Source organism: Chitinimonas lacunae (assembly GCF_042650885.1).
Taxonomy (GTDB): Bacteria; Pseudomonadota; Gammaproteobacteria; order Burkholderiales; family Chitinimonadaceae; genus Chitinimonas_A; species Chitinimonas_A lacunae.
This window is the reverse complement of the sequence record NZ_JBHSBU010000002.1, coordinates 1-57,671: the sequence shown is the minus strand read 5'-3', so window position 1 is coordinate 57,671 and position 57,671 is coordinate 1. Positions and strand designations below refer to the sequence as shown.

48 protein-coding genes (1 of these 48 running past the window's edge) are annotated in these 57,671 nt (G+C 64.0%); 18 read left to right on the top strand and 30 right to left on the bottom strand.

Going from position 1 to position 57,671, the window contains the following annotated elements; all coding sequences use genetic code 11:
• The 17 genes from ACFOW7_RS20700 to ACFOW7_RS20620 all read right to left on the bottom strand — a co-directional run.
• A protein-coding gene (locus tag ACFOW7_RS20700) for an ExeA family protein (RefSeq protein WP_378168246.1) crosses the window boundary here: on the bottom strand, positions 1-110 show its 5' end (the start). The gene continues 745 nt to the left of window position 1, outside the view; 110 of the gene's 855 nt are visible here — the first part of the coding sequence; the start codon lies at positions 108-110; its stop codon lies beyond the left edge, outside the window.
• A gap of 1 nt (position 111) precedes the next feature.
• Positions 112-1,788: a secretin N-terminal domain-containing protein gene (locus tag ACFOW7_RS20695; RefSeq protein WP_378168244.1), complete on the bottom strand. Its 1,677-nt coding sequence runs from the start codon at positions 1,786-1,788 to the stop codon at positions 112-114.
• The gene (locus ACFOW7_RS20690; protein ID WP_378168242.1) at positions 1,775-2,158 is read right to left on the bottom strand and encodes a hypothetical protein; all 384 of its coding nucleotides are present in this window, start codon (positions 2,156-2,158) and stop codon (positions 1,775-1,777) included. Before ACFOW7_RS20690 ends, ACFOW7_RS20695 begins: the two co-directional genes overlap by 14 nt.
• Entirely contained in the window at positions 2,143-2,796 is a 654-nt protein-coding gene (gene gspM / locus ACFOW7_RS20685; RefSeq protein WP_378168240.1) for a type II secretion system protein GspM, read from the bottom strand. Before gspM ends, ACFOW7_RS20690 begins: the two co-directional genes overlap by 16 nt.
• On the bottom strand, positions 2,793-3,407 hold the full coding sequence (locus ACFOW7_RS20680) for a PilN domain-containing protein (protein ID WP_378168238.1): 615 nt from the start codon (positions 3,405-3,407) through the stop codon (positions 2,793-2,795). Before ACFOW7_RS20680 ends, gspM begins: the two co-directional genes overlap by 4 nt.
• Positions 3,404-4,333 carry a hypothetical protein gene (locus ACFOW7_RS20675; protein WP_378168236.1) on the bottom strand — a complete coding sequence of 310 codons (930 nt, stop codon included), beginning with the start codon at positions 4,331-4,333 and terminating at the stop codon, positions 3,404-3,406. The genes ACFOW7_RS20680 and ACFOW7_RS20675 overlap by 4 nt, the downstream gene beginning before the upstream one ends.
• A 282-nt stretch (positions 4,334-4,615) precedes the next feature.
• On the bottom strand, positions 4,616-7,681 hold the full coding sequence (locus ACFOW7_RS20670; RefSeq protein WP_378168234.1) for a DUF6701 domain-containing protein: 3,066 nt from the start codon (positions 7,679-7,681) through the stop codon (positions 4,616-4,618).
• 90 nt (positions 7,682-7,771) lie between these two features.
• Positions 7,772-8,179, bottom strand: a complete 408-nt coding sequence (locus ACFOW7_RS20665) for a hypothetical protein (protein WP_378168232.1) — start codon at positions 8,177-8,179, stop codon at positions 7,772-7,774.
• Positions 8,169-8,975 (bottom strand): type II secretion system protein J, encoded by an 807-nt coding sequence (locus tag ACFOW7_RS20660; RefSeq protein WP_378168230.1) that lies wholly within the window; start codon positions 8,973-8,975, stop codon positions 8,169-8,171. The genes ACFOW7_RS20665 and ACFOW7_RS20660 overlap by 11 nt, the downstream gene beginning before the upstream one ends.
• Complete coding sequence (locus tag ACFOW7_RS20655; protein WP_378168227.1) at positions 8,972-9,619, bottom strand: type IV pilus modification PilV family protein; 648 nt, start codon at positions 9,617-9,619, stop codon at positions 8,972-8,974. Before ACFOW7_RS20655 ends, ACFOW7_RS20660 begins: the two co-directional genes overlap by 4 nt.
• Positions 9,606-10,124 (bottom strand): GspH/FimT family pseudopilin, encoded by a 519-nt coding sequence (locus ACFOW7_RS20650; protein WP_378168226.1) that lies wholly within the window; start codon positions 10,122-10,124, stop codon positions 9,606-9,608. Before ACFOW7_RS20650 ends, ACFOW7_RS20655 begins: the two co-directional genes overlap by 14 nt.
• Positions 10,125-10,132: 8 nt before the next feature.
• Positions 10,133-10,570 (bottom strand): type II secretion system protein, encoded by a 438-nt coding sequence (locus tag ACFOW7_RS20645; protein ID WP_378168224.1) that lies wholly within the window; start codon positions 10,568-10,570, stop codon positions 10,133-10,135.
• Positions 10,567-11,106, bottom strand: a complete 540-nt coding sequence (locus ACFOW7_RS20640; RefSeq protein WP_378168222.1) for a hypothetical protein — start codon at positions 11,104-11,106, stop codon at positions 10,567-10,569. Before ACFOW7_RS20640 ends, ACFOW7_RS20645 begins: the two co-directional genes overlap by 4 nt.
• 23 nt (positions 11,107-11,129) lie before the next feature.
• Positions 11,130-12,350, bottom strand: coding sequence for a type II secretion system F family protein (locus ACFOW7_RS20635; protein WP_378168219.1), 1,221 nt, complete (start codon positions 12,348-12,350; stop codon positions 11,130-11,132).
• 62 nt (positions 12,351-12,412) lie between these two features.
• Positions 12,413-14,110: a GspE/PulE family protein gene (locus ACFOW7_RS20630; protein WP_378168217.1), complete on the bottom strand. Its 1,698-nt coding sequence runs from the start codon at positions 14,108-14,110 to the stop codon at positions 12,413-12,415.
• Positions 14,111-14,545: 435 nt separating this feature from the next.
• Complete coding sequence (gene fghA, locus ACFOW7_RS20625) at positions 14,546-15,394, bottom strand: S-formylglutathione hydrolase (protein WP_378168215.1); 849 nt, start codon at positions 15,392-15,394, stop codon at positions 14,546-14,548.
• 10 nt (positions 15,395-15,404) lie between these two features.
• Complete coding sequence (locus ACFOW7_RS20620) at positions 15,405-16,511, bottom strand: S-(hydroxymethyl)glutathione dehydrogenase/class III alcohol dehydrogenase (RefSeq protein WP_378168213.1); 1,107 nt, start codon at positions 16,509-16,511, stop codon at positions 15,405-15,407.
• Positions 16,512-16,853: 342 nt separating this feature from the next.
• Here ACFOW7_RS20620 and ACFOW7_RS20615 point away from each other — a divergent pair, with 342 nt between their 5' ends.
• Positions 16,854-19,241 carry a hypothetical protein gene (locus tag ACFOW7_RS20615; RefSeq protein ID WP_378168211.1) on the top strand — a complete coding sequence of 796 codons (2,388 nt, stop codon included), beginning with the start codon at positions 16,854-16,856 and terminating at the stop codon, positions 19,239-19,241.
• 382 nt (positions 19,242-19,623) lie between these two features.
• On the opposite strand, the gene ACFOW7_RS20610 is transcribed toward ACFOW7_RS20615, so the two are convergent.
• Positions 19,624-21,678, bottom strand: coding sequence for an FHA domain-containing protein (locus ACFOW7_RS20610; protein WP_378168208.1), 2,055 nt, complete (start codon positions 21,676-21,678; stop codon positions 19,624-19,626).
• 330 nt (positions 21,679-22,008) lie between these two features.
• Here ACFOW7_RS20610 and tssH point away from each other — a divergent pair, with 330 nt between their 5' ends.
• Positions 22,009-24,774, top strand: coding sequence for a type VI secretion system ATPase TssH (tssH, locus tag ACFOW7_RS20605; RefSeq protein WP_378168206.1), 2,766 nt, complete (start codon positions 22,009-22,011; stop codon positions 24,772-24,774).
• A gap of 59 nt (positions 24,775-24,833) precedes the next feature.
• On the opposite strand, the gene ACFOW7_RS20600 is transcribed toward tssH, so the two are convergent.
• The 3 genes from ACFOW7_RS20600 to ACFOW7_RS20590 all read right to left on the bottom strand — a co-directional run bounded on the left by ACFOW7_RS20600 (position 24,834) and on the right by ACFOW7_RS20590 (position 27,174).
• Positions 24,834-25,310, bottom strand: a complete 477-nt coding sequence (locus tag ACFOW7_RS20600; protein ID WP_378168203.1) for an RES family NAD+ phosphorylase — start codon at positions 25,308-25,310, stop codon at positions 24,834-24,836.
• Positions 25,307-25,783, bottom strand: a complete 477-nt coding sequence (locus ACFOW7_RS20595) for an antitoxin Xre/MbcA/ParS toxin-binding domain-containing protein (RefSeq protein ID WP_378168201.1) — start codon at positions 25,781-25,783, stop codon at positions 25,307-25,309. The genes ACFOW7_RS20600 and ACFOW7_RS20595 overlap by 4 nt, the downstream gene beginning before the upstream one ends.
• Before the next feature lie 62 nt (positions 25,784-25,845).
• A complete protein-coding gene (locus tag ACFOW7_RS20590; RefSeq protein ID WP_378168199.1) occupies positions 25,846-27,174 on the bottom strand; it encodes a M48 family metalloprotease in 1,329 nt (442 codons plus the stop codon).
• A gap of 178 nt (positions 27,175-27,352) precedes the next feature.
• Here ACFOW7_RS20590 and ACFOW7_RS20585 point away from each other — a divergent pair, with 178 nt between their 5' ends.
• Positions 27,353-28,081, top strand: a complete 729-nt coding sequence (locus ACFOW7_RS20585) for a substrate-binding periplasmic protein (RefSeq protein ID WP_378168197.1) — start codon at positions 27,353-27,355, stop codon at positions 28,079-28,081.
• Between the two features lie 63 nt (positions 28,082-28,144).
• Here ACFOW7_RS20585 and ACFOW7_RS20580 read toward each other — a convergent pair whose 3' ends face one another.
• Genes ACFOW7_RS20580 through tssJ form a run of 9 tightly spaced genes read right to left on the bottom strand, consistent with a single transcriptional unit; the run spans position 28,145 to position 40,430 of the window.
• On the bottom strand, positions 28,145-29,347 hold the full coding sequence (locus tag ACFOW7_RS20580; RefSeq protein ID WP_378168195.1) for a hypothetical protein: 1,203 nt from the start codon (positions 29,345-29,347) through the stop codon (positions 28,145-28,147).
• A 35-nt stretch (positions 29,348-29,382) separates the two neighbouring features.
• Complete coding sequence (gene tssG, locus ACFOW7_RS20575) at positions 29,383-30,402, bottom strand: type VI secretion system baseplate subunit TssG (RefSeq protein ID WP_378168192.1); 1,020 nt, start codon at positions 30,400-30,402, stop codon at positions 29,383-29,385.
• On the bottom strand, positions 30,366-32,234 hold the full coding sequence (gene tssF, locus ACFOW7_RS20570; RefSeq protein WP_378168190.1) for a type VI secretion system baseplate subunit TssF: 1,869 nt from the start codon (positions 32,232-32,234) through the stop codon (positions 30,366-30,368). The genes tssG and tssF overlap by 37 nt, the downstream gene beginning before the upstream one ends.
• Before the next feature lie 32 nt (positions 32,235-32,266).
• Positions 32,267-32,764, bottom strand: coding sequence for a type VI secretion system baseplate subunit TssE (tssE, locus tag ACFOW7_RS20565; protein WP_378168188.1), 498 nt, complete (start codon positions 32,762-32,764; stop codon positions 32,267-32,269).
• A 4-nt stretch (positions 32,765-32,768) separates the two neighbouring features.
• Complete coding sequence (gene tagF, locus ACFOW7_RS20560) at positions 32,769-33,482, bottom strand: type VI secretion system-associated protein TagF (protein WP_378168186.1); 714 nt, start codon at positions 33,480-33,482, stop codon at positions 32,769-32,771.
• Between the two features lie 9 nt (positions 33,483-33,491).
• A complete protein-coding gene (gene tssM, locus ACFOW7_RS20555; RefSeq protein WP_378168184.1) occupies positions 33,492-37,100 on the bottom strand; it encodes a type VI secretion system membrane subunit TssM in 3,609 nt (1,202 codons plus the stop codon).
• Positions 37,101-37,145: 45 nt separating this feature from the next.
• Complete coding sequence (locus tag ACFOW7_RS20550; protein ID WP_378168182.1) at positions 37,146-38,405, bottom strand: DotU family type VI secretion system protein; 1,260 nt, start codon at positions 38,403-38,405, stop codon at positions 37,146-37,148.
• Between the two features lie 14 nt (positions 38,406-38,419).
• The gene (gene tssK, locus ACFOW7_RS20545) at positions 38,420-39,751 is read right to left on the bottom strand and encodes a type VI secretion system baseplate subunit TssK (RefSeq protein WP_378168180.1); all 1,332 of its coding nucleotides are present in this window, start codon (positions 39,749-39,751) and stop codon (positions 38,420-38,422) included.
• Between the two features lie 34 nt (positions 39,752-39,785).
• On the bottom strand, positions 39,786-40,430 hold the full coding sequence (tssJ, locus tag ACFOW7_RS20540) for a type VI secretion system lipoprotein TssJ (protein ID WP_378168178.1): 645 nt from the start codon (positions 40,428-40,430) through the stop codon (positions 39,786-39,788).
• Between the two features lie 577 nt (positions 40,431-41,007).
• On the opposite strand from tssJ, the gene tssA reads away from it, so the two are divergent.
• The 15 genes from tssA to ACFOW7_RS20465 all read left to right on the top strand — a co-directional run bounded on the left by tssA (position 41,008) and on the right by ACFOW7_RS20465 (position 57,188).
• Positions 41,008-42,060 (top strand): type VI secretion system protein TssA, encoded by a 1,053-nt coding sequence (gene tssA / locus ACFOW7_RS20535; RefSeq protein WP_378168175.1) that lies wholly within the window; start codon positions 41,008-41,010, stop codon positions 42,058-42,060.
• Between the two features lie 543 nt (positions 42,061-42,603).
• Positions 42,604-43,152, top strand: a complete 549-nt coding sequence (tssB, locus tag ACFOW7_RS20530; RefSeq protein WP_378168173.1) for a type VI secretion system contractile sheath small subunit — start codon at positions 42,604-42,606, stop codon at positions 43,150-43,152.
• 9 nt (positions 43,153-43,161) lie between these two features.
• Positions 43,162-44,661: a type VI secretion system contractile sheath large subunit gene (gene tssC / locus ACFOW7_RS20525; RefSeq protein ID WP_378168171.1), complete on the top strand. Its 1,500-nt coding sequence runs from the start codon at positions 43,162-43,164 to the stop codon at positions 44,659-44,661.
• Positions 44,662-44,784: 123 nt separating this feature from the next.
• Positions 44,785-45,279 carry an Hcp family type VI secretion system effector gene (locus ACFOW7_RS20520; protein WP_378168169.1) on the top strand — a complete coding sequence of 165 codons (495 nt, stop codon included), beginning with the start codon at positions 44,785-44,787 and terminating at the stop codon, positions 45,277-45,279.
• A 260-nt stretch (positions 45,280-45,539) separates the two neighbouring features.
• Positions 45,540-47,783: a type VI secretion system Vgr family protein gene (locus ACFOW7_RS20515; protein ID WP_378168167.1), complete on the top strand. Its 2,244-nt coding sequence runs from the start codon at positions 45,540-45,542 to the stop codon at positions 47,781-47,783.
• 80 nt (positions 47,784-47,863) lie between these two features.
• The gene (locus ACFOW7_RS20510; RefSeq protein WP_378168165.1) at positions 47,864-48,391 is read left to right on the top strand and encodes a DUF6484 domain-containing protein; all 528 of its coding nucleotides are present in this window, start codon (positions 47,864-47,866) and stop codon (positions 48,389-48,391) included.
• Between the two features lie 8 nt (positions 48,392-48,399).
• A complete protein-coding gene (locus tag ACFOW7_RS20505) occupies positions 48,400-49,500 on the top strand; it encodes a DUF2169 family type VI secretion system accessory protein (RefSeq protein WP_378168163.1) in 1,101 nt (366 codons plus the stop codon).
• Positions 49,501-50,526 (top strand): hypothetical protein, encoded by a 1,026-nt coding sequence (locus tag ACFOW7_RS20500; RefSeq protein WP_378168161.1) that lies wholly within the window; start codon positions 49,501-49,503, stop codon positions 50,524-50,526.
• Between the two features lie 15 nt (positions 50,527-50,541).
• Positions 50,542-50,931, top strand: a complete 390-nt coding sequence (locus ACFOW7_RS20495) for a PAAR-like domain-containing protein (RefSeq protein ID WP_378168159.1) — start codon at positions 50,542-50,544, stop codon at positions 50,929-50,931.
• Positions 50,932-50,939: 8 nt separating this feature from the next.
• Positions 50,940-52,256, top strand: a complete 1,317-nt coding sequence (locus ACFOW7_RS20490) for an HNH/endonuclease VII fold toxin-2 domain-containing protein (protein ID WP_378168157.1) — start codon at positions 50,940-50,942, stop codon at positions 52,254-52,256.
• A gap of 3 nt (positions 52,257-52,259) precedes the next feature.
• A complete protein-coding gene (locus tag ACFOW7_RS20485; RefSeq protein WP_378168155.1) occupies positions 52,260-53,255 on the top strand; it encodes a hypothetical protein in 996 nt (331 codons plus the stop codon).
• 4 nt (positions 53,256-53,259) lie between these two features.
• Positions 53,260-54,594, top strand: a complete 1,335-nt coding sequence (locus tag ACFOW7_RS20480) for a HEAT repeat domain-containing protein (protein ID WP_378168152.1) — start codon at positions 53,260-53,262, stop codon at positions 54,592-54,594.
• Positions 54,591-54,974, top strand: coding sequence for a thioredoxin family protein (locus ACFOW7_RS20475; RefSeq protein WP_378168150.1), 384 nt, complete (start codon positions 54,591-54,593; stop codon positions 54,972-54,974). The genes ACFOW7_RS20480 and ACFOW7_RS20475 overlap by 4 nt, the downstream gene beginning before the upstream one ends.
• 71 nt (positions 54,975-55,045) lie before the next feature.
• Complete coding sequence (locus ACFOW7_RS20470) at positions 55,046-56,149, top strand: DUF2169 family type VI secretion system accessory protein (protein WP_378168148.1); 1,104 nt, start codon at positions 55,046-55,048, stop codon at positions 56,147-56,149.
• 28 nt (positions 56,150-56,177) lie between these two features.
• Positions 56,178-57,188: a hypothetical protein gene (locus ACFOW7_RS20465; protein ID WP_378168146.1), complete on the top strand. Its 1,011-nt coding sequence runs from the start codon at positions 56,178-56,180 to the stop codon at positions 57,186-57,188.
• Positions 57,189-57,671: the final 483 nt, after the last annotated feature.

Below are 57,671 nucleotides of genomic sequence, written 5' to 3'. Positions count from 1 at the left end.
AGCAGCAAGGTATTGAGTGCCGCCTGATGCTGCCAGCCGGCATAGAAGAAGGCGGTATCGGGCAGCAGGGCGAAGGGCGGGGCATGCAGGCCCAGATAGTCGAGGTACATATCAAGGCAGCCGGATGGTGCGGGTCGGGCCGGCGATTGCATCGATCCGCTGATCGCTCGCTGCCAGCTCGCGCTGCCAGGTCTCGGCCGAGCGCACCACGATGGGCTTGAGCAGGAAGACCAGTTCACGCTTTTCCTGCATCCGCTGCTCGCTGCGAAACAGCCCCCCGACCACCGGCAGGCGGCCAAGACCTGGAATGGCATCCTGGCCCTGCCCCTGTCTTTCGCGCACCAGGCCGCCGATGGCGACGATCTGGCCATCCTGGGCGCGGATCACGCTGTCGGTCTCGCTGACCCGGCTCGACGCCAAGGGCAGGGTATAGGTGCCCAGATCGCCCAGATCAAAGCGCTTATTGACCGAATTGACCTCGCTGACCGAGGGGCGCACATGGAGGATCACGCTGCCTTGCTCGTCGATCTGGGGGGTGACATCGAGAGCGATACCCGAGAAGAACGGGCGCAGCGATAGTTCGGGAATCACCGTGGCATTGCCGCCCGTGGTGGAAGTGGTGCTATTGACCCGGATACCGGTCAGAAACAGCTCATCGGTCCCGACCTTGAGCACCGCCTTCTGATTGTTGAGGGTGGCGATACGCGGGCTGGACAGCACCTGCACCGTGCCTTGCTGTTCGAGCAGGTCAATCGCGGCGGTGAAGTTGTCGGCCCGCAGCACGAGGCCGAACAGCGGGTTGTCGGTGTTGTTGCTCAGCGAGCGTTCGGGCCGGCCCGAGACGTTGCCGCCGCTGTATTCAAGCGGGGTGGCGGTCATCTTGCCGCCCAGGAAACCGAACGAAAAGGCGGTATCGCTCGACGATTTGAGGGTGCCGAACGCCGCCCAGTTGATGCCCTGCCGGTAGCCGTCGCCCAGCGAGACTTCGACGATCTTGGCTTCGAGAATCACCTGGCGAGCCAGCGACACTTCGGCCTGGCGCAGAAACTGGCTGACCTGGGCATGTTCGCTTGGCAGTGCCCGCACCACCACGATGCCGGTATTGGGCGACACCGTGACGCCGCGTCCTTCGCCCGGACCGACCAGGGCCGTGAGCACTTGGCTGACTTCGCGCCAGAGATCGGCCTGCGACTGGGTGCTGAGCCGGGTGGTTTCCAGCGAGGAACTGCTGCCTTCGGTGCTGCTACCATCGCTTGAGGTACTGGCGCTCGAACTGCCGCTGTCGCCTTCCTGGGTGACGATCGAGCCCGACAGCACCCGCACTTCCGAGGCGCCGCGCCGGTTGGTGTTGAGATAGTTGAGCTGGTAGAGCCGGGTCTGCACCGACAGCGGCAGCATGGTGATGCGCTGGCCATCGATACGGTAGTCGTAGCCGTACAGTTCCTTGAGCACTGCCAGCGCTTCGGGGACCGTGACGCGATTGAGCTGGACCGAGATGGTGCCGGAGAAATCGGCCGGCAGCAGCATCTGGTAAGGCGTGTCCTGCACCATGGCCAGATAGACCTGGGCAGCCGGGGCGCCGTTGACGATCAGATTGAAGCGGTCGTCGGCGCGGGCAAGCGGTTGGACTGCCGGACGCGACTCGCCCGGAGGTAGCGGTTTCGTCGCCCGGGCCGCGGGCACAGGCAACAGGGCCGAGGTCGGATCGGCCACGGTGCCGTCGGCGCCAGCGCCCAGCGCCAGCCCCAGCAGGGCAAGCGGTAGCAGTCGGCGATCAGCCTGAATCATGGCGGTTCCTTTGCTTGTCTGGCATTTGCACGGGGGTCTTTTTGGCGCTGGGCGGGGTTTTTCTCAGCGCCGGGTCAAGCAGCCGCAACTGCCGCACGCCGCCCGGCCCCTTGAGGCTGACCCGGTCGGCTTCGATGGCGCTGACTTCGGCATCACCCACCGGGTCGCCCACCCGACGTGCCATGCCGTCGATCACCGCGATACGCCGCTGTGAGCCGATCAGGATCGATTGCAGTACCGGCTCGCGGGGCGTGTCACCGGCCTCGGTCGGGGTCACCGGGCGGTGTACCGGCTTGGTCGGGTCGCCGTCGGCCGCCAGGGCCAGGGTGCCCAGAATCAGGGCGAAGAGGTGGATCAGGCGCCAAGCCATCTGGCCTCCCGACTGATGATGGCCCATTCGAGCGTCAGCACCGACACGGGCCAGCGCTCGACCTTGAGTTCGAGCCGTTGCCATGCCACTTCAGGCGCCCGTTGCTCCAGCTGTTCGACATAGCGCTGTAGCGCTGGATAGGCCCCGCTGACCGCCACCCGCAATCGATGGCGATAGAGCACCGGCCCGGTTGGCTTGTCGGACGGACCGGACGCTGCGGCGAGCGGTTCGGCCGGCAGCGCCTCGATACGGCCAAGGGTCAGTCCTTCGGCCCCGGCCAGCGCTTCATCGAGTGCCTGCACCAGCGCCTCGGCACCGCGGGCGCCCTGCTGACCCAGCTTGACATGGCGAGCGGCGATATCGCGTTCAAGCGCCTGCAACTGCTGCCGGGCTGCTGCATTGGGGTCGATGGCGGCCTGGGCTTCGAGCTGGCTGCGCGTGGCTTCGAGCTGGGTAATCTGGGCCTGATGGTTGGCCGCGTTCTGTCGCGCCTGGGCAATCCGACGCTCGGCCGGCTCGATGCCCACCCGATAGAACAGAAACAGCGCCAACACGATCACGCACCCAAGCAAGATGGCCCGCTCGCGCCGTTCTCGCTGATTGAAAGCCTGGGCCAGTCGCTGCCAGCGTTCCTTCATAAGGCACGCTCCTGGCTGGTCAGCACAAAGCGGTACTCACCCGGCGGCCTGATCGGACTGGGCGCGGCACCGGGCGGTGGTTGGCGTTCAAGTTCGAACCGGGCAAAGCGCCGGCCGCCAAATGCCGGGTCACGCCCCAGCCGCTGCGCCAGTTGCGCGACCGGATCGGCCTGCGTGGCCCAGCCTTCGAGCACCATCCCGCCGCTGTCCACCACCAGTGAAGTCAGCCATACCTCATCGGGCACCGTCCGAGCGAGCCCCGCCAGAACCCGGGAGAACTGTGGCGGTGGCGCCAGCTGCCCGCCCAGGATCAACGCCTGATCGAGCCGGTCGCGCTCGGCGCGGGCCGTGGCTATCGCGGCGACCAGGGCGCCGTCAACGGTCGGCCGCGGCCGGTTGCTCAGTTGCGCGAGTTCGGCGGTTTTCTGGTTCAAGGCAGCCTGTGCCTGGGCGGCGGCCTGTTCACGTTGCGCCGCTTCGCGCCGGACCAGTCCAAGTGCTATGCCGGCCAGCAGCAGGGCCGTGACCAGATAGAACACCCCATGCATCAGATCGAGCCGATCGGCGCGCGGCAGCAGCGCGGCGTTATAGAGATTGAGCCGGCGTTTCACGGCGACTCCAATCCACGCAGGCCCAGGCCCAGCGCCATGAAGTACTGCTCGGCCACGGCCGGGTCGTCGAGCTTGAGGGTTGGGTCGGCGCTGTCGAACCATTCCTCGAGCCGCAGTGGCTTGACCGGCAGATAGAGCGACTCGATCAGATGGCCAAGCAGGCTGTCCTGATCGCCGAAGCGGGCAAGCCATACCCGCTCAAGCGGCCACGAGGCGTACTGGCGCTCAAAGCTGTCCAGACTGCGTTGCAGCTCAAGCACGATCCGTTCATACAGGCTGATATTGTCAGGCTGGGCAAGCTGGGCGGCGCCGACTTCGATCCGCCGGCTCAGACAGACCTGCCCGACCGGGCCGATCGTCAACAGGCTCTCCTGCGGCAGCACCGACAGCAGCGCGGCGGCCTGCCCGCCCGGCTGGGCCAGTTGCAGATGGTTGTGTTGGGCAAGCTCAGGAATATCGACCGTGTCGAGTCGCAATCGGCTATGGGCGAAATGGATCTGCCACGGGGCGAGTTCGGCATTGTGGACGACCGCTGCGTAACCGGCACGCCGTGGAAAGCTTGCGGCCGGGTCGGGCGGGATCTCGACCAGATCGACGGTATAGCTGTCGAGCGGCCCATCGAGCCGGTCACGCAGTTGCCAGCGCACCGCTTCGAGCAATTCGTCGGCTTCGACGGCCGGCAGGTCGATCTGGAGCAGCTGGTATTGCCGTGAATTGAGCAGCAACAAGGCCCGACTCTGCCGGGGAAAGCGCCGTCCCAGCCGTTCGATGGCCCGGGCCGGCGACTCGCCCAGCGATTCGACCGTCGCATCGAGCAGACGCGGCCGCTCGCCGCCCGTCATCCGCACCGCCGCCACATGGTCGCCCTGGCAAGCCACAGCGACACAACCGGCGGGGCGAACGGCGAAACGGTCTATCCAGCGCATAGGCGATCCATGACTCCAACGTGGCGGTGACTCAAACGGCAGGTGGGCGCCGTACGGTTGTCTATCTATCTGATTTTTAGCCTATCGACCGCTTGGGGGCCTGCTAAATGAAGCTATCGGGTCGGATTGCCACCCCGCGTCCCTATCGTCCGCCCAGTCGGGTGAGAGCCAGGGGGTGCTGGTAAATTTTTCATTTCTATCAATATATGCCTATTTGTCTTGCAGTGTAATTTCCTAAAATTTTCCTTTTGCGTGGTGATGCGCAATGGGCGGACTTTCCCCTCAGTACACCTCACGCTGATAGAGCAAATTGCCCGGATTATTGCCGCTGACGAACTGCGCCCGGGCCCGCGGCTGCGTGGTGGCAAAGGCCGTACCCGCACAGTCGTTGGCGCTGCCCCAGTTAAAGCCGAGCCAGGGATGGCTGGTCAGATTCAGGCTGACATCGACGATGCCGTCGCGCCGCTTGCTGCTGGCGTTGGGGGTTGGCACCGCCAGCGTCAGGCCAAGCTGGCCGGCCTGGGCGGTGGCATAGCTGCTGGCGCTGGTCTGGCCGCTGCCGATCTGGTTGGTGGCATTGACCGGGCAATAGCGCAACTGGGCCGGAGGCGGGGCGCTGCAACTGTCGTCCGTGTGACGGCTCCAGGTGCTGCCGCTCCAGTATTGCAGTTCGGATGGCATGCGCAGCGGCTGACCATAGCTGGTGGCGCGGCCAAGCCAGGCGCGGCCGTAGCGCACCCGGCTGGTGGTACCAAGCGCTGCCGTGGTGCAGGTGCCGTCACTGGCGCTGGTCGAGCTGTCGGCGGTGCAACTGGTCGCGTTGTCCTGGAGCGTGCGACCGGCGAGCTTGGGCCGACCGACCTGATCGGTGGCGCTGACGCTGGTGGTGGCCGAGGCGTCGGGATCGTTGACCACGACACCCAGCTGGAAGACGTCATAAGGCCCCCAGCTGGTGTCGGCTGTGGCGGAGGTCGGTGACGAGACGGTCAGGCGGGCCGTGGACAGGCTGGTCCAGACGCCGTTGCTCCAGCTGCCGGACAGTCCGGAGAGCCTGGCTGCCAGCGACGTGCCGCTATTGTTGTTCTCGCCATTGATCGTCACGCCGCTGTTTCCGGCCCGCGCCAGCGCCGCCGTGTAATTGCTGGTGATGACTCCGGCGGCGTTGCGCGCTTCCACGCTCAATTGGGCATTGAGTTGCGGCTGGCCCATATAGGTGAAGCTGCCGCTGGGACAGGCCGGGGTGACGCTGGCACTGGCCAGCGCGAAATGATGTGGCTTGAAGCGGCCCACGGTCTGGTTCTGCGCGCCGCTTGCCACAAAACCCTGGGCATACAGCGTGACTGGCGTGCCGAGATAGCTGGTCAGCACCGGCGAATTGTCGCTGGCGCCGCGCCAGGCAAAGCTGCCGACCTCGCTATAGGCCAGGGTGGTCGGGGTGGCGCTGCCGGCGCTGAGCGTGACGGTTGGGTTGGACAGTGCACCCAGCGTCTGTCCGGTTACGGCCGTGCGGGCGGACAGGGTGACGCTGCCGGCAAAACCGTTGGTGCGCCGGGCCGTCACATCGAGCTGGCTGAAGCTCTGGTTGCTGTCGGGATGGCCATTGCCGTCGCTGTCGACACTGCCCGTCGGGTTGTAGCCATAGGCGGTCAAGGTGGCCGAGAACGGCATGCCGGCCACGCCGAATACCGCGTCGGAGGCGGCCGTTCCGCCCGAGTTGCTGCTGCCTGCCGAGCTGAGGCCCGAGATAGCCAGCCCGAACGGCCGCACGGTCAGGGTATTGCTGCTGGCGTTGAGCGCCGTCAGCCCTGTGCCGACCTGGGTGGCTGGATTGATCTGACCATTGAGCGTGTATTTACCGACATCACCGGGGCAGAGATAGAAACTGGCGACGCCACTGCTGAAAGCCAGCGTCAGTGTGGTCGAGCCGGGTGTGCTGCTGCCCAGCGTCACGGGACTTGCACAGCCATTGCCGCTCAATCCGGCTGCCACGGCCGGCAGCGCCGCGCCGGCCGGTTGCTGGGCGTGCGGGGTGATCCAGAACCGCATGGTGATGTTGCCGCTGAAGTTGCTGGCGAGCTGACACTGGTTGCCGGTGCTGGCGTCCTTGCGCCATACCTCGGCCTCAAAGCGATGCGGCCGGCCGGCGACGCCGACATAGGCGGTGTTGGTGGCGACATAGCTGGCACTTTCGCTGACATTGAGCACCAGGGCGTTGTCGCGAAACTGGATGGTGGACGAGGTCGAAGTCGAGCCTGTCACCGTGGCATCGAGCGCCGAGACGGTCAGATCGTCGGCGCGTTCGTTGTCGAGCGACAGCACGACCTGGCCATTGTCGGCGGCAACGAAGGTGTACATGGCGGCGCCATCGTTGGCCGTGCCGTTGCTGAGCGTGCCGCCGCCGCTGACCTTGGCCCAGTCGCCGCGCCCGGTCGAGGTCGACAGGGTCATCGTGCCGCTGTAATTGGTCAGGGTGGTGCCATCGGCCTTGCGGGCGGTGAAGGTGATCGATTTGGGCGAGCAGGTATTGGCGCTGGCGCTGCCTGGGTCGATGTTGAAGTTCTGCAGAGTCACCGTCCCGCCGCAGGTATTGATGCTGCCTACAGCACTGGCGTCAGCGGCGGAATAGGTGATCTGGGCATTATTGGAAAACTGCGCATAGCCCGCCGTCAGCACGGCGCCCCGGATCAGGGCGTTATTGCTGAACTGGATGCTCGAGCCGCTCTCGCCCAGTATCACGCCTCGGAAGTTGAGGTTGTTGCCGAAACTTAGGCTGGAGCCGCTGTAGACATAGACTTGCAGATTGGCGACCGAGCCGCCGACATTGAGATCGACATCACTGCCACTGGAGAGCGAATTGCCGATAAACAGCCGCACCGTGCCCGTGGTGGTAATGACGGCGCCGGCATTGAGGGTAAGGTCGTTGATGTAGTAGCTGCCGGCAGCAAGCTCAAGCGAGCCGTAGACCGACAGGGAACCGAAGCTGTAGGTGCCCGGGGTGGTCGAGACATTGCCAAGGCTCACCACCCACCAGTAGTCGTCGGGCGTCAGGGTGCTGTACCAGGGAAACGACACGATCCAGCCGGGCGTGCCGGGCCAGGCCGGCGAGACGGTGGGCAGCAGCGAAGCGGGCGACACGGCAGTCCAGCCACCGGTCGATGGGTTGATCGCCCGGTTGTTGGCCACCCCGCTGCTGACGTTGAGGCTGTTGACCCGCATATTGTTGGAAATCGACAGCGTGCCGCCCATCACCGGATAGGTCGAGGGAATCGGCCCGCACGCCGCCTGGGCCCAGGTGGCAAATAAGCACAGCCAGACGGCGAACAGCTGGGCAAGACTTGAACGGTTCATCGGGGCGGCTCCGTCAGGCGGATAAATGAAATATTCATTATTTCCTCTATATCGCCATACATCTTGCAGTTGGTTTTCCTGAAATTTTCCTTATCGCTCCACACTGGCTTGCAGCTCGCGCTCGACATAGCCGGGCTGCCCCAGCGTTCCGCCGCTTGCGCTGGCATTGAGCAGATAGACCTGCCGGCTGCTGCCGCCTTCATTGAACGCCGTGCCGCTGGCGCTGCAACGCCAGACGATGGTAAGTCCGCTGAAGGCGGCGGGCGAGGTCAGCGTCTGGGCCGTGGCCGGGCAATTGCCGTTGATCTGTAACTCGTAGCGCGCCTTTTCGAGTCCGACATGGGCCGCCCGGTAGGCTCGGGCACCCTGGACATCAAGTAGCTGGACGCTGGTCGTGGTCGCCACGAAACGCAGCATCAGCGCTGCCAGCAGGCTGACCACCACCAACAGGAAGATGGCGGTCGGCATGGCGAAACCGCTGTGGCGATCAGGGCGCATTGTTCACCTGCACCTGATTGAGCAGCGCCACGCTCTCGCCTGCTTCGCTCAGCGTTAGACTCAGTATCACGAGGCCGCCCCGGCTGGTCGCGGCGGCGTTGTAGGCCACGCTGCAAGCGCTGACGCGCTGGGCCAGCAGATTGCCGCTGCCCGAGAAGCTGGTGGGTTGGGTGGTCTGCGGCGCGCCATAGCCGGAAAAGCGACTCAGCGTGCCGCTGCTGCCGGGCTGGCAACGGAACGTGACCGGCTGCCCCACCACATAGAAGCGCCGGTTGGGCGAAGGCTGCGGAAACTGGATGGCACTGAAGCTGGCGCTGCTCGTGGTGCCGCCTACCGTGCCGGTCCAGGCGCTGCGCGTGTCGCCGGCGTAGACATCGGCGCCGCTGGTGCCGAAATTGCCCACCACCAGCCAGCTGGTGGCGGTCGGGACGGTGATGGGGGTGCCCAGAATATCGAAGCTGGTGTCACTTGCGCTGAACAGCAGCGGGTCGCCGCTGCCGTCGCTTTCCACCGATTCGCGGTAGCGGCCGGCTGCCAGCACCGGCAGGAATTCGATATAGAGATCGCTGCCGCTGCTGGCGATGCGCACGCTATTGGGCAGGGCAGCCCGCAGCTCACGCGCCATCCGCCGGAGTGCGCCGTCGGCGCTGTCGGACAGGGCGGTGCGGCGACTGACGTCGAAATAACCCTCGACCGGAATTCGCATGAACATCGCCACGATGGCCGCCAGTGTCCCGGTGATGGCGATGACCAGCACTGCCTCGATCAAGGTGAAGCCGTGGGCAGGACGGTTCATGGCGTGGCGTTGGGCGAGTGGCGGGCGACGTAGTCGGTCAGCGTCGTCTGCTCGTTGTCGGCGCTGGTGACGGTCACCGTCACCCGCAGTGCCGCGTCAGCCGCCAGCCCCAGGTCGGCGCCGGCGTTGGCGACGTTGACGCTGGCGCGGTAGTTCTCAAGGCCGGCAATGACGCTCGTGCCATCGACGGCGCTAAGGATGCCGGCGTTCATGGTCAGGCCATGGTAGTCATTGACGTTATCGAACGGACTCAGACTGCTGCCGCGCGCTTCGCCGCTTTCCGGGCCGCTGGCTTCGGCCAGCGTGGCGCAGCCGGCGGCCGAGCTGGCGGTCACCAGATTGGCGTCATCGGGGTCGCACCAGGTGAAAGGCCGATGGACGATTTCTTCAAGCAGCGACTCGGCCACCGCCAGCCGCTGCTTTTGCAGCATCGGGTCGGCACTGCGGCGCATCGACAGATTGAACGCCGACATCAGGCCCGCCAGCGCCACCGAGACGATCAACATGAAAGCGATCAGCTCGATCAGGCTCAAGCCCTGTTGACGCTGGCGGCTGGGACTGTTCAGCAGCCGGCTCGGATGGGTAGAGGAGGGCAAATAAGCCGCGATAAAGGCTGGGCGAGAAAAACGGCTATTCGTGGACATAGCCGGTCTCCGCCTCGACCACAAAGCTGCGAGTCAGGCTGCCGCTGTCGCCCGAGATGCTAACGGTCAGTGCACTGGCCAGATCGGGGCGGCCCAGGGAGTCGAAGATGACGCTTTGGTTGGGGGCAATGGCAACGCCCGTGGCGGCGCTCAGCGAGTAGGCGCCGCTTTGGCCGTCGGGGCGGCCGAGGTTGGCGGTGCAGTTGGCAACCGCGGCGCTGGCGCCGTAGGTCGGGGCATAGCGCAGTTGCAGCAGATTGCCGCCGGAGATGGTGACGCAGACATTGCGCCGCATGGCGATCGCCGCGGCGCGGGCGTAGCGAAAGGCGCTGATGGCCTCGTCGGCATAGCCGCGTGCTTCGAAGGTGGGTCGGATATTGATTCGTGGTGCCACGGTGGCAGCCAGGATGGCTGCCAGCAGCAGGACGGTCAGCAGCTCCACCAGCGTGAAGCCCGCCTGAGCCGGCAGAAGCCGGACCGGGCGGGCTGCACGCGAGGGTGACATAGGAGCGCTTAGCAGCCGGTGACGGTGGTGGTATAGGTCGGTTGGGCGCCGGCCGAAGCGGCGGCGGTGTAGGCGACCTGGCAGCTTGCCGGGGTGGTGCCCTTGGCATGCTGGATCGAACCGGCGGCGACGGTGAAGTCGGCGGCCGGGGTCAGGTCCATCACCTTGGCGAGTTCCGTACCGCTCGAGGCATAACCGTAGACCAGCGACACTGCGGTGCCATTGATGGTCACTGAGCCTGTGGCACCGAGTGCACTGCCAGCGGCCGCCTTGGCATAGAGCATGGTGTTGGCGGCCCGCATCGAGCCTTCAAGACCACGGACCACGCCGCTGCGGGCGTCGCTGCCGAGGTCGATCAGCTTGGGTGCGGCCACGGCCGCCAGGATGCCGAGGATCAGGATAACGGCGATCAGTTCGATCAGGGTGAAGCCGGTTTGGCGATTCATGGATGCTGCTCCTTGGGGGTGGACGGTCGAAAATCCCGGTCTTGCCACCGAAAGGCGGTGACCGGCTCCAAGCGGAGGGTGTCCATCGTCAAGATGGTACGTTTGTTCTGTGGTGCGGTTGATTGTACAGCCAACCGAATCGTTCCGGCAGCGGCCTCCAATTCGCGCCGATGGCGGGCCAGATACACCAGTTCGCCGCGTTGGCGGTCGAACCACCAGATCGGCCGGGCCGTCTCTTCCTCCCCCGGTGCCTGCTCGCCCCGATAATGCGGGGGCGGCTCGCGTAATAGACGGACCGGATTGCTGCCGACAAGCTGGGCCAGGGTATGCGGCGCCTCCAGGCTGCGCCGTGCGCCCTCGATCCGCAGGCTGTCACGCAGGCTTTGCAACTGCTGCTCGAAACTGCGCCGTTCGGCGCTCTCCAGCATCGACTCGACCCGCCACCAGCACACCCAGGTCAACAGGGCGGCAAGTAGCAGGACCAGTGCCCATTCCAGCACCGGCCAACCTGATTGGCCGAGGCGAAAGTTCTGCAAGCCGGGCCTCATATCGTCACGATTTAGCCGCGCTTGAGCGCGACTTTGCCAAGGTCCCACATTGGCAAAAATACCCCAAGCGCCAGGGCCAGCACGATGGCGGCAAGGACCACGATCAGAATCGGCTCGATCTTGGCCGACAGTCCTTCCACGGCGTAGGCGACCTCCTGTTCATACATGTCGGCAATCTCTTCAAGCAGCTCGTCGATCCGTCCGGTTTCCTCGCCCACGGCGATCATCTGCAAGACCACCGGGGTAAAAATACCGGCCGTGACGGCATTGCGCAGCAGACTCTCGCCACGCTCGACGCCCAGTTCCATCTCGCGCACCTTGAGGCTGACATGGGCGTTGTCCACCACTTCGGCCACGACCTGCATCGCCTGGGTGATCGGCACGCCGCTTCTGAGCGTGAGGGCGAAGCTGCGCGAGAAACGGGCCAGCGTCGCCTGGCTCACGATCGGCCCGACGATGGGCAAGGAGAGTTTCCAGCGATCCCAACGCAAGCGGCCCGCCTCGGTGCCGAGCCAAGCGCGCACCGCCAGGACGGCTGCGGCGATCAGGCCCAGCAGCCAGGGCCAGTAATTCACGGTGAAATCGGAAAAGCCGATCATGATCCGGGTCATCAATGGCAATTCGGTCTTGAAGCCTTTGAAGATCCCGGCGAACACCGGAATCACCATCACATTGATCACCGAGATCGCCACTGCCATCGCGATCACCACAAAGCTCGGATAGCGCAGGGCGCTCTTGATCTGGGCCTTCATCCGCTTCTCGAATTCGAGATGGACGAACAGCCGCATAAAGACCTGATCGAGCATCCCGGTGGCCTCGCCGACCCGGACCATGCTGATGTAGAAATTGGTGAATTCGCCGCTGTCACGCATGGCGATGCTCATTTCGCGGCCCGAATCGAGGCTCTGGCGCAGGCGGCCGATCACTTCGCCGAAGGCCGGATTGGCGGCCGATTCCTGCAAGCTCGCCAGCGCGCGCAGGATCGGCACCCCCGACTTCATCAAGGTGTTCATCTGGCGCGAGAACAGCATCAGATCCTCAGGCCGCACCCGTGGCCCGAAATGCAGCCCCGACAGCTTGAGCCCCAGCCCCTCCTTGACCGGTTCGAGCCGGATCGGCGTCAGGCCGCGCTCGCGCAACTGGTTGGCTGCGCCATCGAGGTCGACTGCCTCTATCGTGCCGTCGATCGGGGCTCCGCCAGGGTCTCTGGCACGGTAAGCGAAACTGGGCATTTATTTATCTTTGAAGTCGGCTATGAATATTGCAGTGCTTTTGCGGGATTTTTTCTATTGATCTATTCCTCGCTCTCCAGTGCCACCCTCATCGCTTCGGTCGGGGTGGTATCGCCGCTCCAGGCACGCTCGGCGGCATGGTGGCGCAGGGTATGGCGGCCCAGCCGCTCGCGGGCGCGCAGCGGGAAGTCGCCGATCTCCCCCCGGTTGAGCGCTTCGACCAGTTGGGCGTTCATCTCGAGGTATTCATAGACCCCGGCCCGGCCCGAGTAGCCGGTGTTGTTGCAGGTCTGGCAGCCGCGCGCCATGCGGTAGCGGCCGCTGGCGGCGCGCTCCCCCAGCGTGCTTTCGAGCCAGGCCATCTCGCGCGGGTCGGGCGGTGCATCGATGGCGCAGATCGGACAGAGCATCCGCACCAGCCGCTGGGCCATCACGCCCAGCAAGGCGCTGGCCAGCAGGAATTTGGGCACGCCCATATCGACCAGTCGCACCGGGGTGGAGATGGCGTCGTTGGTATGCAGGGTCGAGAGCACCAGGTGGCCGGTCATGGCGGCACGGATGCCGATCTGGGCAGTTTCCTCGTCGCGCATCTCGCCGACCAGGATGATGTCGGGGTCCTGCCGCAGCGCGGCCCGCAGCACCCGGGCAAAGCTGAGGTCGATCTTCTCGTTGACCTGGACCTGGTTGAGCCCGGGCAGCCGATATTCGACCGGGTCTTCGACGGTGATGATCTTGTTGTGCGGCGAAGAAAGCTCTTTCAGCGCCGCGTAGAGGGTGGTGGTCTTGCCCGAGCCGGTCGGCCCGGTCACCAGCACAAGCCCGTGCGGCCGGTCGATGGCGCGGCGCAGGCCGGCGAGGATGGGTTCGGGCATGCCGATCCGGTCAAGGTCGAGCAGGCCGGCGTTCTGCGCCAACACCCGCATCACGACCGATTCGCCGTATTGGGTGGGCATGGTGGAAATCCGCATATCGACACTGCGGCCGGCCAGTTTGACGTTGAAGCGGCCATCCTGCGGCAGGCGTTTTTCCGAGATGTCGAGGCCCGACATCAACTTGAGCCGCAATACCACAGCGGGCGCGATACGCGAATCGGACTCGGTTTGCAGATGGATCGTGCCGTCGATACGAAAGCGGATCGCCAGCCGGTTTTCCTGCGGTTCGATATGGATATCGGAGGCACGCACCTGCATGGCATCTTCGAACATCGACTGGAGCAGCTTGACCACCGGAGCGTCTTCGGCGCCGGTGGCGGTCTGGCCGATATCGACATAGGCGTTGCCGAGGTCGCGCTCAAGTTCGCGCGCAAGCCCCTGCATCGCTTCGGTCTTGCGGTAGAGCCGGTCGATGGCGGCGAGCAGCTGGCCTTCGGTGATGGCAGCGAGCAGCAGGTCGCGCTTGAGTAGCCGGGCGATCTCGTCGTAGGCAAACAGGTCGGACGGATCGGCCATCCCGACCAGCAGGCCGTCGCTGCGCTCTTCGAGCACCAGGGCGCGGTAGCGGCGGGCAGCGGCTTCAGGCAGCAGCGAGACGGTCTTGGCCGAAGGATTGATCGCGCGCAGATCGATAAACGGAATCTGCAACTGCCGGGCAATCGCCTGGGAAATCTGCTCCTCAGTGACCAGACCGGTATCGACCAGGATACGGCCGAGCTTGGCGCCGCTCTGCTTTTGCTGCGCCAGGGCAGCGGCGAGCTGTGCCTCGCTCAGCATCCCCTGCTGCTGCAACAGATCGCCCAGGCGAATCTTCTCGGGACGCGGCATGGAAGCCTCCGGGAACGGATGGTACGTCCCCATCGTAGACTATGCGGCGGACCCATCCCATAGTCATTTTGCTTGGGCCGGGTCGTCATGGCGGCTTGCTGGGCTTGGGAGGTGGTACGGACGGGGAACGGCCCATTCAGAGCCTACAGACGAGAAAGGCTATCGTTTACTGGTTTCCGTATGCTTCTGTTCTGCCACGACAAGCAAGAGCGATGCAGCGCCTCCTGTGATCGATCCAAGAAAAATGCGCTAGGCAAGACTGCCTAACGCATTTTTCTTTTCAGCCGGAAGAGTGTTTGTTCCGGTCCACCTTCACCGTGTATCTGAACCTACCATTCCTGGGAGACTGCACCATGGGTTGGGTCTTCAATGCCCGATCCAGGGACACGGCATATCCGACACCATGGTGCACGCCGCTGCGCGGCTTCTGGCGGATCAGGGCCGATTCAGCCTTTCGGCGTGAAAGCGCAGATGGTCACCGATAAAGCTGGAGACGAAGTAATAGCCGTGGTCATAGCCCTCATGGCGGCGCAGTGTCAGCGGTTGGCCGACCTTGGCGCAGGCGGCTTCGAAGCGTTCGGGCAGCAGTTGTTCGGTCAGGAACTGGTCGGCCAATCCCTGATCGATCAAGATGCCGTCGGGGAACGGCGCTTCGCTGCTGGCGGCCATCAAGGCGCTGGCATCGTGGGCGGCCCAGGTGCTGCGATCGGGTCCGAGATAGCCGGTAAAGGCCTTGACGCCCCAGGGGCAGTCGCTTGGCGCTGCGACGGGGGCAAGGGCCGAGACCGAGCGGAACAGCCCGCGATGGCGCAGCGCCAGCGTCAGCGCGCCGTGGCCACCCATCGAATGGCCGCAGATGCCCAGTCGCTGCCGGTCGAGCGGCAGGGTTTGGGCCAACAGCTCAGGCAGCTCGCGGGTCAGATAGCTTTCCATCCGATAGTGGCGTTGCCAAGGCTCGGTGGTGGCGTCGAGGTAGAAACCGGCGCCGACACCGAAATCCCAATGATCGCTCTCACCGGCGATTCCGGCGCCGCGCGGGCTGGTGTCGGGAGCGACCAGGATCAGGCCGAGTTCGGCCGCCAGACGCTGGGCGCCTGCCTTGATCGGGAAGGTTTCCTCGGTGCAGGTGAGGCCCGCCAGATAGAACAGCGCCGGCCGGGCTTCGTGCTCGGCTTGCGGCGGCACGAAGACGGCGAGGCGCATCGGCAGGCCGATGCTGGAGGCGTCGTGGCGGTAGAAACGCTGGGTGCCGCCGAAGCAGCGGTGCTGGCCGAGCAATTCCATGGTGGCTTCCTCAGTACAGCACGACCGAGCGGATCGACTCGCCACGCTTCATCAGATCGAAACCCTCGTTGATGCGCTCAAGCGGCAGGGTATGGGTGATCAGTTCGTCGATCTTGATCTTGCCTTCCATATACCAATCGACGATTCGCGGCACATCGGTGCGACCCCGGGCGCCGCCGAAGGCCGAGCCTTTCCAGACCCGACCGGTCACCAGTTGGAACGGCCGGGTCGAGATTTCTTCGCCGGCGGCCGCCACGCCGATGATGATCGACTGGCCCCAGCCTTTATGGCAGCACTCCAGCGCCTGACGCATGGTGGTGGTGTTGCCGATGCATTCGAACGAGTAGTCGGCGCCGCCGTCGGTGAGCTGGACCAGGTGATCGACCAGATTGTCAACGTTCTTCGGATTGACGAAATGCGTCATGCCGAACTGACGGGCCAGGGCCTCGCGCTCGGGGTTGATGTCGATGCCGATGATCTTGTCGGCCCCGACCATCTTGGCGCCCTGGATCACATTGAGACCGATCCCGCCCAGACCGAACACCACCACATTGGCGCCGGCTTCGACCTTGGCGGTGAACACCACGGCACCGATGCCGGTGGTGACGCCGCAGCCGATATAGCAGACCTTGTCGAACGGGGCGTCCGGGCGGATCTTGGCCAGCGCGATCTCGGGGACCACCACATGGTTGGCGAAGGTCGAGGTGCCCATATAGTGGAACAGCGGCCGGCCATCGAGCGAGAAGCGCGAACTGCCATCGGGCATCAGGCCACGGCCCTGGGTCGAGCGGATTGCCTGGCACAGATTGGTCTTGCGCGACAGGCAGAACTTGCACTGGCGGCATTCGGGCGTATAGAGCGGGATCACATGGTCGCCCGGTTTGAGCCCCGTCACGCCGGCGCCCACTTCAAGCACCACACCCGCACCTTCGTGGCCCAGGATGGCCGGAAACAGCCCTTCAGGGTCGGCGCCCGACAGCGTGTAGTAGTCGGTATGGCAGATGCCGGTGGCCTTGATCTCGACCAGCACTTCCCCTGCACGCGGGCCTTCCAGATCGACTTCTTCGATGGTCAATGGGGCACCGGCCGACCAGGCGACGGCTGCTTTGGTTTTCATGGGCTTTTTCTCCTTGGATGATGGCGGCGCGAGTATGCCATGGCTCGCGTCAAGGTCGGAGCGGGAACGGGGAGGATCAATGAATTAAAAATATATGAAATATTAATGCTTTATCTTATGTGTCTTATGAAATAAATGGAAAATATTTGTTTAAGACAATTTTCCAAGGTCATTGGGTGAAATTTATATTTCATATATAAAAAGACGATGATGGGGATTCGTCCTGATTGGGTAGTTTCACCCATGGAGGTCAAGCCTGTTCCATGTTATCAATCACGGCGCTTCTGCTTCGGCGTCTGGCCGCAGCGCTTTAGAACCGTCTGCCTTGGAATCCACCACTTCATGTCCCTGCCTTCCCGTCGTCCTCTTGCGCTGGCCTTGGCGCTTGCCTTTGCCGCGACTGGCGCCTCTGCCAATTTCTACATCACCGACTCCGCCCCGCGCCTGTATGCCCAGCAGCCGGGTGCCGGTCCGATCGATCCGCTGCGGATTTCGTTTGCTCCGGTATTGAAGATCGAGCCGGGTATTCGTTCGGCGATCTATCCGTATTCGGTGGCCAACTCGCGCGCCGCGCCACCCGGCAATATGCCCAAGAGCTGGAAAGACGGGGCTTTGCATCCGGGCAGCGTGCTGCGTCTACAGATTCTGGTGCCGCCTGGCGTGTCGGCGATCGACCTTGGCACCACCATGACCACCAACTTCGGCGCCTATTCGGGTACGTCGGGGGCTGATCTGCATCTCTGCCCGGGGCTGCCCAAGGCTGGCCGCAGCTGTTCGATTGGCTATGTGCCGGGTAGCCCGGCCGGTTATATCGATTTTGAGGACAAGGAACGCTTCGGGGTGGGCGCGGCGGGTTCGCTGGCCGGCCGGGTGTTTCCCAATACCGATCTGCGCGGCGTATCGACGCAGCCGCGCTGGTTCAATTTCTTCTATTACATCCCGTTCAGCCGGCTTGAAGGCTCATGGCTCGACTCCCTCACCCTCAGCATGCTGGTCGATGATGTGCCGAGCTATAACCGCTGGCTGGCGGCGCGGCCCTGGTCGGCCTACAGCGAGCCTGGGGTGGCCAAGGAAGCGAGCTGCGACGGCTTGCAGCGCGACTGGACCATGCCGTGCGATGGCCCGGCCCCGTGGCCCGGCGCTTCGCCGGAAAACCGCCCGGCCCGGCTGCCGTTTGGTCGTGCCGACGATATCGAACCGGGCATCGCGGCCGACTCGGCCGAGTGGATGCAGACCGGCCCCCATGGCCCGTGGGAAATCGGCGTCGTGGGTGGTTTCTACCAGGTCAATGGCGGCGCCTTTACCAGCGAGCCGGGTCAGATCTATGCCGGTGACCGGGTGCGCCTGAGAGCATTTGCCGCGATGCAGCCGGGCGCCAGCACGGCGGCCACGCTGCGGGTGGGGGCCACCCAGTCGGTGTTCAGCGTCAACACGGCCAAGTCGGACACCCTGCTTGGCCTCACCGCACTCGATGGCGGCGCCCACCAGCTCTACAGCGGCCGGCGCGAAGTGGCGCTGGGCGAGCGGATTCGCTTGCAGGAGCGGCAGGCCGGGGTGTTGAACGGCACGCTGCGGCTGAGTCTGGGCGGCTCGTCGGTGCGCTTTGTCGCCGGCAGCCGACTGCTCGCCCAGGCCGATGGCGAAGGATTGGCCACGCCGCAACCGGTCGAGATCGCTCAGGCGGCGGAAACGGTGACGCTGCCGCTTGCCGCGGACCCGGGCAATGCCCGCGCAGGCTTTTTGCTGCTTGGCGGCGCCTCGCCGCTGCGGCTCGACCTCTCTGCCGCCCGTGCCGGCGACGAGGTGATGCTGACGGTCGATGCACCGTATCGCGGTCAGGTACGGATTGCCCAGGTCATCGACGCCACCCGCTATGGCGAGATCGAGCCGGCCCAGCGGGTCAGACTTACGGCCGGCGCGCCGGCCATGGCATTGCCGCCTTTGATGATCCATGAAGCGGCAGCCAAGGCGCTCGATACCTCGGGTAATCGCACCGTGGGCATCCGGCTGCCTGCCGGAGTGAGCTTCGACCCGGCGATGCGGCCGGGCGTGCTGGTGACCGATATGGCCGGCCGGCAAGTGCCGGGTGTCTCGGCCACGCTGGCGGCCGAGGGCGGCAGCCTGCGGCTGACGCTCGGCCAATCGTGGAATCTCGCGTCGAACGGCCCACATAAATTGACCATCGATGGCTTGCAGGTCATGGCGGCGGCCACAGCCAAGAGCGGACCGCTGACCCTGACGGTGGGCGGCGCGGCGACCATGAGCGGTGCATTGGCCGACCAGGATATCGGCTCGGACCTGGGCGCTCGCGCCAGCCGGCGCGAGCTGGTATTCGGTGACATCATCGGCACCAGCCTGCCCTGGCAGGTGACGCCCGAGACGGTGACGGTGGCCGACCCGTCCGCTGCGGTCATCAGGGATGTGATGCTGACGGTGGCCGAACCCGACCGTGGCCGCAGCGGGGCGCTGTTTGTGGCGGCGCTGGCGGGGCAGTCTCTGTATTTCCTGACGCCGGCAGGTTGGCAGGCTTACTGCACCGATTGCGACCTGGCCTATCAGCGCCAGGGCGCGCTCGATCGCCATGTGTTAACGCCGCTGCCGACCCCGCTTGATCTGCGCAGCCTGGCACCGCTGCAACTGCTGGTGGGCTACGGCGTCGGGGCGACCGCTATGGAGAGCTTCAGCCAGATGGTGCAGCGCGGCAGCTACCGGACCATCTATCAGCGTTGAGGCTGGCCTCCACCTTGTCCGAGCTGGGAAGGTGGACCGTTGCCTGGGTCAGCCTATAAGGAAAATTTCAGGAAAAATGTCTGCAAGATGAGACGCTGGATTTAAGAAAAAATAAATCTTCCTGAAGAATACCCCGGCAACACTTCCCTTGATGGGCGGAGCTTGCCGGGGTTGTTTATGCGTCGCCTGGCCGAAAGAGTGTCCTTGGGCGCAGCGCTCAAGCTTCACCGACTCGTAGGGTGCGTTAGCCGCAAAGCGGCATAACGCACCATTGTTTCGGTCCTCGCTGAGGCTGGTATTGGACCCCGAGACGGCGCACGGCCTGACGCTTGATCCACTTGATCAGCTCAGGGCAGCGTGGACGCCACTGTGAAGTCGATCATTAGAACGGCGACTTCGACGACCCCGAGTCTTTCCCCAATCCAAACAGATCATCGAGCGAATCCTGCTGACCTGTCGCCGGGGCTGGTGCCGGGCTGGCAACAGGAATCGGCGCCGGTGCCGGGCTGGCCGGACGTGGCTGCGCAGCGGCCTGTCCACTGGCCGGAATGATGCTCATCGTGCTGTGAATGCCCGGCGTATGGTCTGCCTGGGTGGTCTGCTGCGGCGGCAGTTGCGGGCTGAGCAGATCGAGTGCGTTGCTGTCGCTCGACAGCGGGTCGCGCGTCAGATCGAACACACCGCCCGGCGCCAGCGGATCGGTACCGCCGCTGCCCAGACCAAACAGATCGTCGATGCTCTCGGTCTTGTGCCGGGTCGGGTCGAGATTGTCGCGGTGGTGCATCGGGTTGAGCAGATTCTCGGTCTCCAGCCCCAAGGGATCGACCCCGAGCCGGTTGCTGGGCGATATCGGCGCTGGTTTGGCGCTGAAAGGGTCTTCCTGCAAGGCGGCCAGCATCGAAGCCGATGGCGGCGGGCTGCTCGAAAGTGGCTTGGGCGCAGCGGCCTCCATCAAGGCGTGATAGGCACTCTGAGGCGGCGGTGGAGGCGGCGAGCGGAAGGCAAAGGTGTCGGCAAAGGGATCGGTGGCCTTGGGCGTCGGCACGGGCGCCGGTTGCGGCGCAGGTGCCGGCGTCTCGACCGGGGGCAGGTCGATGCCGGCCAGCGGGTCGAAGTCAGCCGGCAACGACAAAGGCGGCGGTGGCACAGAAGCGGTGGGCTGCGGTGTGGCAGCGGCCGGGGCGTTGAACAGGCTGAACGGATCGACCTGCGGCGAGCGCTGCGGCGTGTTGTTCGACGCAAACGGATCGGTGGCCTGGGCCGGCAACGGGCTGCGCTCGTGTGAGGTGAACTGGGTCGGACGGTGAGTCCGACTGCCCAGCAGGTCGAAGTCATCGTCGGGCTTGACCGGCGGCAGCGGCGGAGGCGGCGCAGCGGTGGCGGCAAATTCCTCCAGCGAAATGCCGTGGTTGTTGCTGGCCGGCGTGGGAGCAAGCGGGTCAAAGTCGTCCGGCAACCGGATCGGCGCCGGTGTGCTGGTCGCCACTTCTGGCTTGTGCTCGATCGGTTTCTGGGTGCCGAACTGGCCGAAGCTGTCCGTACTGGCAGTCGGCGTGGGCGTGACAAGCAGGTCGAAATCGTCCGGCAGACGACTCGGTGCCGGCGTGCTCGTTGCCGGCTTGGCCAGTGGATCGACCCGATCAGGCGCCGGGGTCAGCTTGAACAGCGCAGTGCTGTCAGGACGCGGTGCCGGCGCACTGCTCGTCGATTGGGCAAGCGGTGGGGCAAACGGATCGAAGTCGGCCGGAAGTCGGCTTGGCGTTGGACTCGGCGCAAACGGGTCGGCTGTGCCGGACGCGGTGGTGGCGGTGCTGGCTGTTTGGGTCGTTGCCGTTGCCAGCGGATCGAAATCGTCTGGGAGGCGACTTGGCGTCGGATTCAGCGCAAACGGGTCGGCCGTGCCGGACGCGGTGGTGGAAGTGCTGGCTGTTTGGGTGGTTGCCGTTGCCAGCGGGTCGAAATCGTCTGGGAGGCGGCTTGGCGTCGGACTCGGCGCAAACGGGTCGGCAGTGCCGGACGCGGCGGTGGCGGTGCTGGCTGTTTGGGGGATTGCTGTTGCCAGCATAGGTTCGGCGACGCTGGCAACCGCAGTGGGCACAAGGTGAGAGGGCGGTGCGGCGGATCGGGAGGCGGCGTGGTCGGTGGCGTGCAGATCGACCTTGAGTACGGCTTCGCCGATCCGCAGTTCATCGCCGTCGTTGAGGTCGGCGCGGCGGCCGTAGCCGAGGGCGCGGCCGTTATGCAGCACGGGCAGCAGATCGCCTAGATCCTTGACCAGCCATTTACCGTTGATCCGCTCGATCGAGGCGTGAACCTGGGAAATATCGGCAAAGCCCTGCAACATCAGATGGTTGGCCGGTGCGCGGCCAATGGTGCCGCCGTCGTCACGGTCGAAAAAGCCTGCCGTAGCCGGTCGGTCGCTCAGGAAGATCTTCATCTTGTCACCTTTGCCGGGATTTTTTGTGCGGCCGAAATTATACCATCGGGAAAAAGTCGGGATTTTGGTGAAAGTTGGCGCTTGAGCTTTGAAAAGTCAGCTTTATTCTGCGCGCCATCTTGGATGATCGATTCGATTTTCCGCCAATTGGGGAAATAAACACCCAAATATTAAAAGTTGCGGAGATGCTAAATATTGCGGATGTCATAGTTTTGACTTAGGCTTTTCCGGCCGTCAAGCCGCCTTGCGGCTGGGATACAGCCCCGCTGCTGAGCCCACCGCAGGTTTTTATCGTGATTGCACGCCCTTCTTTCCGGTATCGATTCCCTTATGTCCGAGATCAGTCGCGCCGCCCTGTTCGGCAAACTCAATCCGCTTCTCTATAAAGCCGTCGAAAGCGCCACGGTATTCGCCAAGCTGCGCGGCCATCCCAAAGTCGAGCTGGCGCATTGGCTCAATCAGGTGGTCAATCTCGACGATTCCGATCTGCATCGGGTAGCGCGCCATTTCGGCATTGATGCCGGTCGGCTGGCGGGCGATCTGACGGGCTTTATCGAACGGCTGCCGAAGAATTCCACCTCGGTCGATCTCTCCATCGATCTGGAAAACGCGGTCGAGCGTGCCTGGGTCTACGCCACCCTCAAATACAGCGACGCCCGGGTCCGTGGTGCCCATCTGCTGTTGGCGATTCTGCGCACCAAATATCTGCGCGACGCCCTGTTCAAGATTTCCAATGAATTCCAGCGCATCGACGACAACGTCCTGGCCAACCAGTTGACCGCCATCGTCGCCAACTCGCCCGAAGACAAAATGGCGCATGCCGAGACCCAGGGCGCGCCCGGTGAGGCCAGCGACGCCATTGCCCCGGCGGCCATGGGCAAGCAGGAAGCGCTGGGCCGCTATTCGGTCGATCTGACCGAGCGCGCCAAAAAGGGCGAACTCGATCCGGTGACGGGCCGGGATGATGAGATCCGTCAGATGATCGACATCCTGATGCGGCGCCGTCAGAACAACCCGATCCTTACCGGTGAGGCCGGCGTCGGCAAGACCGCCGTGGTCGAAGGCATGGCGCTCAGGATCGCGCGTGGCGATGTGCCGCCGCTGTTGAAGGATGTGTCGCTGCGCACGCTTGATATCGGTCTTCTGCAAGCCGGCGCCAGCATGAAGGGTGAATTCGAGAACCGGCTGCGCCAGGTGATCGATGAAGTGCAAGCCTCGCCCAAACCAATCATCCTGTTTATCGACGAGGCCCATACCCTGATCGGTGCAGGTGGCGCGGCCGGCACGGGCGATGCGGCCAACCTGCTCAAGCCGGCCCTGGCGCGCGGTACGCTGCGTACCATCGCCGCCACCACCTGGAGCGAATACAAGCGCCACATCGAAAAGGACCCGGCGCTGACCCGACGCTTCCAGGTGGTCCAGGTACACGAGCCCGACGAAGCCAAGGCGACTGCCATGCTGCGCGGCATCGTCGGCCAGCTCGAAAAACACCACCGCGTCCAGATTCTCGACCAGGCGCTGGCCGCCGCCGTCAAGCTGTCGCATCGCTATATCCCGGCGCGGCAGTTGCCCGATAAGGCGGTCAGCCTGATCGACACGGCCTGCGCCCGTGTAGCGGTCAGCCAGCATGCAATTCCGGCCGATCTGGAAAACGCCCGTCGCCGTGTCGAGGCGCTCGAGACCGAGCGCAATATCCTGCGCCGCGAAGAAGCCATCGGCCACGACCGGGCTGAACGCTGCGCTGCCATCGATGCCGAGCTCGACAAGCTCAACGGCGAAATCGCCACGCTCGATGGGCGCTGGGAACAGGAAAAGGCACTCGCCGACCAGATTCTGGCCCTGCGCGCCGAATTGCGGGCACTGTCTATCGACCCCGATTCAGGCAAGCAGACCGAAGCCGAGGGCAAACCGGCTGAAGCCGCTACCGAGCCGTCCGCTGAAGCTGCCGGGTCCGAAGGCAGCGAGGCCGCCGAGAGTGCAATGAGTGAAGCCGAACGCGCAGCCAAGCGCGAGACGCTGATTGGCGAATTGCGCGGTTTGGAGCACGAACTGGCCGAGTTGCAGGGCGACTCGCCGCTGATTCTGCCATCGGTGGACGAACAGGTCGTCGCTGCCGTGGTGGCCGATTGGACCGGCATCCCGGTCGGTCGGATGGTGAAAAACGAAATCGAAGCGGTGCTGAAACTGTCCAGCACGCTGGCCGAGCGCGTGATCGGTCAGGACCATGGTCTGGAGGCGATTGCCCGCCGCATCCAGACTTCGCGCGCCAAGCTCGACGACCCCAATAAGCCGATCGGCGTGTTTCTGCTGGTCGGTCCGTCGGGCGTCGGCAAGACCGAGACGGCGCTGGCGCTGGCCGAGCTGCTCTATGGCGGCGAGCAGAATCTGATCTCGATCAATATGAGCGAGTTCCAGGAAGCACATACCGTCTCGACCCTCAAAGGCGCCCCGCCCGGCTATGTCGGTTATGGCGAAGGCGGCGTGCTGACCGAGGCGGTGCGGCGCCGGCCCTATAGCGTCGTGTTGCTCGACGAGATCGAGAAGGCCCACCCTGATGTCCATGAAATCTTCTTCCAGGTCTTTGACAAGGGCTGGATGGAAGATGGCGAAGGCCGCTATATCGACTTCAAGAACACGGTGATCCTGCTGACTTCCAACGTCGGCAGCGATCTGGTGATGCATCTGTGCCGCAATCCCGAAGAGACGCCGACGCCGGAAGCCATCTCGCGGGCACTGCGCGATCCGCTGCTCGATGTCTTTCCGGCAGCCCTGCTGGGACGCTTGACCACCGTGCCCTACTACCCGCTCAACGACGCCACGCTGGCCGCCATCATCCGGCTGCAACTGGGTCGCATCGTGCGCCGGCTCGCGGCCAACCACGGCATCACGCTCAGCTACGACGATGCGCTGGTGCAACTGGTGGGCAGCCGCTGTCAGGAAATCGAGAGCGGTGGCCGGATGATCGACGCCATCCTGACCCAGACGGTATTGCCGCGCCTGTCGACCGAAATCCTGACCCGGATGTCGCAAGCCCAGCCGCTCAGCCGGATCACGCTTGGGGTGGACGAGGGCGATATCGCCTATCACTTCGAGTGAGCCGACGGACCCGTCATGCAGAACGCCAGACTTCGGTCTGGCGTTTTTTATGGAGATTGTCAGCCGACGCGGGAATCGTAGGCCCAACGGCGCAGCTTGGTGGCGCTGAGCTGGCGGGCATCGGGGTGGAGCGGGTTGATCAGGATATTCTGTTCGTCGGGTACGATGACCGAAGGGACGAGCAAGATGGCCGAGGCCAGGCTGGCAGCCCAGGCGTCGCCGAAATCGAGGCTGACCTTGCCGACCGGCATGGCATCCCAGCCGACCGGTGCGCTTTCTGCCGTCAGCTTGCGGGCGGCGGCCCAGACCGGGTCGGGAATGTCGATCCTGACCAGATAGCGATTGAGCGGCAGCCCGCTTGCCTTGAGATGGACCAGGGTTTCCAGGCAGGCCAGCGCCACGTTTTCGGCGCAGTAAAGCATGGGAACGCCGGTGCGATTCCAGCGCCCGCCGGTGATCTTGGCGCCGGTGCCGCTGAGGTCATCTGCTGTGTAGTCCGGGGTGTCGGCGGCGATCCGCCACACGGTCCGGCTCATGTATAGGCTCCGCTTTGCATGGTGGCGAGCAGATTGGCCACCAGACGGATGCCTTCCATGGTGTCGAGATAATCGGCCGGCCGCGCGCCACCGAGGGCCGGCAGCGGCTCTTCTATCCAATGGGCCAGCCATTTGGCCGCATCAAAACCGGTTGGATCGCCCGATTGCTCGACCATGGTCTGCACCTGACCGATCAGATTGGACATGCCCACCACCCGTTCGCTGTCTTCCATCGACAGCGCTTCGTCGCGGCTGGCCTTGCGGTTGATCGTGGCGGGCGACAGACGCAGCAGCTTGTACATCCGGTCCTGCGACGCATCCATCATCCGCACCATGGCTTTGAGTTCCACGGCCCGCACGCCGTGCCGGATCAGCTCGACCCGGCGTGTGGCGGTGGAACGGTGGATTTCCCGGAAGTTGATCAGGGAAATCGGCGGTGGCTCGACTACAGAGGTTTTGCTGGCGCGTGGCATGATCTGCTCCTTTGAGCATACAGACTAGCTCTTATGAGCAAACATAACAAGCGCCGTCCGATTTAGGAGGCCTCTTCCTCCTGCTGGCTCAGCAGGGTGATATAGCGCTGCATCATCTGGCTGTCTTCATTGAATTTGCGGCCCCACCAGTTCTGCACCAGCACCCAGTCATAGCTGCTGAGCCGATAGGGCTTGAGCAGCTGCGCCATCGCCTTGGGGTCGGCTGCCAGCTCACCCTGCTGCTGGAGCTGCCGGCTGATCGCCACATATTGCTCAAGTGTGATCGGGGGCGATTCCTTGAGTCGGCCGCCCTTCATGGCCTGGGCCACGTCGGTGCCGTAGCGGGCGTACGGGCCTTGGCTGGCGGCAAGGAAGCGGCCGCTGTAGTGCTCGCTCAGGGCAAAGCTCTGGTCGGCCGCCATCCGCGCGGTAAAGCCTGCCGAGACGCGCTGGTATTTGTCGGCGCTGATTCCGTGCTTGCGGTAGACCGCCGCCGCATTCTGCTGATAGGTCAGTTCATTGGAGATCTTGGCAAAAGCGTCGAGCGTCACACCTTCGATCGGCTCGAGCAGCTTGGCGTCGGGCGTCTTGGCGCCGGGGCCGTGCTGGTGCGACGAGCTGGCCGCCTGCTGTTCGGGCGGCGGCGCTTCAAATAGCCGCGCCTTGTCGACCTTGGCCAGTTGCACTGCAGCGGGGTCGTCGCGGATCAGCTTCTCCAGCCGCTCGATCCGCTCTTCGCTGGTCGGGTGGGTCTGCATCATGCTGAATTGTTCGTTGTCCGATTGGGCCAGCAGGGTGCGATGCATGCGGATCGCCCCCTGCGGGTTGTAGCCAGCGGCCACCAGCCAGGGAATGCCGGCGCTGTCGGCCTCGCGTTCCTGGTCGCGGTTGAATTTGCGGTCGAGCAAGGTGGCGGCAAAACCGCTGGCGCGCGAGCCGAGCCGGCCGCCGCCCAGCTTGTAGTCGATCGCCGCTCCGACCAGGGCGCCCAGCACACCGAGTGCGGTGCTGGTCGATTTGCCCTTGCCGATATGGTCCTTGGCGTGGTGGGCCAGCTCGTGGGCATAGACGGCGGCGATGGCGTCGCGGTCGTCTTCGAAGGTTTCGATCAGGCCGAGGTTGAACACGATGACCTTCTCGCCTTCGAGTTCACTGGCAAAAGCATTGATGTCGTCGTCGTTTTGCAGCAGCAGCCGGGTCTTGATCTGACTGGCCTGTTCAAGCCGGTTCTTGATTTCCAGCAGGCCGTTCAGCATGCGGCGGTTCTTTTCGACCTTGGTCTGCTCGAGCCATTTCTGGGCGTCGATCAGCTCAGGTTCGCCCGCGTGGGCGAAACCGGCGCCGAGAAGGGCGGCAAACAGCACGGTATGGCGTAATACACGGGAAATCATCCACTTATTCCTTGTTTTGCTCAGTTGCGGCGAAAAACGGCATTGTACGCGGCCGCCGATGTCAATGGCATGGCAACAATCCCGCAGTGGGTCAGCCGGGCAGGGTGGAGGCTAAGCAGCTACAAACTGTAATAGCGCCACGTGGCGCGATCACCGGCTCGCAGGGAGAAAGGCTGCAATGAAACCGTCGTGGTTGAGCATCTTATGGCTGTGCGCCGTTGCCGCGCAGGCTGACAGCGTCACGCTGGGGGTGGAGGACGATTGGGCACCCTATGCCGCCAAGGTGGGCAATGAGGCCCATGGTTTTGCGGTCGATCTGGTGCGGGCGGCCTATGAGGCGGTCGGGGTCGAGGTCAGTCTGGTGGCCTTGCCCTATGCCCGCTGTATGGCCGAGGCTCGGGTCGGCAAGCTGGTCGGCTGCTTTGATGCAGCGCGCAACAGTCTGCTCGAAGAGCGCTATTTCTGGCATCGCCAGCCCTTGTTCCGGGCGCGGGTCCAGATCTATGCGCCTAGCCATTCGCGCGACAGCGATCTGACCCTGCGCCAGCTCGAAGGCCGGGTGGTGGGCGTCACCAATGGCTATGAATATGGCGAGGAGTTCGAACGCAATCCGCGCATCCTGCGCAGCGTCTCCAACCGCGATGAACACAGCTTTCGCAAGCTGCTGGCACGGCGGGTCGACTATGTGATCGCCTACGAAAAAGTGGCCGAGTATCTGATGGCCGAAAACGCCGCCGATTTCCGCGGCCGTTTCAAGCCGGTCGGGGTGGTCACCGAGGCGGGGCTGTATATCGCCTTCTCGAAGAAGCACCCCGATGCGCCGCACTATCTGGAGAAATTCAACCGTGGCCTCGATGCCATCATGCGTAACGGCAAATATCGACAGATTGAGGCTTCATGGAAGTAAATTTTCCTTTTCAAACAAAAACGGCTGCTTGTCTGGCAGCCATTTTTCCCGAATTTTTCTGTTTCAGTCCTTGTCCTGTAGCGGCAACGGCAGGCCCGCCGGGAAGCGGTTATCGAGGTAGTCGCCGTTGACCACGCAGCCGGCTTCCTTGGCATTGGGGTCGGCATTGATGGCGCTGCCCAGGGTATGGGCCCGGTTGGGGTCGAGCTGGCTGCTCGAGACCAGACGCGCCACCTGGCGGCCGTCGTCGTTGTCGGCATAGGCGACCGTGAGCCGTTCGGTGGGCGGCAGCTCGATATAGAGCCGACGGCGCCGGCCGGCATCGATCGGCACACTTTGCGCCTTGGGCGGCACGGTGGCGCTGCCGGCCAGCAGGCGGGTCTGGCCGGTGAACGGGTCGATGGCCCAGCCGATCACGCTGCGGTCAACCTTTTGCTGCACGGTCGGGTTGGCGCCGAGCGCCGCGCTGGCGAACCAGAGCTGCAAATGGTCGCCGCTGGCCGGGTTGGCACCCGGCCGCACCCAGATATCGTCGCCGATCTCGACCACCAGTCCCTGGCTGCCCAGCCGCAGTAGCTTGAGCTGGGCGCTGTTTGGCCGGGTCGGCTTGCCTTGCAGCACAAAGCCGCGTCGGCCGCCGGCATCGACGGTCAGGGCGCAGGTGCCAAGCAGATGGCGGCGCCAGTTATAGCCCTTGATATCGCGCAGCGCCGGGATCAGCAAGGCATCGGCATTGCCGCCGGCGGTCTTGGGCAGGCGGGTCTGCTGGCGGCCTTGCAGCGCGCGCTGGTCCCATTCGGTGCCTTCTTCGACTGCATTGACGCCAAATGGCCGGGTATTGCGCTCGATGGTGGCGAGCAGCCGCAGTTCGGGCAGCGAAAGCGTTTCGGTGCGGGTCCAGCGCTCGTTGTCGCGCTGGCCGCTATGGCTCAGGGTCAGCCGATGGGCCTTGACCACGGCACTGAAGGCGTCGCCGCGATAGCACACGGTCTTGAGCCACTGGGCAGGCTTGCCGGCCTGGATCAGCGCGAGCCGGGTCACGGTCTCGGGCGCGGCGCCGACCGGCTGCTCGCAACCCTTGAACTGGTCGCTGCGCGGGAATTGGACCTGCACCAGCCGTGCAGCCGAGCGGCCCTTGCCGCTCCAGAGGGTTTTGCTGCGGCATTCGGCGGCGCCGCTGCACAGCGGATCGGCGGCCGGGGCGGCGGACACGGCGGCGCCTGCAAGCGTAAGCGTCAAAGGCAGCAGGAAACGATGGCGCGGCATGGCGGCACTCCTTGTCATTCGCGGTGGAAAGGAAATCAGGCCGTTTCCGGCTCCAGGACCATATCGTCGGCATCGCGCTGACGCGGCTCACGGCCGATCCAGCCGGTACGGCCAAGCTGGGCGCCGCCCAACTGGCACGGCGGCACGGCTTCCTTCTTGAGGATCAGTTGTACATCCCAGGTAAATTCATAACCCAGGTAGTTGCGCACCCAGTCACGCAACTGGGTCACGCTGGGGCTGCCGGGCAGAAAGCGCTGGTATTCATGGAAATCCAGCGGCCCTAACACGATGCGGAAACTGCTTTGCCGATCGGGCACCCGTGACCCGGCCAGCGTGCCCACGCCAAGCTGGGCGGCCGAATTGCGCGCGCCCAGTGATGTGCGCTGCTCGGCGGGCACGGTCAGCCAGCGGAAATGGAACTGCTCGACGCTGACCGGGACCCGGAAATAATTGAACAGTAGCTGGCGCAGCCCGTCGGCGTTGCGCACCTGACGGCTCAATAGGCCGGCATGGAACAGCTTGGTGACATCGGGCACCGCATCGCGGCCAAGCAGGGTCTTGAAGCCATAGCCGCACAGGCCGCCGACAAAGCGGGCAAAGCGGTCATCGTCGGGCCGGTCGTGGCTGACCGTGGGCTGGGCGTCGGCCCAGGCACGGTAGAACAGCAACAGCATCCGGTGATGGAACACATCGGCAAACCGAGCGAGCGTCTCGTCGCGGTTATTGTGCAGCCGGTCCCAGGCGTATTCCGACAGATGGATCGGCATGGCGCCCGCCGGGCCGAACAGGCCAAACGAGCGCACTTCGAGCCGGGGCGGGGTACGGTCCTGCCATACCAGCCGGGCCAGTTCGGCCGGGGCGAAATCGAGCGCCGGCATCTGGCCCAGCCGGACCGGCTCGGCACTGGGTCGGCTGGCCCGGCCAAGCCGGGGCATTTCGGGATGCAGACACTCGATCTGACGCAGCACCGCAAACAACTGATGGCGGTAAGGGGCTTCCTCTACCGCCTGCCACAGCGCTAGCACACCGGGCGAGTACCGATCCGCACCGGCCATCGTTTCAGTTCTCCACGGTTGCGCGAGACCAGCGTGGTCTCGGTAAACGAATTCATTGAAGCATGCCGCGCGAAGAAGCGTTCGAGCACCATGCCAAGCAGGAACGGGGTGGTGCCGGCGAAATAGTCGTCGTCGATGCCGATACGGATCGCCAGGCCCCGGCCGAACAGGATCGGTCCATTGCCGGGCAGCCGTCGGGTCACCGGTTCGACATTGAGCGCATTGATGCCATCGACCTGACGCAGCAAGGCCGGGTCGCCGCGCAGGGCGTAGAGCTTGAGCAGCTCGCGCAGGGCGCGCACCGCGCCGTCGTCCTTGAGTTCGGCCAGCGACAGGTAGTTGAGCGACAGATGGCTGATCAGCCGCCAGGCAATTTCGCCGCCCATCAGGGCCGAAATGGGCGCCGACGGCCCGCGCAGGCAGGCCACATTATCGACCGGGGCCGATTCGCGCAGCGCAAAGTCGCCATGGCCATGGATCTGCAACAGCTGGCTCAGATCGCGGTTGGTGGCGAGCACCGTGCCGCCCAATTGCTTCAGGGTCTGCTGGTAGGGCGCCCGTTTGGGGTCGACCAGCGAGACGAACACCTCGCTGCCCAGATAGGCCGAGCGATGCCCGGTACGGCGGCGGTTCTCGGCCAGGATGCGCTGCTCGCGCCGCACGGTGAAATAGGCTTCGGCCCGCTCGGGCAGGCTGGTGTCGTAGCCGGCATAGAAGGGGTGAAAGCGCACTTCTTCGTGCTGCGAATGGGTATAGCCCTCGAGCGACAGGACCTGGAAGACCTCGTAGTCGAGCGGGCGGCGCTTTTCCGGCACCAGATGGTGCTCGATGCGCGGCTCGTTGAGTTCGATCCGGTCGATCCGCTTCTCGAACAGATTGATCGCCGGCGTGCAGTAGAGCGCCAGGCTGTTGCGGTCGATCAGGGGCGCCAGCACATCGTCGTTGCGCTCAAGCAGTATCACCACCTCGACGCAGTTACCGTCGACCTGGCGCAGCGCCTGGCCCAGTCCCTTCAGATTGAAGAACAGGAAGCGCTGCGGAAAGGCGAAGTATTCATGGAGCAGCCGGTAGCCGCCGAACGAACGGTTCGGGTAGGGCAGGACCGCTTCGGCATCGTCGAAACCGACCGGCGCGACATGGCTGGCCGGCCGCACCGGCACCGGCCGGTCGGGCCGCTCGGCGTCGACCACCGCCACGCCGCAGCTATGACCGAGCACCAGTTCGGCCAGCCGGTAGGCGGTTTCTTCGGAGCCGCTGAAGCAGATCGGCAGCTCATCGATATAGAGTTGCTTGAAATTTGCGTTTTGTCTCAGACGCAGCTTGATGCGTAGCGCACCTGTGGCATTTTCGTTTCCAGTACGCAGCAGATGGAGATCGGCCAGATGCGGCTGGTAGCGCACCGACTCGATATCGAGTGGCCAGAGCGTCAGCGGATGGGCAGTCAGGAATTCGCATTCCGACTGTTCGCCCGTGGGTACCCGGGTGCGCAGGCGCGAGCCGCGCGGAATCGCATAGCCCTCGCTCAGATTGGCCGCAGCGGCCGGCTCGAAGCGGGCGATGGCCATGGCCGGGGTCGGCGCGCCATAGTGCGGGTAGACCAGATCGAGCAGATGGAGCGAGAACTCGGGGTACTCGGCCTCCTGCTTCATCTGCACCCGCGCAGCCAGAAAGGCGAAGCCTTCGAGCAGCCGTTCGACATAAGGGTCTTCGACCTCGATCCCGCCCATGCCGAGCCGGCGGGCAATCTTGGGAAAAGCACGGGAGAACTCCGCCCCGGTCTCGCGGACGTGGCGGAGTTCCTGGTTATACAGTTCGAGAAAACGCGGATTCATCGACGCGGTAGCAGGGCGGGAAAAATGGCGGTTTATTCGGCTTCGAGGCGGAATTCGCCGCAGTCGATGTCGAGTTGGGTGCGAAGCAGCAATTCGATCGGATAAGGCTGGGCCCACAACATGCCACGGATCCGGAAACCCAGCAGATTGTGGTGGGTCATGTCTTCCGAATCGATCATCTTGACTTCCAGCGAAGCCGGATCGATACGCGGCTCGAAGCGGAGAATGGCGCTATGGATCGCCTTTTCCAGATCGAGCGGATTGAGCGTGGCCAGCATGCTGCCCGAAAAGGCCGGCAGACCGAAATTGACCACCGAGTTGCGCACTTCCGGGTAGGGCGACAGATCGATATTGCTTTCGAGTCGGATGGCATTGAGCAGCCAGGCCAGATCGCGCTGCACGCTGTCCTGATAGTCATTGCGGCGTAGTCCAGGCGTCTCGGCCGCATCATGGCGATTGTCGACATGATGGTCGGTCAGCCGGTCAAGCAGGGCCGGTCGGAGCTGGTCGCGCAGCGGCGGACTGTCCATCGCCTTAACTGCCCGGTTGCAGGAAGTGGGCGAAGCTGTGCGGCGGCGGCATGCTGTCGTAGCGCACCAGCATGGGCGGTATGCCCTCGCTGGCGCCGGTCCACCACAGGGTCTTGCCTTCGACCAGTCGGCTGAAGTTGGCGCGGCCCAGACACAGCAGGGCGTCATTGAGGGTGCGGCCGCCATTGAGCCGCACCATCCCGGTCGAGTCGGGCCGCAGATGCCAGCCGTCGACCAGCCGGGCGACCGAATCGTCGAGCTGGCTGTCGTCAGGCAATCCGCGCGGCACGGGAATCCGCGCCAGCGCCTCGTCGATCAGCTCGGGCGACAGATTCTTGGCCAGCGCCGCCAGCGCCACCGATTCGATCTGGTCGAACCAGGCAAGGCTGTCGGCGCGGGTCAGCCGCGATACCCAAGGCGTGCTGAGCTGGGCGCAGATGGCGAACGGATAATAGCGGCCGACGCCATCGACACTGGGCATCATCACCCCCATGGCGGCATGGGGGCCGAGCACGCCCGGGGTAATCAGAAAGCGCCATACCCGGGCGGTCAGATAGCGTTCCAGCCAGGACTGGCCAAGCCGCTCGCGGCTGGCCAGCAGGGAGGCACGCAGCCAGCTATCCCAGCCTGATACAAAGGCCGGGTCGAGCCGACGCGAGGCGAAATCGGACAGGGCCGGAATCTTGCCGTACCAACCGGCGACGGGCAGGTCATGCATAAGCAGGCCTCACAGTTGCGCCGGACACTGGAACTGGGCCAGGTCGGCTAGACGGAACGGGTTCAGCACGCTGCCGGCCGTGACTTCGTACTGGATCTTCTTGCCGTTGATATCGAAGCTGACGCGGAAGCGCTCGGGCTGCGATCCTGGCGTCACCTGGGCGCGGTCGATGGCGCGGAACAGGGCCCAGGCGCCTTCGAAGCTCAGGCCGCCCACTTCGGCGCCACCGGTGCCGGTCAGCGACAGCCGCACCTGATGGCCGCCCTTGGGGCCGGGCCAGGTGACGGTGGTCGAGGTCTGCGGGCCGTGGCTGTAACGCACCAGCTGGCCGTCGATATCGAGCGTGGACTGGATCAGGCTGGCATCCATCTCGACTGGCTTGAAATCGAGCCGCAGCGACGGCGTCCGCGCGCCGCCCTGGAAGAACACGTCGCGGATCGTGGCAGCACGCTGGAACTGGATCAGCGCGCCGGAACTGTCGCCCATGCTGCCTTCGCCGACCTTGCGGAAGGTCCAGGGCTTCTTGGTGACATCGACAAAGCTGGCCAGATTGCGCTGGAAGAAGTCATCGAGCACGCCACCCGTGGCGAAGACCTTGGCAAAGTCCTCCGGTCGCACATCGCTTGAGGCATTGCGATTGAACGGGTAGCGGCTGTTGATCGCCTTGCTACAGAAGTCGCCCACGGCCGAACCCAGATGGCTCGACAGATTCTTGCGTGTCTCGACCAGGGCCTGCGACACGCCCGCGGTGGAGAGCGACTGCATCATCGAGCGCATCGGTTCGGGCATGCGGTCGGCTTCGGCCTTGAGCCGGGTCGGCAGATCACTCTGCGGCGGCGCCGAACCCGACTGGACGGCGGTCTCGGTGGCGGTCAGATAGGTGTAGAACTCGTTCATCAGCGACAGCGAGGCATCGAGCGGCGCCGCCCCGCCCGGGGTCGGGCTGATCACCAGCCGGCGCAGGCCCTCGAAGCGGTCGTCGACGATACGCTCGATCCGACCGGTCGTGCCTTGCGACTTGCCGGCCAGCGGGTCGTTCTGGCCGATCAGGCGCAGCAGATTGTTCTTCTGGCCTACCACTGCCTCGCTGGCGCGGTCGGTGATGGTCTTGTTCTCCTCGGCGATCTGGGTGAGCGAGGTTTCGCGCACGATGCCACGCAGCAGATTCGACAGCGGCGAGTCGGCGGCCGACAACAGACGGGCAGCGCGCACGCTCTGTTGCAGATTGCCGAACTGGATCAGGCGGATATCGTTGACAAAGCGCTCCCAGGTATTGGCGTACTCCATCAGATAGAGCCGGCGCACATCCTCGTTGAGCCGCTTGAACACGATCGGGTCGATGGTCTCGCCAAGCGGCTTGCCATCAGGGCCGACCTTGACGTTGAGGACCCACACCTGTTCGGCCGCCATGGTGACGGCCACCTTGTCGACTGCCTTGGTAAAGGCCTGGTAATAGCCGCGTACCGAGAAAAAGCCCGGCACGCCCTTGGTCAGCGGCTCGCCGCTGGCGCGGGTGAACACCAGCATGGCCGACGGGCCGGCTGCCTCGCTGATCTTGAAGGCGGGCAGATCTTCGCCGACGCCAAGTCGTTTGATCCGGCCATAGACCCGCTCGGGCAGGGTGCGTTGCTGTAGCTTCTCGCGGGCCTCGGCCACCAGTTGCTGATTCATCGGCAAGGGGCTGATCAGCGGCTTTCTGGCCAGCATCGCATCGAGATGACGCTCAAGTTCGGTCCGCTGTTCGGTGGTGACTTCGCGTGCCAGGGCCGTTTCCCAGTCGGCCATTACCCAGGCCTTGAAATCGGTGGCGTCGAAATGGTTGCTGTCATGCAGCATCAGATAGGTCTTCAGCGCCTCGTACTGCAATTCGGGGTCTTCTGAAGACTTGAGCTGGTCCTCAAGCCGCAGCGCGATGCGCGGCAGCAGCGCGTCTTGCAGCAGGCGCTGGTAGGCGTTGTCGGCCGAGGCGTGCAGCTTGTCGCCAATATAGAGGCCGAAATGCATGGCCAGCGGCGAATCCTCGCGTGTCACCTCGGGGGTCGAGGCAACGTTGTAGGCGGCCTTGAGCACCGGTACCAGATCGCTGAGCTGGCCGGTTTCGGGGCTGCCCAGCTTTTCCACCTGGGTGCGCACGGGCGGCACTTGCTTGGCGACCGTGTCGATATAGTCCTGGTTGCGGAAGTAGCTGACGGTCCAGGCGGCGAGCGCGCCCACCGACAGCAAGGCCAGACTGGCGTAACCGCCGCCGGCGAGCAGCATCCGCTGGCGCTGCCAGCGCCGGTTGAGACCGGCCAGGCCCGCTTCGGCAAACACCACATCGGTCAGCAGGCGGCTGATGAAGTGGCTGCGGTTGACGGCTGCGCTGCGCGACTGGTTGTCGCCGCGCTCGACGGCCAGGGCGTCCGATACCCGGCCCAGCAGTGGGTCTACCGGCTGGCCGCTCTGGGTGCCGCTGGTGAAATAGATGCCGCGCAGCAGGCTGCGCTCCTGATAGGGCGTCTGGGCAAACACGCGGCGGGTGAATTCGGCCAGCGGCGCCTTGAGCACCGCAAAGCGCTGCGGGAAGGCGTAGAGCCGTTCACGCCGGCCGGCATCGCGCTCGCGTTCGAGCCGGTCGAGCAGACGGGCATGGAGCCGGTCCATCAGACCGTCGAATTCGGCGCTGACGCTGTCGAATGCCACCTGCTCGCCCGCAGCGGGCAGCGGCAGGGTCATGCCCCAGACCTGGGCCCGCTCTTCGGCGGTCAGGTCGTCGAAGAATTCGCCAAAGCCGGCCAGCAGGTCGAGTTTGGTGATCAGCACATAGAGCGGGAAGTCGATCTTCAGCTCGTCGCGCAATTCCTGGATACGGGCGCGCAGGGCATTGGCCTGGATATCGAGTTCGACCGAGGTGCTTTGCATCAGGTCGGTGGCGCTGATGGCCACCAGCACGCCGTTGATCGGCTGACGCGGCCGGTGACGCGACAGCAGGCCGAGGAACTTGGCCCACTCGGCGCCGTCGGCGGCTTTGTTGCTGTCGTGGGTAGAGTAGCGGCCAGCGGTGTCGAGCAGCACGGCCCGGTCGCTGAACAGCCAGTGGCAGTTGCGCGTGCCGCCGACGCCCTGCACCCCTTCCTCGCCGTATTTGTCGGCCAGCGGGAATTGCAGGCCCGAATTGGCCAGCGCCGTGGTCTTGCCGGTACCGGGCGCGCCCACGATCACATACCAGGGCAACTGATAGAGATGACGGCTGGTGTCGAGCTTGGCGAGCCAGCCCTTGAAGCCGCCGCCAGCTGCCTGGACGCGCGCCTGCTTGAGGATGGCCAGGGCTTCGTTGAAGCGCTGGCCCAGCTCGTCGTGTTCGGCCGTGGGTTCGCCCAGCTTGGTATCGCGCCCGGCCATGCCGGCTTCGATCTTGCGGCTGGCGTAGAGCGTGCGCGCCAGACGGTAGAGCTGACGCAGCAGATAGAGGCCGATCACACCCAGTATCAGGGTCAGCCGCACCCACACCGGCGCCAGCGGCTTCCATTCGGCGATGGCGATCAGAGGGCCGACGAACCAGACCACCAGTGCAAAGCACAGGAAACCCAGCGCGATCAGCAACCAGCGATTAAACAGGAATCCGAAAAAGCGTCTCATCATACGACTCGGGCAAGTCCGGGCGGCCAGGGCCGCCCGGCATGGTTACTTGGCGACGAACAGCGTGATTTCCACGCGACGGTTGCGGGCGCGGTTGGCCGGCGTGTCGTTGGCGGCGACCGGGTCGCTGTCCGAGCGGCCTTCGAGCAACAGGCGCTGCGGTTCGACCTTGCCGGCCAGCACATCGCGCACGGCCTCGGCACGGGCTTTCGACAGGTGCCAGTTCGACGGATAGCGGAAGCTGCGTACCGGCTGATTGTCGGTATGACCCGTCACCAGCACCTGACCCTTGACCCGGGTCAGCTCGGTGCCGATCCGGTCGAGCACCGGCAGGTACTCGGCGCGGATCTCGGCGCTGCCCGATTCGAACAGACCGTCGCCACGGATCGTGACCACCGAGCGGTTCTCATGGTCGGCCACTGTCACCAGGCCCTCGGCGATTTCGCGTTCGAGGAACTTGGCCAGACGCGGCTGGGCCGCCGGCTTGTCGAGCGCCAGCGCCGGGGCGCGGCTGCGGATGCTTTGGATGGCGCCAAACACCGGGTCGGAGGCGCCGTTGAGCATGATGCTGAACGCGAAGAACACCACCATCAGCAAGGCGGCCGCGAGCGCTGCGCCGACCCACAGCGGGATGATGGCCTTGCGCTTGACCTCGGTGCTGACTCCCATCCAATGCGGCGACAGGCTGCGGTCGTATTCACCATGTTGCTGGCGCAGCAGCTCAAGCAGGCGGCGGCGCAGCGTGTCGAGCTGGGCGGCGCCACCGTCGATCACCCGATAGCGTCCCTCGAAGCCCAGGCACAGGCAGATATAGATCAGCTCGAGCAGATCGCGGTTGCCGGCCGGGTTCTCGGCCAGTTTCGACATCAGCTGGAAAACCTTCTCGCCGCCCCAGGTTTCGTTATGGAAGCTGACCAGCAGGCTGTGGCGACCCCAGCTGCCCGAGCCGCCCCACGGTGTGCTGGCGGCGAACTCGTCGAGCACGGTGCACAGCACATAGCGCGCCGCGATCACATTCTCGTGGCGGATGCCCTGGGCGCGGGCGGTGTCTTCGAAGCTGCGGATCTTGGCAGCCAGGAAGTCGCGCAGCGCCTGGCCATCTTGATGCTGCTGGGAATGGCGGATGCGGCTGGCGATATAGAGCAGGTCGTTGGCGCAGGCCACCAGCGGGTTGACCCCGACCTGTGGGCCGAGTGGATTATTGGGGTCAGCCTCGGGCCAGCGGGTTGCCGGACCCAGCGCCTGGGCCGGCGTGGCGCTGGCACCGCCGGGCGAAGGCTTGAGCAGGTTGAAATCGGAGTCCATGTCGGGTGGGTATCCTATTGCCGCTTGATTGCCCAGAACTCAAGTTCCAGGCCCGGAAATTCGCCCGCCAGATGCAGGGCAAGGCCGCCCGAACGTTCCAGTTGCGGCCACAGCTCGTTATTGGTGTCGAGTTCGAAGTAATGGAAACCGGCGTGATACGGAATCTGGCGCGGTGCCACCGGCAGCGACTGCACGCCGATGCCGGGCAGTTGCAGATTGATCAGATCGCGGATCTTGTCGATCGGGCCGATCTTGATCTGGGTGGGCAGGCGCAGACGCAGCGCCTCGGCCGGCACCTGGGCACGTACTGCCAGCACGAAGCCGGCACTGCGCAGCAGTTCGAGGTCGGGGACGATCGCCACTCGCACGCCGAATTTGCGGTCTTCCAATTCGATCGCGACGGCGCCGCTTTCCATCACCAGCGCCAGCGAATGGCGCAGGTCGTGCATCAGGGCCACAAAAGGCGGGTTGACGTCGTCGTGGTCATAAGGCGGGAAATCGGCTGGCAACCGGTCTTCACGGCCAAATACCGCCAGGTCGCCTGCCAGCATCAGGGCACTCGAGAACAGACGGGAGGGATGCAGCATCGGTACGTCGAGCAGATGCGACAGCAGCGGGGCGTAACGGTTGAGCGTTTGCAGCAACAGGTATTCGGCGACTTCGGCCACGCTGCCACGGCCGGGCTGGTTGATCCGCTGCGCCAGATGGAGCGCGCGCTGGCGCACCAGGCCGATCAGTTCGCGCAGATAGCCGTCAAGCCGGGGATCGGCGGCGGCCGAGAGCATCGGCGGGATATAGCGCTCATCGAGCACCACCTCGCCATCGGCACGACGCTCCTGAATGCGGGCGACAGGCAGCGCGGTATAGGCGCCGCTGACGTCGCGCTCGAGCATCAGGCGGGCATTGAGCCGACCGACCAACAGGGTGGCCGGACGGGCCAGCGCGGTGACATCGTCAACTTCGGTTTCGCCGGCGATATAACGGGCGAGCCGGGCACTACCCGGCTCGAGCGCCACCTCGGTTTCCCCTGATACGGGCAAGGGCAGCGCCAGCATGACACGCTGGTCCTTGCAATCGGACGGAATATCGAGCGCAGCCGGCATCGGGTCGTCGATGCCACAGGTGAACGGGGTGCCATCGCGGAACACCCCGCTGGCGCTGTGCAGGGCAAATTTGCCGAGCTTGAGCTGGGCCGGATCGATCCGCAGGGTGCCAAAGCCCCAGCCCCAGGGCCAGAGCGGGTTGCCGCGCCGCTCGACGAAATTTTCCAGATAGCGTTCGAATTGCTGGAAGTGATGGGGCTGGATGAACAGCCCCTCGGTCCATACGACCTTGTTAGTATTCACGATGTGTAATATTCACGATTTGGGTGACGGTGGCCTAGGGAACACGCTTGAGCAGCTTCTTGGCACCTTTTTGCGCCTGCTCCTCCACGGCTTTGGTCGCGCCCTTCTTCGCCTCTTCCTCGGCTTTGCTGGCAGCTTTCTGTGCCGCTTGCTGAGCCTTTTCTTGCAGGGCGGACAGGCTGGACGCCTGGCGAACCTCGACCTTCTTGTCGCTGACCTCGATTTCGATCGGCAGGGTGGCTTCCTTGGAAATCAGGGTGCTGCGATGGCCCGAAGTCACTTCGAACATGCCGCGCCATTGCGCCTGCTCGATGGCGCGGAAGGCGGCGATCACGCCCAGGTAGCGGGTTTCTGGCGTGATCTGGCGCTCGATCTTGCGGGCCTCGCCCGGCAGTAACACCAGTTCTTCGCTCTGGATGAATTCCTCACCAAGCGTCTGGCGGTCACGTTCGTATAGCGAGAAGAAGTCGGCACCCTGGAAATTGGCCGGGGCCTTGAGCTGATAGAGCCGTACCACGATGGGCGACGCACGGCCGTTGGCATCGGGATTGGCATTAGGCTGCGCCTGGGTCAGCGCATGCATGGTCAATGTCGGCGTGGCACAACCGGCGAGCGCCGTGGCCAGGGCAAGCGCCAGCCAAGGGCGCCAGCGGATCGAAGGGAGGGTTCTGGTCGTCACGTCACACCTCGCGCGCGGGAGCAGGCTCCCGCCTCAAGCACAATCAAATCTGGTAACGAATAAAAACGGAGGATGGCCGGCACGCGGCCGGCGCCGCTTAGGGCGCAGCGCCCCGATTGTACGCGTTTAGCGCGGCATCGACGTCAACGCATTGAGTTTTGCCACCGGGGCTTTGTATTTCGAACAGGCCAGTGGCAGGAATATAGCTAATGCGCTTGGGGACGCTGGTGTCGTAAGCGATCAGAATGGGACGCTGTAGGGTGCGCTCGACATCCCCCTGACTGATCTGAGCGGCACGTAGCTCCAACTTGGTTTCCTCCTGAGCCGTCGCTTACCACGCGGCTACTTATGATGCGAGTACAGCGATTCTAATTTGATGCAAATGACTCGATCAAACATGCATGGATCATATCTGTTAACACGTCAAGCTGGCAATGAAGGTTGGTTAATTAGAAATTAATTATTTTTTCCTTATGAAATACGGGCAGAGATTGATACAATCCATTTGATATGCAGATTGATTAAGCAAGAATTTTCCGATTAGCATATCTTCGATAATAAAAGTTGGAGATAAACTTTGTCGTCTCTCGACCTCGACGCATTGCTTGCGCCTTGCGAAGACCCGGCGCCATGTGGCCCCAACCTTGAGTATTCGGCCGAATACCTTGAATTGTTGGAAATTGCCGAGGGCAAGCCCGAACAGCAGTTTGGCAGCGTCGTCATTCCCGCCGAAGATCCAAGCTGGCCACAGGTCGGCCGTCAGGCTGCCGAATTATTAGGTCGCAGCAAGGATTTGCGCCTGGCGACCTTATTGCTGCGCGCCCATACCCACCTCGACGGTCTCTCCGGTCTCAGTACCGGCTTGCAATTGATCACCGGACTGCTTGAGCGCTACTGGGACCATCTCCACCCCGAACTCGAAGACGGCGACGCTACCATGCGCCTGGCAGCGCTTGCAGATATCGCCAGCCCGGCCGGCCTGTTCGCCGACCTGCGCAAGCAGGACTATATCTCGGTGCGTTCGGTGTCGTTCAGCGTGCGCGAAGTGGAAGACGCGCTGGCCCGCCGCAATAGCGAAGACCCCAATGCGCTGACCGAGGAGCGGCTGCGGCAGGTACTCAACGAAAACAGCGAAGCGACGGTCCGCGCCTCCCAGTTGTTCGACAGCGCGCTCAAGTCAGCCCGGGCCATCGAAGCGATATTTGCCCGCGCCGATACCGATTCGGTCGGCTTGCAGCTCGACCAACTGATACGGCTGCTCGACCAGCTCCATCGTCCTTTGCGCGAAGTGGCCGCCGTGTTCACCGTGGCCGAGCCCGAAGCCGTGGTCGACGAGGCTCCGGCTGCAAGCGAAGCCGAGCCCGGCAGTGCTGCGCCCGTGGTAGCGGCCCGGGTGGTGCAGGTCCAGGCACTGCCCGCTTCGATCGACAACCGGCAAGATGCACTCAAGCTGATCCAGCTCGCCTGTGATTACCTGGAAAAACACGAACCCACCAATCCGGCACCGCTGCTGTTGCGGCGGGCCCAGCGGCTGATGACCATGAGCTTTATCGACATCATCCGCGAGCTGGCACCCGAGAGTGCAGCCCAGATCGAGGCGCTGTCGGGTGTGAAGAGTGATAAAGGTTAAAAATGACGTATCAATCCCGGACGGCGTGGAGTTATCTTCACCGGCAAGGGGGAGGAGCCCACTGCTCGATCTTCCATCGAGCCCTCGCGTCGTCGCCGGCCGGCGGCGACTCGGACCGGAATGATCTGCGCACCCAGTCAAGTGCCCAGACGCCAGCCGAGCGCCGAACGATCCATCTTTATTCCGCCAGCGGTGCGCGTGCCCAGGCCCAGCCTGGTCGCCGATTCCTGTCGCCCGCTGGCCGACGTCACCGCAGATCTCTGACGAAGGCGCTGTGCTGGCCCAAGCTGGCAGTGTCTGATGGCCGGCAGCAGACCGGCCATCACTTATCCGACGACCGGCCTCTCCGGACCGGACCTGACGGGTCTTCGACCCGGCGTGCCCAACCGGTGGCTGGCCGGACGTCAAACGGCTGACTTGCCGCTGAGCCGCATCCGGCCTTGGGGGTAGGCCGGGTGACACGATCGGCTCCTGGTCTTTCGGCCATCGCGCGCTTTCGGGCGCCGATGTCGAGGGCGCCCCTGCAACCCAAAGGGAAAGCAAATGAGCAATGGAAAACGTGACAGCGGTCAGAAATTCATCGGCCGCAACCGGGCGCCTCGCGTACAGATCGAGTACGACGTCGAGGTCTACGGCTCGGATAAAAAGGTGCAGCTACCTTTCGTGATGGGGGTGCTGTCGGATCTGGCCGGTAAATCGACCGAGCCGCAGGCGCCGCTGGCTGAGCGCAACTTCCTTGAGGTCGACGTCGACAATTTCGACGCCCGCATGAAGTCGATCAAGCCGCGTACCGCCTTCCATGTCGAAAACACCCTGACCGGTGAAGGCAAGGTGGCGGTCGATCTGACCTTCGAGTCACTCGACGACTTCACGCCCGGCAATGTCGCGCGCCAGATCGAGCCGCTGAGAAAGTTGCTGGAAGCGCGCCAGCAGCTCTCCAACCTGCTCACCTATATGGACGGCAAGAGCGGCGCCGAGCAGCTGATCGCCAAGCTGCTGCAAGATCCGACCCTGCTTGCGACCCTGTCGCAGGCGCCGCGTCAGGAAGAAGAACAGAAACCGGCCCAAGCTGGCGACGCTGAGCAGGCGTAAGGAGGAAAGATGACCACAGAATTGCTCGATCCGTCGCGGCAGTCCGGCCAGACCGAAGAAGGCGGTGAGTTCTACTCGCTGCTGCAACAGGAATTCCGGCCCAAGTCCGATGCCGCCAAGGATGCGGTCGAAGAAGCGGTACGCACCCTGGCCGGCCAGGCGCTGGCCCATACCCAGGTGGTCGGCAACGACGCCATCCGCACCATCGAGGCGATGATCGCCGAGCTTGATCGCAAGCTGTCGGAGCAGATCAATCTGATCATCCACCACGAAGAGTTCCAGCAGCTCGAATCGGCCTGGCGCGGTCTGCACTATCTCATCACCAATACCGAAACCGATGAGATGCTGAAGATCAAGGTGATGCCCGTGACCAAGCAGGAGCTGCATCGCAACCTGCGCCGCTTCAAGGGCATCGCTTGGGACCAGAGCCCGCTGTTCAAGCGCGTCTACGAAGAGGAATACGGTCAGTTCGGTGGCGAACCGTTCGGCTGTCTGGTGGGCGACTACTACTTCGACCACAGCCCGACCGATGTCGAGCTGCTGCGCGAGCTGGCAAAGACCGCGGCGGCCGCCCACTGCCCGTTCATCGCCGGGGCAAGTCCGACCTCGATGCAGATGGACTCGTGGCAGGAACTGGCCAACCCGCGCGATCTGACCAAGATCTTCCAGACCCCGGAATACGCCGCCTGGCGCTCGCTGCGCGAATCGGAAGACTCGCGCTATCTGGGCCTGGCCATGCCGCGCTTCCTGGCGCGTCTGCCCTACGGTGCCAATACCAATCCAGTCGAGGAATTCGACTTCGAGGAAGATACCGCCAGCGGCGACCACAGCCGCTATAGCTGGGCCAACTCGGCCTATGCGATGGCCGTCAACATCAACCGCTCGTTCAAGTACTACGGCTGGTGTACCCGGATTCGTGGCGTGGAATCGGGCGGCCTGGTGGAGAACCTGCCGTGCCACACCTTCCCGACCGACGATGGCGGCGTGGACCTCAAGTGCCCGACCGAGATTGCGATCTCCGACCGGCGCGAGGCGGAACTGGCCAAGAACGGCTTTATGCCGCTGCTGCACCGCAAGAACTCCGACGTGGCGGCCTTTATCGGCGCCCAGTCGCTGCAAAAGCCCACCGAATACTACGATCCGGACGCCACCGCCAACGCCCAGTTGTCGGCCCGCTTGCCGTATCTGTTTGCGGTGTGCCGCTTTGCCCATTACCTGAAGTGCATCGTCCGCGACAAGATCGGCTCGTTCAAGAGCGAGGACGAAATGCGCCGCTGGTTGAATAACTGGATCTTGAATTACGTAGACGGCGATCCGGCGAACTCGTCGGAGACCACGAAGGCAAAACGCCCACTAGCCGCTGCTGAGGTCCAACTGGAGGAAGATGAAAGCAACCCGGGTTATTACCGCGCCAAGTTCTTCCTGCGCCCGCATTACCAGCTCGAAGGTTTGACCGTGTCGCTGCGACTCGTGTCCAAGCTGCCGTCGCTGAAGCAGGGCGCGAACTAAGCATCACCCCAGCTCCGTCATACGCCGGTCTTCTGCCGCCTTGCGCGGCAGGAGCGGGGCTACCTGTGCCTAGGCGCAGGTTCTACCCGGCGCTTAACCACACTTTATTGGGAGTTGAAAAGCATGGCTCAACCTAATGGCAATATGTTTCTGAAGATCGAAGGCGTGAACGGCGAATCGCAAGTTGATCAACACAAAGGCGAGATCGACGTGCAGTCGTTCAGCTGGGGCATGACCCAGGGTACGTCCATCCACGTGGGTCAAGGCGGCGGCCATGGTCGCGTCAGCATCCATGACCTGAGCTTCACCCACTATGTGGACAAGTCCTCGCCCATCCTGATGCTCAAGTGCATGAACGGCAGCCACTTCCCCAAGGCCACCCTGACCGTGCGCAAGTCGGGTGGTGACTCGCTCGCCTTCTACAAGATCATCATGGACAAGGTGTTCGTGACCTCGGTCTCCACCGGCGGCAGCAACAGCCAAGGTGATGGCCTGATGGAAACCGTTACCCTGACCTTCGCCCAAGTGGATATCGAGTACACCCCGCAAAGCAACGAAGGCGGCGGTACCGGTGTGGTCAACGCTGGCTGGGACATCCAAGCCAACAAGGCCAAGTAATCTGCCTGGGATGGCGGTGCCGGCCCTGGTGCCGGTGCCGCATCTGGAGGTTCTCGCCCGTGCCGTGGCCTTGCCACGGCCGGCACCCCGGCTGGATTGCCGCCGGCGTCAGACGCTGAGTCTGTCAACCAATACAAATAATCGGCAAATCATTCGCTAGACACACGGCAATATATAATTGCTAAATAAAATTTTAAGCCAATATGGGTGCGCCGTGCCTTGATCGGCGGACTGCCCGGTTTGATCGCAGAGGAGATGCCATGCAACGACTCGCCACATTCCAATCGCCGCTGGGCGAGGACACGTTGATGTTCCGCCGGCTACGGCTGGTCGAGCGTCTGTCGCAACCGTTCGAGGCTGAGGTCGAGCTGGTAAGCCGCTTGCCTGATATCGCCCACAACACGATGTTGGGCCAGGCAGTGGCGGTCAAACTGGAGACCCACGCGCCGCAACCCCGTTTTATCCATGCCCATATCGCCCGTTTCGCCCAGGTTGGCCGTGACGGGCGCTACCACGTTTATCGGGCCGAGCTGCGGCCGTGGTTCTGGTTCCTGCAACGCACGGCCGACTGCAAGATCTTCCAGAACCTGTCGGTGCCCGAGATCGTGCGCCAGGTCTTTGCCGACCACCCGGTGGCCCAGTTCGCCGAGCGCCTCGCCGGCAGCTATCCCAAACGCGACTACTGCGTGCAGTACAACGAGTCGGATTTCAATTTCGTCTCGCGGCTGCTCGAACAAGAAGGCATCAGCTACTGGTTCGAACATAAGCAGGGCCAGCATCAGATGGTGCTCGGCGACGGCATGGGCGCCCATCAGCCGCTGCCCGGTTATGAATCGCTGCTGTGCCGGCTCAACCCGAGCGAGGGCCTGACGCTGGAGACCGAAACCGTCTCGAGCTGGCAGAGCCAGCGCGAGGTGCTGAGCGGTCAACATGAAATCAACGACTATGACTTCCTCAAGCCGCGCGCCGACCTGACCAGCCGCGCCATGGAAGTGCGCTCGCATGCACTGGCTGACTACGATGTCTACCACTGGCCCGGCGACTATATCGACCCGGGCAATGGCCAGCGTTATGCCCAGATGCAGATCGACGAATTGCAGGCGCGTCATCAGGAAATCCATGCCGGTGGCCCGCTGCGTGGCGTGGCGGTCGGCCGGCGCTTCAGCCTGACCGAACACCCGCGCGGCGATGAGAACCAGGATTATCTGGTGGTCTCGGCCGAACTGGTGGTCAGCGAATCGAACTACGCCTCGGGCGGCGATTCGACCTGGGAAGCCAATACCCATTTCACTGTCCTGCCGTGGAAAGGCAATTACCGTCCGCCTCGGACCACCGAGCGTCCGATCATCCCAGGTCCGCAAACCGCTGTCGTTGTGGGTCCACCGGGAGAAGAAATCTGGATCGACGAGCACGGCCGGGTCAAGGTCCAGTTCCACTGGGACCGCTACGGCAAGAAGGATGACAAGAGTTCGTGCTGGATCCGGGTGGCGCAACCCTGGGCCGGCGTCAACTTCGGCATGGTGGCCCATCCACGGATCGGTCAGGAAGTGGTGGTCCAGTTCCTCGACGGCAACCCCGACACCCCGCTGATCACCGGCCGCGTCTATAACGCGCTGTCGATGCCGCCCTGGCAGCTGCCGGCCAATAAGACCCAGAGCGGTATCTTGTCGCGCTCGACCCCCAAGGGTGGCTACGACAATGCCAATGCGATCCGCTTCGAGGACAAGAAGGGCGAGGAGCAGGTCTGGATCCACGCCGAGAAAAACCAGGATATCGAGGTCGAGAACGACGAGACTCACTGGGTCGGCCGTGACCGTACCAAGACCATCGACCGTGACGAGACCGTCCACGTCAAACACAACCGTACCGAGACGGTCGACAACGACGAAACCATCACCGTCCACAATAACCGCACCGAGCGGGTCGATCATAACGAGAAAATCTCGATCGGCGACAACCGCGACGAGGACGTGGGCAAGAACGAAAACGTCAAGATCGGCGACAACCAGACGCTGGAAGTCGGCAAGATCCGCAAGAAGACGGTGCATAGCCACGAGAAGGACGACATCGGCCGCAACTGGTCGATCCATGTCGGTCGCTTCAAGACCGAGACCATCAACCTGGCCTATATGCAGAACGTGGGTCTGGCCAAGATGGTCAATATCGGTGCCGCCTACAACGTCAACGTCGGCGCGGCCATGGCGACCACGGTCGTGCTGGGCCGGCTTGACAAGATCGGGCGTGGCCATGTCCAGACCGTCGGTGACGACAAGAGCGTCAAGGTCGGGAAGACCTACCATATGGCAGCCGGCAACGGCGGCAGCCATCTGACCATGGACGACGACTCGATCACCTTGCAAGTGGGCAAATCGACCCTGGTGATGCGCAAGGACGGCACCATCAGCATCAATGGCCACAATATTAATGTCGGCGCCAGCGGTGCCCAGCACTTCAAGGCCGACGGCAATATCACCCTCAAGGGCCGCCAGATCCACGAGAACTAGACGATTCATCCCTGAGGCGCCAGACCTGCGGGTCTGGCGCGACACGATCGGGCCTCGTGGCCCGGCAAGGAATTTCTACTATGTCCGATCCGCAATCCCGCCAGGCTTCGGCGGGCGATACCGTCACGACTGACGAGGCGCCGCTCGATGAGCTGCTGGCACGCGGCACCCAGTTGAGCGGCAATGTGCCGGCGCGTGCCGATGGGGTGGCCATCGGCCGTTTGCAGCAGATCGGCAGCGACGGCCGGCCTCGGGTCAGCATTCCGCGTTTCGGGCTGGAACAGGTCAGCGCCATGAGCCTGGTGCCGGCCGACCCGGCCCGGCTGGGCGAGGAAGTGGCACTGGGCTTTGAAGATGCCGATCCGCTGCGGCCGATCATCCTTGGCTATATGCTGCCCGCGCTGCCACAGCCCGAGGCAGCCATGCCGGGACTGTATGCCGACGGCGAGCGTGTGGTGATCGAGGCACGTGGCTCGGTCGAACTGCGCTGCGGCGAGTCGGCGCTGATTCTTACCGCTGACGGCCAGATCCTGTTGCGCGGCAGCTATATCACCAGCCACGCCAGTGTCACCCAGCGCATTCGCGGCGGTTCGGTGCAGATCAACTAGGAGGATCGATGCAGATCCTCGCCGGATCGAAACATCTGTCGGTCCATATCGTCTCCGCCCACGATGTCGCTGGTCGCGAACATCTGGTGTTGCTGGCCAAATCGACCTGGAGCATCCCCGAACCGGGCCAGCGGCCGCAGCCGCTGCCGCCGCAGCCCTTGGTCGAGGCCGATCTCTATGTCGGTGAGCCGGGACTGAGCGCCATGCGCTACGGTAGTGACCTGGCACGTTTCAAGCCGCGTTGCGATGTGCTGTTCGACGCCATGGCCCATGCGCCCGAAGGTCGGCCGGTGCGTGAGCTGGTGGTGGGTTTCCGGCTCGGCCAGCTGCGCAAGCTGATCAATGTGCACGGTCCGCGCCAGTGGAGCCGCCGGCTGGGCGGCTACAGCATCGGACGGGCCGAGCCGTTTCTGGCCATGCCGCTCCATTACGGGATGGCGTTTGGCGGCACGCGGGTGTGGCAGCGTGACGACGAGACCCTGACCGAAGCCTTGTTGAGTAATCCCGCCGGTCTCGGTTGGGCCGGACCGCGTACGCTGGACCAGCTCGATGGCAGTGCCGCTCCGAGTCTGGAAGTGCCCAATGAACCGATCGAGCGGCCCGATGGCCCATATCGGCCGATAGCGCTGAGCGCCGTCGGCCGTCACTGGCAGCCTCGTGCCGGCTATGCCGGCACTTACGACGCGCGCTGGCGGCGTGAGACCTTTCCCTTTCTGCCGGAAGATTTCGACGAGCGCTTTCATCAGTGCGCGCCGGAAGACCAGCAGATCGACTATCCGCGCGGTGGCGAGGAAGTGGTCCTGCTCAATCTGATCAAGGACCGGTCCGAAGTGCGCTTTCGTCTGCCGCAGCTTGATCGGGTGCCGATGCGGGTGCTGCGCGACGATTACCGGATCGAGAAACTGAATCCGGTGGTGGACACCCTGTTCTTCGAGACCGAAGAAAGCCGTTTCAGCGCGGTATGGCGCGCCAGCCTGCCGCTCAGGCGTGGGGTCCATGAAGTGCAGGCGGTGGCGTTCAGCCAGCTGGCGCAGGAGCGCCTGAACCGTCTGGCCTCGGGTGACAGCAACTGCCCCGGCTGTGGCGCCTCGGTCAGTCAGGGAGGGTAAATGGACAAGGTAGCGCTACGGGTCTTGGGAGGGGGCGCATGCTGCGCGCTCGGTTTTCGTCTCGATGCGGCCGAATGCGCCATCCGCGCCGGCATGGATCGTTTCGAGGAAAGCGAATTCTACGACCGGCGCCGCGCGCCGCTGAAAGTGGCCCGGCTGCCGCTGGGCGACCTGTGGGGCGCCGAGCGGCTGGCCTTGATGGCCACGGCGGCGGTGCAGGACTGTATCGACCAGATCGGTGCGATTGCCGCGCACGAAACTGCCTTGTTGCTGCTTGCCGCCGAACGCGAGCGGCCGCATACCGAGGATGAGCGCTATCTGGAGTGCTTCGCGGCGATCGAGCGCACCCTGGGTGTCCGCTTTCATGAAGACAGCCGGATCATCCCCTACGGTCGTGCCGGGCTGGGTCAGGCTTTGGTGACGGCGGCGCGCTGCCTCGAGGGCGAGGTACGCCAGGTACTGCTGGTGGGTGCAGACAGCTATCTCAATGCCGCCACCATCAACTATTTCCTCGGCGCCGGGCGTCTGCTCGAGTCGGGTAACGCTTACGGCTTTATTCCGGCCGAGGCGGCCGCCGCCGTGCTGCTTGGCCGCGACAGCCGACCAGGCGCCTCGCCCTTGCAGATTTGCGGAGTCGGGCTGGCCGAGGAGCAGGCCCGGCCCGACGGTGAAGTCCCCAACCGCGCCATCGGCCTGAGCGAAGCGATGCGCAGCGCGCTCGATCAGGCTGGACTGGCCCCGGGTGCCCTGCATTTTCGGGCCAACGACCATAACGGCGACCCGTTCTACGCCAGCGAAGCCTCGGTGGCCTATACCCGGCTGATGGTCGATGACGGGGTTGGCCTGCCGCTGCTCAATCTGGCCGAATACCTGGGCGAGACGGGCGCGGCCGCAGGGCCGCTTGCCCTGGCTTATCTGTCGCGGGTGATCGAGCGTGACGATGGTCCGGGTCGGGTGGGGCTATTACATCTGGGTAACGACGACGGCAGCCGCAGTGCCGTGGTGGTGGCATACGCCGCCGATTGATAAGGAGGACAGCCAATGGGCACAAGAGTCTACGCCAACCATAACGAGATCTGCTGCAAGGCCGCACGCGGCTCGTCGATGCTGCTGCCCAGCGATGTCTGCTGGAGTCCGCCGGCACCGCCCGCCGGGCCGCTGCCGCTGCCCTATCCCAATAGCGCCATGGCCTCGACCCTCAATAACGGCTCGGGCACGGTGTTTATCTGCCGCAGCGAGATTGCGCTCAAGGACGCGTCCTATTTCGCGACCAGCGTTGGCAACGAGCCGGCCACCATGGCGTTCCAGCGTGGTATTGCCACCCAGGTGATCAAGGGCAAGGCGGTATTCATCAACTGGTCGCCCAACGTCAAGGTCGAGGCACTGAGCGTCTGTCGCCATCTCGACCCGATGACGCACAACCATCGCTGAGCACCATCATGACGACTTCCCTGCCTACGGTACCGTCGAGAAAGCGCAACCGTGCCCAGATGGAGCTGGACGATCCGCAGATCGATCTCGACGACGGCGACGAGGACAACAGTGACGAGGTGCCTGACGCCCCGCCTGTGGCCAACGACGCCAATCTCGTCCTGCCAAGCGTGCCGACCAGGTTTCGTCGCACCGGCAACCCCAATACGCCGCCGGTGTTCTATCTGAGCCAGGCGGCCATCAGCGATGCTTGCAAGGAAACCCAGCAGGATATTGAGGATAAATGCAACCAGCCAGACAGCGCGGCCAAATCCAAGGCCGGTGCCGACGCGGCCAATGTTGACCCGAAGGGCCGTCTGGGCGATCTGGCACCCAATGTGCGCGAGAAGGCCATGGCGCTCGATGCCGAGGCGCGCGACAAATACAAATACAAAAGCAAGCCCGACAACAAATGGGTGGGCGACCATTGCCACGGCCTGTGGTTCAAGCCGTCCAACCTCGGCTCGCCGACCAATCTGTCGCGCTTTGTCGGTGGACTCAATGCAATGGCCGGCGAGCTTGGCACCGCTGCGCAGGCAGCAGCCGGCACCGCGGCGGAAGCTGCGGCCAAGGATAAGGCAGCCCGGGCTGCGCAACTGGCCGGCTCGGATCGGATGGAAGACACCTGGGCACAGGCCATGCAGGGGCTCGCTGATGCCAATCCTTGCATCAAGGCGCGCAAATGTCAGTTGATGCCGTTCTCCGAGACTGACGGCGGTCCCAAGCAGGCCCGTTCCGGCAAGGGCTGCTGCCCGGGACAGACCGGCCATCACCTGATGCCCGACACCATGTTCCGCTCAGGCCCGGCTCCTGCGCCGCCACCTGATCCGACGCCGGCACCCAGCAGCGATGGCTCGACCCCGCCCAAGAAGAAGCGTCGCAAGGCCAAGCGCGATGACAAGCCGAAAATCGGCTGCTGGGACAACTACTCCGAAGGCGGCGCGCCGGTGATCTGCCTGGAGGGCACCAGCAACAACAAGGAAAACGGCTCGCACGGTCTGATGCACGAGAAGACCGAACAGGCGCTGGAACAGTTTGCCAATATGGCCGAGATGGATTACCACATCGCCCGCGACATGCTGGCCGAGCTGGTCAATAACCAGTTCGGCTGCGCCAAGGACTGTATTGCGGCCCAGCTCGATGCCTACTACTCCAAGGCCTACTCCTGCGACGACCCGCCGTTCCAGCAATCCAAGGTCAAGCCCGACGCCGGTACCGGTGGCAAGAAGCCCACAGCGACCACCCCGCCCAATAGCGGCGGTAGCGACAATACCAATATGAGCTGAGACATGATCCTCGATCGCGCAACCTGGAACGAATTCTTCAATGGCTATTCCATCTCGGACGGGGTGCTCAGCAGCGGCACCCGCTTCTGGTTCCTTGTGGTGGAAGAGAGCGAAGAGCCTGACGACGACAGCCTGCCGCTGCGCCGCTTCGTGTCGGTCGACAGCAAGCTGCCGATGGCCCAGCGCTGCAATTTCACCGAATACGATCATCTCAAGACCACCCGGATCGGCTTTCGCGATGACAGCGAAAAGGAAATGATCGGGGTCGATATTGCCGGCAATGTGTTTGCCTATAACGGCCGCGGTCGTGGTCTTGAGGACGAGATCGACAATCAGTATCCCGACAGCCAATATCGCTGGTCACCCGTGCGGCTGGTTCGCGCGGGTGGCGCTTTCTATATCGTCGGCACCGGCCGCCGTATCGTGCGGCGGCTTGGCGTCAATCAGTGGGCTGCACCCGAGCCGATTCCGGCGCCCGAATCGATGGTGAAATCGGGCCTTGGCATCTTTGACTACGGCTTTGAGGACTTGGCCGCCTTCGACGCCAACGATATGTACGCCGTGGGCGGCCATGGCGATGTCTGGCACTTTGACGGCCGGCGCTGGCATCAACTGCCGTTTCCGTCCAACGACTGGCTGTTCACCGTCTGCTGTGCCGGCGACGGCCAGGTCTATATCAGCGGCAAGGGCGGCTCGCTCTGGGTCGGGCGCGGCAATAAATGGAAGCCCCTGCTCAAGGAGCAGTTCTCCATTCCGTTTCGCGATACCGTCTGGTTCGCCGGCCGGCTCTGGTGCGGCAACGAATATGGTCTGTGGTCGCTGCAAGACGGCAAGCTGGTGCCCTTGCTCGACGAGCAGCCGGCCGAGATTGCCGCCAACTGCGGCCGGCTCGACGTCAATCCCGATGGGCGCTTTATGTTGAGCATGAGTCCGGTGGGTGCCACCCTGTTCGACGGCAGCACCTGGCAGGTGTTGTTCAGCCGGTTCCAGCTTGAGTGATGCAATGAGCAGTGAAATCGAGCATCGCCCCTATGTGTTGCCTGCTGTGATCGAGCCGCTGGTCCGGCGCCATGCCGGCGACGCGGCGTTCTACTGGGCCCAGCATGATAGTTCGGCCCATTCCTGTCGGCTTGATCTGGCCCGGCTATTACATTTCGACCGGCTGTTGCAGGCCCATCTCGATGGCCTGGAAGTGGCCGGGGCGACCGGTTGGCAACTGGCGTTCGAAGAATTGGCGCGCTGGCGCGGTCCGGGCGAAGTGTTCGTCTGCGCCTATCTGGCGCTGGCGGCCGGCGACGGTGAGCGGCTGCGTGAAGTCTGGCTGCAATTGCAGCTCGATCCCGAACGCGGCCTGCGCGGACTGATCTCGGCGCTGGCCTGGGTCGGCACCGAACAGGCGCTGCCTTGGGTGTCGCACTGGCTGGAAGCGTCGCAGAACTCCGCCTTGCAGGTGGCGGCGCTGCGCACGGCCGCCCTGGGCGGCGCGACCTTGCTTAAAACGGCGCAGGTGGCGTTCGAGCCGCAGTGTCAGAACGAAGATGCCCGGGTACGCGCTGCCGCCGCCCGGCTCGGCGCCCGTCTGCCACGTCGGCTTGCCCAGCCGGTGCTGCTGAAGCTGCTTGAAGATGTCGATCCGGTAGTGCGTGCCGAAGCCGCCATCGCCCTCGGTGGCCAGGAAGCCGCTGCGCCGCCGGTGCTATGGCAGGTTTGTGCCGAATGGATAGGTCGCTGTGCCGAACTGGACGGCTGGGATCGTTTCCAGGCCGAACGGCGGCTGGCGCGCTGGCTGCGTCATCTGGGCGGGCAGTTGCCACCCGGTCATGTGGCGCTGCCACGGTTGCTGGAGCAATTACCGCCACGGCTTGGCCTGCTGCTGGCGCTCCATCATGCCGACCCGGCCCATTTGCCGTGGGTGGCGGCGCAGATGACGGCGCCGGAAACCTCGCGTCTGGCGGGCTGGGTCTGGAGTGCACTGTCCGGGGTCCAGTTGGAGCCGGCCGGTCTGACCTTGCCGCCCCGGCTGCCCGATGAGGAAACAGAACAGCCAGTCAGTCTCGCCGTCGAGGATCAGGATGCTGGTCTGCCCGAGCCCGACCCGGCGGCGGTACAGGCCTGGATGGCCATGCACCAGGCAAGCCTGCCCACCTGGGCGCCGGGTTTGCTCGGCCGCGCCTTGACGCCCGATATCCTGCAACAGATGCTGACCGGTGCGCCGCAGGCGCTGCGCTGGATCGCGGCCCGCCGTCTGGGGCGGCCATTCTTCAATAACCGGGCGCCGGCCCTGCGGCAATTTGCCCTGCTGCATAAGCTGAGCGCTTCTGCCGGAGCTTCATCATGACTGTCATGCTTGATCCCTGGCGCGATGCTGCCACCATTGCCCAACGGCTGACGCTGCCGGGCAACCGTCTGGTTCTGGTCTTGGGCGCCGAAGCCTGGTGCCAGAAATGCCGCCAGCTACGGCCGGCATTCGACCAGGCCGCGGCCCGTGCCCACCCGAACGACACCTGGCTGTGGCTCGATCTTGAGGATCACGCCGAATTCCTCGGTGACTATATCCCTGACGATCTGCCGCTATTGCTGGTCTATGCCGGCCCAACCCTCCAGGTGCAGCGGCGGGTCGACGAAGCCCGCGATCTGCTCGACTGGCAAAGTAGCGGTCGACCGACCTACGACCCGGGCGTGCGCGAGCGTCTGTTGATACAGGATTGGGCATTCTGAGCATTCCGCTTACTCGGCTCGCCTAGCATCTCTGGCGAATTGGTTCGAACCCATTGAAGGCCGTCTCCGTTATGCAGGTAGTCATCGGTTCCCGCCATCTGGCCGTCCAGACCTTTCCTGCCCTTGATGTCAGCGGGCGTGAGCATCTGGTGGTTGCCGCCAAGGCGACTTGGCAAATCCCCGAACCCGGGCAGCGTCCGCTGCCTTTACCCCCCCAGGAATTACTGCCGGTCGATCGCTTTGTCGGTGAGCCCGGGCTCAGTGCCCCGCTCTATGGCTGCGATCTCTTGCGTTTCAAACCGCGCTGCGATGTGCTGTTCGACGCCTGCGCCCACGCGCCCGGCCAGCAGCCGGTTCGCGAGCTGGTGGTGGGTTTTCGCCTGGGTTCGCTGAAAAAACTGCTCAATGTGCATGGCCCGCGCGTCTGGCGTCGCCGTCTGGGCGGCTACAGCCTCAGTCGGGGCGAGCCATTCGTGTCGATGCCGCTTCATTACGGCATGGCCTTTGGCGGCACCCGGGCCTGGCAGCAGGGCGACACGACACTCAGCGAAGCGCTGCTGGCCAATCCAAGCGGCATCGGCTGGGCTGGCCCTCATACGCTGGAGCAACTGGACGGCGCCCCGGCGCCCAGCCTTGAGGCCGTCCACGAACCGGTCGAACGCCCCGATGGCCGCCATGCGCCGATCGCCTTAAGCGCCATCGGCCGCCACTGGCCACCGAGGCTTGCCTATGCCGGCACCTACGACGAACACTGGCAGCGCGAAATCTTCCCGTTTCTGCCTGAGGATTTCGACGAGCGCTTTCATCAGTGTGCGCCGGAGGATCAGCAGATCGACTATCCGCGCGGTGGCGAGGAAGTGGTTCTGCTCAACCTGCTCAAAGGCCGCTCGGAGGTGCGTTTCCGGCTGCCTAATCTGACGGCGGTACCGGTTCGGGTACTGCGCACCGACTACACCACCGAGAAGATCTTCCCGCCGGTCGATACCCTGTTCTTCGAAACCGAGGAAAATCGCTTCAGCGCCGTCTGGCGCGTCAGCCTGCCGATCCAGCGCCGCTTGCAGGAGATCGATACGGTGGCGGTGGGGCAGATCGATCCCCACTGGTGGAACGAAAAAACCGTCGGCTCGGTGGGTTGTGCCACCTGTGGCGAAACGGTTCGACTCCCCAAGCTGTAGGCCAATAGCGATGCACGACAACACGGATTTGACTCTGCAGATCGGCGCAGCCGGCTTGTGCTGTGCCGTGGGGTATCGGCTGGACGCGGCGGTATGCGCCCTACGTGCCCAGATGGATAACTTTCGCGAAAGCGATTTCGTCTGCCATAGCGGCGAACCGGTCCGGGTGGCGCGTCTGCCCGACGCGCAGCTATGGGGCAGCCAACGGCTGGCACGCTGGGTCGAGCGGGCGGTACGCGACTGCCTGCGCCGGATCGCGGATTTCGACTCGACGACCACGCCGCTTCTGTTGCTGGTTCCCGAACAGGAACGCCCCCATAGCAGCGTGAGCTATTACCAGGAAATCTTCAGTGCCACCGAGCACTCGCTCGATTGCCGCTTTCATCCTCTTTCACGGATCGTGCCCTGGGGCCGCGCCGGGCTTGGCCCCGCCTTGCAGACGGCCCAGCGCTGGCTGTCAGAAGGCGAGGTGCAGCAGGTCTTGCTGGTGGGCGTGGACAGCTACCTGAATTCGGCCACCATCGAGTATTACCTCGAAGCCGAGCGCCTGCTGGTGCCGGGCAATCGGGACGGTTTTCTGCCAGGCGAAGCGGCGGCCGCCTTGTTATTGCTGCCGGCAGCCGCAGGACGGCCGGGTTTAAGGATCGAAGGCGTTGCCACCGCACGCGAAGAAGGCCGGCCCGACGGCAGTGTGCCCAGCCGTGCTTTCGGGCTGACGCGGGCCATCCGGCAGGCTTGCGAGCGTGCCGGGCGTCATCCGCACCATTTGGGATTCCGGATGAGCGACCAGAACGGCGAGGCCTTTTTTGCCAAGGAAGCGGCCAATGCCCTGACCCGGGTGATGTTCGATGGTGGACCGCAACTACCGGTCTTGCAGATCGCCGATTGCCTGGGCGAGATCGGCGCCGCGACCGGCCCGGCGATGCTGGCCCTGCTCAGTGAAACCATGCAGCGCGAAGACGGCCCGGGGCAGTTGGGGCTGCTGCATCTGGCCAACGACGACGGGGCCAGGACGGCCTTGGTGGTGTCGTATGGCTGAGTGTTGCTGGATGAGAATTGCATGCATATTGCACAGATATTCTTTCGGTGGCGGATGCTCAGGATGGCCGAGGCCAACTGGCACCGAGGAGGATGGTGACATCGACTGGCAGAACCGATAGCAGATAACTGGTATTACCTCAGGGCGCACGATTTATCAGTGTGTCGAACTGATCATTTATTGGTTTTTAACTTTTATGGCCGGCAAATACCGTGTTCCTGCAGCCTCTACCCGTTCCGGCACCCGAACGGCTCCCACTCCACCACGCTCCGCCTCATCTGGTTCCGCCTCACCAACCCGCAGCACACGAACTGGTAATAAAGGCGCGGCCAATACGCCGACTTTTCCTTATCTAAGTCGGCGGGCAGTCAAGAAATATTGCCAGGAAGACAAGCGGAAAATCGATGAGGCTTGCCAGCCTGAGAGTGAAGAAGCCAAAACCAATCGGCAAAAGAATGACGCAGGTAAGGTGCCTTTGAGTGG

What these genes read in the sequence shown, in the direction of transcription:
- gspM (WP_378168240.1), bottom strand. Translation starts at nt 2,796, where the DNA reads ATGAAGGAACGCTGGCAGCGACTGGCCCAGGCTTTCAATCAGCGAGAA.
- ACFOW7_RS20585 (WP_378168197.1), top strand. Translation starts at nt 27,353, where the DNA reads ATGAAACCGTCGTGGTTGAGCATCTTATGGCTGTGCGCCGTTGCCGCG.
- ACFOW7_RS20660 (WP_378168230.1), bottom strand. Translation starts at nt 8,975, where the DNA reads ATGAACCGTCCTGCCCACGGCTTCACCTTGATCGAGGCAGTGCTGGTC.
- ACFOW7_RS20635 (WP_378168219.1), bottom strand. Translation starts at nt 12,350, where the DNA reads ATGCCCAGTTTCGCTTACCGTGCCAGAGACCCTGGCGGAGCCCCGATC.
- ACFOW7_RS20645 (WP_378168224.1), bottom strand. Translation starts at nt 10,570, where the DNA reads ATGAATCGCCAAACCGGCTTCACCCTGATCGAACTGATCGCCGTTATC.
- ACFOW7_RS20620 (WP_378168213.1), bottom strand. Translation starts at nt 16,511, where the DNA reads ATGAAAACCAAAGCAGCCGTCGCCTGGTCGGCCGGTGCCCCATTGACC.
- ACFOW7_RS20515 (WP_378168167.1), top strand. Translation starts at nt 45,540, where the DNA reads ATGCAACGACTCGCCACATTCCAATCGCCGCTGGGCGAGGACACGTTG.
- ACFOW7_RS20505 (WP_378168163.1), top strand. Translation starts at nt 48,400, where the DNA reads ATGCAGATCCTCGCCGGATCGAAACATCTGTCGGTCCATATCGTCTCC.
- ACFOW7_RS20495 (WP_378168159.1), top strand. Translation starts at nt 50,542, where the DNA reads ATGGGCACAAGAGTCTACGCCAACCATAACGAGATCTGCTGCAAGGCC.
- tssG (WP_378168192.1), bottom strand. Translation starts at nt 30,402, where the DNA reads ATGGCCGGTGCGGATCGGTACTCGCCCGGTGTGCTAGCGCTGTGGCAG.
- ACFOW7_RS20480 (WP_378168152.1), top strand. Translation starts at nt 53,260, where the DNA reads ATGAGCAGTGAAATCGAGCATCGCCCCTATGTGTTGCCTGCTGTGATC.
- tssC (WP_378168171.1), top strand. Translation starts at nt 43,162, where the DNA reads ATGACCACAGAATTGCTCGATCCGTCGCGGCAGTCCGGCCAGACCGAA.
- ACFOW7_RS20580 (WP_378168195.1), bottom strand. Translation starts at nt 29,347, where the DNA reads ATGCCGCGCCATCGTTTCCTGCTGCCTTTGACGCTTACGCTTGCAGGC.
- ACFOW7_RS20510 (WP_378168165.1), top strand. Translation starts at nt 47,864, where the DNA reads ATGTCCGATCCGCAATCCCGCCAGGCTTCGGCGGGCGATACCGTCACG.
- ACFOW7_RS20690 (WP_378168242.1), bottom strand. Translation starts at nt 2,158, where the DNA reads ATGGCTTGGCGCCTGATCCACCTCTTCGCCCTGATTCTGGGCACCCTG.
- ACFOW7_RS20670 (WP_378168234.1), bottom strand. Translation starts at nt 7,681, where the DNA reads ATGAACCGTTCAAGTCTTGCCCAGCTGTTCGCCGTCTGGCTGTGCTTA.
- ACFOW7_RS20630 (WP_378168217.1), bottom strand. Translation starts at nt 14,110, where the DNA reads ATGCCGCGTCCCGAGAAGATTCGCCTGGGCGATCTGTTGCAGCAGCAG.
- ACFOW7_RS20610 (WP_378168208.1), bottom strand. Translation starts at nt 21,678, where the DNA reads ATGAAGATCTTCCTGAGCGACCGACCGGCTACGGCAGGCTTTTTCGAC.
- ACFOW7_RS20675 (WP_378168236.1), bottom strand. Translation starts at nt 4,333, where the DNA reads ATGCGCTGGATAGACCGTTTCGCCGTTCGCCCCGCCGGTTGTGTCGCT.
- ACFOW7_RS20615 (WP_378168211.1), top strand. Translation starts at nt 16,854, where the DNA reads ATGTCCCTGCCTTCCCGTCGTCCTCTTGCGCTGGCCTTGGCGCTTGCC.
- ACFOW7_RS20470 (WP_378168148.1), top strand. Translation starts at nt 55,046, where the DNA reads ATGCAGGTAGTCATCGGTTCCCGCCATCTGGCCGTCCAGACCTTTCCT.
- tssM (WP_378168184.1), bottom strand. Translation starts at nt 37,100, where the DNA reads ATGAGACGCTTTTTCGGATTCCTGTTTAATCGCTGGTTGCTGATCGCG.
- ACFOW7_RS20600 (WP_378168203.1), bottom strand. Translation starts at nt 25,310, where the DNA reads ATGAGCCGGACCGTGTGGCGGATCGCCGCCGACACCCCGGACTACACA.
- ACFOW7_RS20590 (WP_378168199.1), bottom strand. Translation starts at nt 27,174, where the DNA reads ATGATTTCCCGTGTATTACGCCATACCGTGCTGTTTGCCGCCCTTCTC.
- tssB (WP_378168173.1), top strand. Translation starts at nt 42,604, where the DNA reads ATGAGCAATGGAAAACGTGACAGCGGTCAGAAATTCATCGGCCGCAAC.
- ACFOW7_RS20655 (WP_378168227.1), bottom strand. Translation starts at nt 9,619, where the DNA reads ATGTCCACGAATAGCCGTTTTTCTCGCCCAGCCTTTATCGCGGCTTAT.
- fghA (WP_378168215.1), bottom strand. Translation starts at nt 15,394, where the DNA reads ATGGAATTGCTCGGCCAGCACCGCTGCTTCGGCGGCACCCAGCGTTTC.
- ACFOW7_RS20595 (WP_378168201.1), bottom strand. Translation starts at nt 25,783, where the DNA reads ATGCCACGCGCCAGCAAAACCTCTGTAGTCGAGCCACCGCCGATTTCC.
- tssH (WP_378168206.1), top strand. Translation starts at nt 22,009, where the DNA reads ATGTCCGAGATCAGTCGCGCCGCCCTGTTCGGCAAACTCAATCCGCTT.
- ACFOW7_RS20475 (WP_378168150.1), top strand. Translation starts at nt 54,591, where the DNA reads ATGACTGTCATGCTTGATCCCTGGCGCGATGCTGCCACCATTGCCCAA.
- tssE (WP_378168188.1), bottom strand. Translation starts at nt 32,764, where the DNA reads ATGGACAGTCCGCCGCTGCGCGACCAGCTCCGACCGGCCCTGCTTGAC.
- ACFOW7_RS20665 (WP_378168232.1), bottom strand. Translation starts at nt 8,179, where the DNA reads ATGCGCCCTGATCGCCACAGCGGTTTCGCCATGCCGACCGCCATCTTC.
- ACFOW7_RS20485 (WP_378168155.1), top strand. Translation starts at nt 52,260, where the DNA reads ATGATCCTCGATCGCGCAACCTGGAACGAATTCTTCAATGGCTATTCC.
- ACFOW7_RS20650 (WP_378168226.1), bottom strand. Translation starts at nt 10,124, where the DNA reads ATGTCACCCTCGCGTGCAGCCCGCCCGGTCCGGCTTCTGCCGGCTCAG.
- ACFOW7_RS20490 (WP_378168157.1), top strand. Translation starts at nt 50,940, where the DNA reads ATGACGACTTCCCTGCCTACGGTACCGTCGAGAAAGCGCAACCGTGCC.
- ACFOW7_RS20520 (WP_378168169.1), top strand. Translation starts at nt 44,785, where the DNA reads ATGGCTCAACCTAATGGCAATATGTTTCTGAAGATCGAAGGCGTGAAC.
- tagF (WP_378168186.1), bottom strand. Translation starts at nt 33,482, where the DNA reads ATGCATGACCTGCCCGTCGCCGGTTGGTACGGCAAGATTCCGGCCCTG.
- ACFOW7_RS20550 (WP_378168182.1), bottom strand. Translation starts at nt 38,405, where the DNA reads ATGGACTCCGATTTCAACCTGCTCAAGCCTTCGCCCGGCGGTGCCAGC.
- ACFOW7_RS20500 (WP_378168161.1), top strand. Translation starts at nt 49,501, where the DNA reads ATGGACAAGGTAGCGCTACGGGTCTTGGGAGGGGGCGCATGCTGCGCG.
- tssF (WP_378168190.1), bottom strand. Translation starts at nt 32,234, where the DNA reads ATGAATCCGCGTTTTCTCGAACTGTATAACCAGGAACTCCGCCACGTC.
- ACFOW7_RS20695 (WP_378168244.1), bottom strand. Translation starts at nt 1,788, where the DNA reads ATGATTCAGGCTGATCGCCGACTGCTACCGCTTGCCCTGCTGGGGCTG.